At 68.5% G+C, this 42898-nt stretch carries 47 protein-coding genes; 24 read left to right on the forward strand and 23 right to left on the reverse strand.

Features of this window, described 5'->3' with window-relative positions:
- From ON36_RS36690 to clpB, 7 genes are all read right to left on the reverse strand, one after another.
- A partial coding sequence (locus ON36_RS36690) for a lysoplasmalogenase family protein (protein WP_043659176.1) occupies positions 1–272 on the reverse strand: 272 nt, incomplete at its 3' end.
- Positions 269–1330, reverse strand: a complete 1062-nt coding sequence (locus tag ON36_RS26660; RefSeq protein ID WP_043659087.1) for a beta-ketoacyl-ACP synthase 3 — start codon at positions 1328–1330, stop codon at positions 269–271. The genes ON36_RS36690 and ON36_RS26660, both read right to left, overlap by 4 nt.
- A 70-nt stretch (positions 1331–1400) precedes the next feature.
- Positions 1401–1934: an orotate phosphoribosyltransferase gene (pyrE, locus tag ON36_RS26665; RefSeq protein WP_043659178.1), complete on the reverse strand. Its 534-nt coding sequence runs from the start codon at positions 1932–1934 to the stop codon at positions 1401–1403.
- Positions 1935–1972: 38 nt separating this feature from the next.
- Positions 1973–2779 (reverse strand): SDR family NAD(P)-dependent oxidoreductase, encoded by an 807-nt coding sequence (locus tag ON36_RS26670; protein WP_043659088.1) that lies wholly within the window; start codon positions 2777–2779, stop codon positions 1973–1975.
- A gap of 67 nt (positions 2780–2846) precedes the next feature.
- Positions 2847–3887 carry a TtfA family protein gene (locus ON36_RS35670; RefSeq protein WP_245558211.1) on the reverse strand — a complete coding sequence of 347 codons (1041 nt, stop codon included), beginning with the start codon at positions 3885–3887 and terminating at the stop codon, positions 2847–2849.
- A 91-nt stretch (positions 3888–3978) separates the two neighbouring features.
- Positions 3979–4785 (reverse strand): DUF5666 domain-containing protein, encoded by an 807-nt coding sequence (locus ON36_RS26680; protein ID WP_043659090.1) that lies wholly within the window; start codon positions 4783–4785, stop codon positions 3979–3981.
- Between the two features lie 71 nt (positions 4786–4856).
- Positions 4857–7412 carry an ATP-dependent chaperone ClpB gene (gene clpB / locus ON36_RS26685; protein ID WP_043659093.1) on the reverse strand — a complete coding sequence of 852 codons (2556 nt, stop codon included), beginning with the start codon at positions 7410–7412 and terminating at the stop codon, positions 4857–4859.
- Positions 7413–7847: 435 nt separating this feature from the next.
- Between clpB and ON36_RS26690 the strand changes: the two genes are divergently transcribed.
- A complete protein-coding gene (locus ON36_RS26690; RefSeq protein WP_052314373.1) occupies positions 7848–8783 on the forward strand; it encodes an NADP-dependent oxidoreductase in 936 nt (311 codons plus the stop codon).
- Positions 8784–8791: 8 nt separating this feature from the next.
- Here ON36_RS26690 and ON36_RS26695 read toward each other — a convergent pair whose 3' ends face one another.
- Positions 8792–9397 (reverse strand): dihydrofolate reductase family protein, encoded by a 606-nt coding sequence (locus ON36_RS26695; protein ID WP_043659096.1) that lies wholly within the window; start codon positions 9395–9397, stop codon positions 8792–8794.
- Between the two features lie 192 nt (positions 9398–9589).
- Here ON36_RS26695 and ON36_RS26700 point away from each other — a divergent pair, with 192 nt between their 5' ends.
- The 3 genes from ON36_RS26700 to ON36_RS37080 are packed head-to-tail and all read left to right on the forward strand — an operon-like array spanning position 9590 to position 12874.
- Entirely contained in the window at positions 9590–10078 is a 489-nt protein-coding gene (locus ON36_RS26700; RefSeq protein WP_052314374.1) for a YbaB/EbfC family nucleoid-associated protein, read from the forward strand.
- Positions 10075–10392, forward strand: coding sequence for a WXG100 family type VII secretion target (locus tag ON36_RS26705; protein ID WP_043659099.1), 318 nt, complete (start codon positions 10075–10077; stop codon positions 10390–10392). Before ON36_RS26700 ends, ON36_RS26705 begins: the two co-directional genes overlap by 4 nt.
- 4 nt (positions 10393–10396) lie before the next feature.
- Positions 10397–12874: a WXG100-like domain-containing protein gene (locus ON36_RS37080; RefSeq protein ID WP_444543633.1), complete on the forward strand. Its 2478-nt coding sequence runs from the start codon at positions 10397–10399 to the stop codon at positions 12872–12874.
- 380 nt (positions 12875–13254) lie between these two features.
- Here the strand turns inward: ON36_RS37080 and ON36_RS35045 are convergent, their stop codons facing one another.
- Positions 13255–13830: a hypothetical protein gene (locus ON36_RS35045; RefSeq protein ID WP_157225013.1), complete on the reverse strand. Its 576-nt coding sequence runs from the start codon at positions 13828–13830 to the stop codon at positions 13255–13257.
- 186 nt (positions 13831–14016) lie between these two features.
- Between ON36_RS35045 and ON36_RS34305 the strand changes: the two genes are divergently transcribed.
- The 10 genes from ON36_RS34305 to ON36_RS26765 all read left to right on the forward strand — a co-directional run bounded on the left by ON36_RS34305 (position 14017) and on the right by ON36_RS26765 (position 23500).
- Positions 14017–17553 (forward strand): toxin glutamine deamidase domain-containing protein, encoded by a 3537-nt coding sequence (locus ON36_RS34305; protein WP_157225014.1) that lies wholly within the window; start codon positions 14017–14019, stop codon positions 17551–17553.
- Positions 17554–17561: 8 nt separating this feature from the next.
- Positions 17562–18461: a hypothetical protein gene (locus ON36_RS35050; RefSeq protein ID WP_157225015.1), complete on the forward strand. Its 900-nt coding sequence runs from the start codon at positions 17562–17564 to the stop codon at positions 18459–18461.
- 209 nt (positions 18462–18670) lie between these two features.
- Positions 18671–19099 carry a hypothetical protein gene (locus ON36_RS35055; RefSeq protein ID WP_169334741.1) on the forward strand — a complete coding sequence of 143 codons (429 nt, stop codon included), beginning with the start codon at positions 18671–18673 and terminating at the stop codon, positions 19097–19099.
- Positions 19096–19569: a hypothetical protein gene (locus ON36_RS26745; RefSeq protein ID WP_043659115.1), complete on the forward strand. Its 474-nt coding sequence runs from the start codon at positions 19096–19098 to the stop codon at positions 19567–19569. Before ON36_RS35055 ends, ON36_RS26745 begins: the two co-directional genes overlap by 4 nt.
- A 133-nt stretch (positions 19570–19702) precedes the next feature.
- Positions 19703–20245 carry a hypothetical protein gene (locus ON36_RS26750; RefSeq protein ID WP_043659117.1) on the forward strand — a complete coding sequence of 181 codons (543 nt, stop codon included), beginning with the start codon at positions 19703–19705 and terminating at the stop codon, positions 20243–20245.
- A gap of 127 nt (positions 20246–20372) precedes the next feature.
- Positions 20373–20627, forward strand: coding sequence for a hypothetical protein (locus tag ON36_RS35060; protein WP_157225017.1), 255 nt, complete (start codon positions 20373–20375; stop codon positions 20625–20627).
- A gap of 9 nt (positions 20628–20636) precedes the next feature.
- Entirely contained in the window at positions 20637–21041 is a 405-nt protein-coding gene (locus tag ON36_RS35065; RefSeq protein ID WP_157225018.1) for a hypothetical protein, read from the forward strand.
- Positions 21042–21055: 14 nt separating this feature from the next.
- Complete coding sequence (locus tag ON36_RS26755) at positions 21056–21694, forward strand: SMI1/KNR4 family protein (RefSeq protein WP_157225019.1); 639 nt, start codon at positions 21056–21058, stop codon at positions 21692–21694.
- Positions 21695–21772: 78 nt separating this feature from the next.
- Entirely contained in the window at positions 21773–22483 is a 711-nt protein-coding gene (locus tag ON36_RS26760; protein WP_043659123.1) for a DUF6882 domain-containing protein, read from the forward strand.
- A 168-nt stretch (positions 22484–22651) separates the two neighbouring features.
- The gene (locus ON36_RS26765; RefSeq protein WP_043659126.1) at positions 22652–23500 is read left to right on the forward strand and encodes an LLM class flavin-dependent oxidoreductase; all 849 of its coding nucleotides are present in this window, start codon (positions 22652–22654) and stop codon (positions 23498–23500) included.
- 51 nt (positions 23501–23551) lie between these two features.
- On the opposite strand, the gene ON36_RS26770 is transcribed toward ON36_RS26765, so the two are convergent.
- From ON36_RS26770 to ON36_RS26790, 5 genes are all read right to left on the reverse strand, one after another.
- Complete coding sequence (locus ON36_RS26770) at positions 23552–24328, reverse strand: ESX secretion-associated protein EspG (RefSeq protein WP_043659128.1); 777 nt, start codon at positions 24326–24328, stop codon at positions 23552–23554.
- Between the two features lie 12 nt (positions 24329–24340).
- Positions 24341–25684, reverse strand: a complete 1344-nt coding sequence (locus tag ON36_RS32970) for a hypothetical protein (protein WP_052314376.1) — start codon at positions 25682–25684, stop codon at positions 24341–24343.
- Complete coding sequence (locus ON36_RS26780; protein WP_043659130.1) at positions 25685–26062, reverse strand: hypothetical protein; 378 nt, start codon at positions 26060–26062, stop codon at positions 25685–25687.
- 13 nt (positions 26063–26075) lie between these two features.
- Positions 26076–26588: a DUF3558 domain-containing protein gene (locus ON36_RS32975; protein WP_245558212.1), complete on the reverse strand. Its 513-nt coding sequence runs from the start codon at positions 26586–26588 to the stop codon at positions 26076–26078.
- A 169-nt stretch (positions 26589–26757) separates the two neighbouring features.
- Positions 26758–26997, reverse strand: coding sequence for a hypothetical protein (locus ON36_RS26790; RefSeq protein WP_043659197.1), 240 nt, complete (start codon positions 26995–26997; stop codon positions 26758–26760).
- A 273-nt stretch (positions 26998–27270) separates the two neighbouring features.
- Here ON36_RS26790 and ON36_RS26795 point away from each other — a divergent pair, with 273 nt between their 5' ends.
- The gene (locus ON36_RS26795; protein ID WP_157225020.1) at positions 27271–27636 is read left to right on the forward strand and encodes a hypothetical protein; all 366 of its coding nucleotides are present in this window, start codon (positions 27271–27273) and stop codon (positions 27634–27636) included.
- Here the strand turns inward: ON36_RS26795 and ON36_RS26800 are convergent, their stop codons facing one another.
- Positions 27637–28200 carry a hypothetical protein gene (locus tag ON36_RS26800; RefSeq protein ID WP_052314379.1) on the reverse strand — a complete coding sequence of 188 codons (564 nt, stop codon included), beginning with the start codon at positions 28198–28200 and terminating at the stop codon, positions 27637–27639.
- A gap of 61 nt (positions 28201–28261) precedes the next feature.
- Positions 28262–28879, reverse strand: coding sequence for a maleylpyruvate isomerase family mycothiol-dependent enzyme (locus tag ON36_RS26805; protein ID WP_043659132.1), 618 nt, complete (start codon positions 28877–28879; stop codon positions 28262–28264).
- Positions 28880–28949: 70 nt separating this feature from the next.
- On the opposite strand from ON36_RS26805, the gene ON36_RS26810 reads away from it, so the two are divergent.
- The 8 genes from ON36_RS26810 to ON36_RS26845 all read left to right on the forward strand — a co-directional run bounded on the left by ON36_RS26810 (position 28950) and on the right by ON36_RS26845 (position 34198).
- On the forward strand, positions 28950–29384 hold the full coding sequence (locus ON36_RS26810) for a MarR family winged helix-turn-helix transcriptional regulator (protein ID WP_043659135.1): 435 nt from the start codon (positions 28950–28952) through the stop codon (positions 29382–29384).
- Between the two features lie 165 nt (positions 29385–29549).
- The gene (locus ON36_RS26815) at positions 29550–30710 is read left to right on the forward strand and encodes a globin domain-containing protein (protein WP_043659138.1); all 1161 of its coding nucleotides are present in this window, start codon (positions 29550–29552) and stop codon (positions 30708–30710) included.
- A gap of 34 nt (positions 30711–30744) precedes the next feature.
- The gene (locus ON36_RS26820; RefSeq protein ID WP_043659141.1) at positions 30745–31506 is read left to right on the forward strand and encodes an FAD-binding oxidoreductase; all 762 of its coding nucleotides are present in this window, start codon (positions 30745–30747) and stop codon (positions 31504–31506) included.
- 94 nt (positions 31507–31600) lie between these two features.
- Entirely contained in the window at positions 31601–31924 is a 324-nt protein-coding gene (locus ON36_RS26825) for a hypothetical protein (RefSeq protein ID WP_043659143.1), read from the forward strand.
- A complete protein-coding gene (locus tag ON36_RS32980; RefSeq protein WP_157225021.1) occupies positions 31921–32973 on the forward strand; it encodes a DUF6973 domain-containing protein in 1053 nt (350 codons plus the stop codon). The genes ON36_RS26825 and ON36_RS32980 overlap by 4 nt, the downstream gene beginning before the upstream one ends.
- The gene (locus ON36_RS26835) at positions 32970–33248 is read left to right on the forward strand and encodes a hypothetical protein (RefSeq protein WP_043659145.1); all 279 of its coding nucleotides are present in this window, start codon (positions 32970–32972) and stop codon (positions 33246–33248) included. The genes ON36_RS32980 and ON36_RS26835 overlap by 4 nt, the downstream gene beginning before the upstream one ends.
- A gap of 6 nt (positions 33249–33254) precedes the next feature.
- A complete protein-coding gene (locus ON36_RS35070; RefSeq protein WP_043659148.1) occupies positions 33255–33638 on the forward strand; it encodes a YbaB/EbfC family nucleoid-associated protein in 384 nt (127 codons plus the stop codon).
- Positions 33635–34198 (forward strand): YbaB/EbfC family nucleoid-associated protein, encoded by a 564-nt coding sequence (locus ON36_RS26845; protein WP_043659151.1) that lies wholly within the window; start codon positions 33635–33637, stop codon positions 34196–34198. The genes ON36_RS35070 and ON36_RS26845 overlap by 4 nt, the downstream gene beginning before the upstream one ends.
- Positions 34199–34210: 12 nt before the next feature.
- Here ON36_RS26845 and ON36_RS26850 read toward each other — a convergent pair whose 3' ends face one another.
- From ON36_RS26850 to dnaK, 5 genes are all read right to left on the reverse strand, one after another.
- Entirely contained in the window at positions 34211–35380 is a 1170-nt protein-coding gene (locus ON36_RS26850; protein ID WP_043659155.1) for an FAD-binding oxidoreductase, read from the reverse strand.
- A 490-nt stretch (positions 35381–35870) separates the two neighbouring features.
- The gene (locus ON36_RS26855) at positions 35871–36218 is read right to left on the reverse strand and encodes a heat shock protein transcriptional repressor HspR (protein WP_052314381.1); all 348 of its coding nucleotides are present in this window, start codon (positions 36216–36218) and stop codon (positions 35871–35873) included.
- A 136-nt stretch (positions 36219–36354) separates the two neighbouring features.
- Complete coding sequence (gene dnaJ / locus ON36_RS26860) at positions 36355–37524, reverse strand: molecular chaperone DnaJ (RefSeq protein WP_043659160.1); 1170 nt, start codon at positions 37522–37524, stop codon at positions 36355–36357.
- 21 nt (positions 37525–37545) lie between these two features.
- Positions 37546–38142: a nucleotide exchange factor GrpE gene (grpE, locus tag ON36_RS26865; RefSeq protein WP_043659162.1), complete on the reverse strand. Its 597-nt coding sequence runs from the start codon at positions 38140–38142 to the stop codon at positions 37546–37548.
- Complete coding sequence (gene dnaK, locus ON36_RS26870; protein ID WP_043659165.1) at positions 38139–39986, reverse strand: molecular chaperone DnaK; 1848 nt, start codon at positions 39984–39986, stop codon at positions 38139–38141. The genes grpE and dnaK overlap by 4 nt, the downstream gene beginning before the upstream one ends.
- A 464-nt stretch (positions 39987–40450) precedes the next feature.
- Between dnaK and ON36_RS26875 the strand changes: the two genes are divergently transcribed.
- A complete protein-coding gene (locus tag ON36_RS26875) occupies positions 40451–40717 on the forward strand; it encodes a hypothetical protein (protein WP_043659167.1) in 267 nt (88 codons plus the stop codon).
- A 7-nt stretch (positions 40718–40724) separates the two neighbouring features.
- On the opposite strand, the gene ON36_RS26880 is transcribed toward ON36_RS26875, so the two are convergent.
- Positions 40725–42551 carry a dynamin family protein gene (locus ON36_RS26880; RefSeq protein WP_043659170.1) on the reverse strand — a complete coding sequence of 609 codons (1827 nt, stop codon included), beginning with the start codon at positions 42549–42551 and terminating at the stop codon, positions 40725–40727.
- Between the two features lie 19 nt (positions 42552–42570).
- The coding region (locus ON36_RS26885) for a hypothetical protein (RefSeq protein WP_043659173.1) at positions 42571–42898 on the reverse strand (328 nt) is incomplete at its 5' end.

Genomic DNA, 42898 nt, shown 5'->3' on the forward strand with positions numbered 1-42898 from the left:
TGCATGACGGCGAAGGCCGAGGCGCCCGCGACCAGCCTGCGGTCGTCGTCGGGATCGATGAGCAGCACGTCACCGACGGTCGCGGCGCCGAGCGCGCCGATCAGGACCGCCTTCTCGGCGGGCGGCGGGTCGGCCAGGGCCAGGTCGGCCGCGAGCAGCGGCATCAGCAGCGGTTTGGCCGCCCACTGCAGCCGGTCCCGCCCGGTGACGGCACCGAAGACGGTGACCGCCGCCGCCGCGAGATAACCGGCCCGGAGCGGGCGGACGCTCAGAAGCTCGCCTCTTTCGGCGCGGGCGGCAGCACCGCGACCTGGCCGGCGTAGCTCAGGCCCGCGCCGAAGCCGAGCAGCAGCGCGAGCTGGCCGCCCTTGGCCTTGCCGGTCGCCAGCATCTCCTCCATGGCCAGCGGGATCGAGGCGGCCGACGTGTTGCCGGTGTTCTCGATGTCGTTGGCCATCGGGATCTCGTCGGCGAGGCCGAGGTTCTTCTTCATCAGCTCGTTGATGCGGGCGTTGGCCTGGTGCGGGATGAACACCTCGATGTTCTCCTTGGCCACGCCGGACACCTCGAGCGCGCTGGCCAGCGCGCGCGGCAGGGTGACCGCGGCCCAGCGGAAGACCTTGGGACCCTCCATGTGCAGCGACATCCGCCCGACGGGCTCCACCGCCGGGTCGGTGCCCTGCAGGCGCTGCGCCTTCTCCATGTAGGTCAGGAAGTCGACGTCCTGGGCGATGGCTTCGGCGTTCTCGCCATCGCTGCCCCACACGGTCGGCGAGATGCCGTTCTCCTCCGACGGGCCGACCACGACCGCGCCCGCGCCGTCACCGAAGATCATCGCGGTGCCGCGGTCGGTCGGGTCGAGGCCGACGGTCATCGTCTCGGCGCCGATCACCAGCACGTACTCGGCCGAGCCCGCGCGGATCAGGTCGGCGGCCACACCGAGGCCGTAGCCGAAACCACCGCAGCCGGAGGTCAGGTCGAAGGCGGCGACGCCGTTGAGGCCCAGGTCCGAGGCCACCGACGGCGCGCCGTGCGGGGTCAGCTTGAGCCAGCTCGACGTGCACAGGATGACCGCGCCGATCTTCTCGCGCTCGACCGACGGGGTGTTCTTGAGCGCGCGTTCACCCGCGGCGGCGGCGATGGACCGGATGGTCTCGTCGCCGCTGATCCAGCGACGGTTGTGGATACCGGTGCGCTCGTGGATCCATTCGGGCGTCGAGTCGAGGATCTCGCACACCTCGGCATTGCTGACGATGCGCTTCGGGCGATACGCACCGATCCCGAGCATCGCCACGTTCTGGCGACTCTTGTTTACTGCAATGCTCACCACAGGTGACTCACACGTCCTTCAACTCTATCCCGCATGACAACGCCGTCACGGCGGGTCAACGCTGACCAGGCTAACTCAGGGCAAGGTCGCCCAGACCGAGGATGGAACGATATTCCAGCCCCTCGGCCGCGATGACCTGGTCCGCGCCTGTTTCCCTGTCCACCACCGTAGCAACGCCGACCACGATCGCACCCGCGTCGCGCAGCGCCCGGACGGCGGTGAGCGGAGAATTTCCGGTCGTCGTGGTGTCCTCGACGACGAGAACGCGCTTGCCGACCACGTCGGGGCCCTCGATCTGCCGCTGCATGCCGTGCGCCTTGGCCGCCTTGCGCACCACGAAGGCGTCGATCGGGCGGCCCGGCGCGTGCATCACGGCGAGGGCGACCGGGTCGGCGCCCATGGTGAGCCCGCCGACGGCGTCGAAGTCCCAGTCGGCGACCAGTTCGCGCAGCAGCGAACCGATCAGCGGACCGGCCTGATGGTGCAGGGTGGCCCGGCGCAGGTCGACGTAGTAGTCGGCCTCCTTGCCGGAGGAGAGTGTCACCTTGCCGTGGACGACCGCGAGCTCGCGCACCAGCGCGGCGAGCCGGTCGCGGTCCGCCACGGTGAGCGCCTGACGCGCCTGGTCGATCATGTCTGTAGTTACGTCCTTCCGCGTGCGTTGAACAGTCCGCGATTCATGCGGGCCACCAGTGTGCGCGGGACGAATCCCGCGACCGCGGTGAGCACCTTGTACTGCACGCCGGGCACGCTGATCACCCGACCGGAGTCCAGATCGCTCAGGCAGCCGTCGACCACCTGGTCGACGTCGAGCCACATCCGTTTCGGCAGCGAGGACATCTCGATACCGGCCCGCTCGTGGAACTCGGTGTGCACGAATCCGGGGCACAGCGCCTGGATGCGGACACCGGTCCCGGCCAATCCACCCGCCAGCCCCTCGGAGAAGGATACGACGTAGGCCTTGGAGGCCGAATAGGTCGACCCCCTCCCGGAGATCAGCCCGGCCACGCTGGCCACGTTGACGATGGATCCGGTGGCCGCGGCGATCATCGCGGGCAGGGCCGCGCGGGTCAGCTGCACCACCGAGGTGACGTTGACGTCGATCTGCGCTTCCAGCTGCGCCGGGTCGAGGGTCCAGAACTCCCCGCTGTGCGCGAAGCCGGCGTTGTTGACCAGGAAGTCGAGGCCCGCGGCGGCCCGCTGGGCGACCCGCTCGCGGTCGGCCGCCACGGCCAGGTCGGCGGGCAGGATCTCCGATTCGGTGCCGAAGCGGGTGCGCAGCGACTCGGCCAGCTCGGCCAGCCGTTTCTCGTCGCGGGCGACCAGCACCAGGTCGTAGCCGAGGCTCGCCAGGCGGGTGGCGAAGCCCGCGCCGATACCGGAGGTGGGTCCGGTGATCATCGCGACGGGACGGGTGGCGCCGGGCAGGCGCACGGGGTTCTCGGACATCGTGGATCGACCTGCTCGGTGAGTGAGAGGGAACGTCCCGGCGCGGAGGTGCGCCGGGACGTGGGGGTCAGCGGGGAGCCGGGCCCTGGTAGGGCCGGAAGCCCGGATGGAACGGGCCGCCCGCGCGGCCCGACTCGGCCTGGCCGGCGGGCTCGGCGCCGCGGGCGCGCGGCTCGGGGACGACGGCCAGCGACGGGCGGCGACCCGGCCGCGACGGCGGGTCGCCCGCGACGTCGGGGTCGTCGAGGTCGTCGGGGTCGTCGTCGTAGTCGGTGTAGTCGCCGCCACGGACGTCGCGTTCGCCGGAACCGACATCGCGGAAGTGCGGCTCGTCGTCGTCGAATTCCGGGTGCCCGTACTCGGATTCGGCCTCGGCGTCGGGGCCGCGGAAGCGGGATTCGTCGGCGAGCTCGGGCCGGAAGCGCGGCTCGTCGTCGAACTCGGCGTCGGCGTAGGCCGATACGCCGCGCGGGGCGTCGTCGAAGTCGTCGGCGGGGTCCTCGCCGGTTCGGCGGTCGGCCTGCGGGCGGACCTCGTCGCCGAGCGGGTCGGCCACCGGCGGCAGCACGTGCAGCAGCCCGGACAGGCGAAGCACGGCGTCGATGGTGGTCTCCCAGTCCTTGGGCGCGCTGCCGCACGGCAGCTGGCCCAGGGTCCAGTTGCCCTCGCTCCACAGCATCTGCACCGAGTCGGGCAGGGTCTCGATGAACCCGACCATGCGCTGGTCGACGGCGTGCCGGGCGATCTCGGGGTCGGTGGCGAACACCACGCGATCGCCGATGGCGCCGAGCAGTTCGAGGTCGTGGTCCTTGGGCGGGGACGCCGTCTTCAGACGCATGTCGACATCGATCTCGGAGCCGATCTGGCGGCGCACGGCAACCAGGGTCGCGGCGTCCTCGAGGTCGAAGAGCACGAACTTCTCGCCCTTGCGGATACCGGAGACCACATCGACCGCGGACAGGTAACCCAGCTTGGCGAGCGCGCCGCGCCGCCACGTGGAGGCGAGCGCCGGCTCGACCGACACGTAGGTGTAGCCCTGGGCTTTCGCCCACACCTGGCGGGCATGCCCGGTGCGCTGACGCTGGACCCGATCGAAATACAACAGCACGATCGCACCAACGAGTGCGATCGCCGCAAGCCCGAACCACATAGCAGTCATCGTTGCCCTAGCCTATCGAGCCTTCGCGGTGAATGTCCGCTCATCGGGGACCTCCGGGCAGCGCCGTGCTGATGATGATCTTGGCATGGATCGACCCGTCGGGGTTCTTGTCGCCCTGCACCATAACCATGTCACCGACCGGGAGTTCGGCCGCCGTGGTGCTGCTCAGCGAAATCACCTGCGTCGCAGCGTCGATCTGCACGGTCAGCGATTTGCCGTTGAGCGTGTCGAGCATGATCGTGGCGCCGTTGTTGGAGGAGATGGTGCCCATGGTGGCGCCGGTGTCGGCGGTGCCGGGCAGCCCGGGGAAACCGGGGATGCCGCTGCTGTCGGTGGGCGAACCCGTCGGCGGCGTGTTCTTGGACGTGGACGGCAGGCGCGGCGCCTGCGTGGTCGTCACGCCCGCGGCCGTGGTGTCGTCGTCGGAGCCGCCACCGGCGAACACGAGGCCGGCCAGCACCCCGACCACCGCGACGAGCGCGACCACGCCCAGCCCGAGCGCGACCCACAGCCCGGTATTGCGCCGCGGCGGCTCCGGCGGCGGACCGCCCGGTGGCGCGGCGCCCGGCGGACCGGGGTACTGCGGCGCACCGTAGTGCGGCTGCCCCTGGTATCCGGGCTGGTGGCCCGGCTGACCGAGGGGCTGGTCGCCCGGGTAGCCGCCGCTCTCGTAACCGCCCCACTGCGCGTCGTGGGGCGGCAGCGCCCGGGTCGGGTTCGACGGCTGACCCCACTGGTCGAAGGAGTCACCGCCGTAGGGCTTGGTCTGCTCGTCGTCCGGCGAACCCAGCCGTTCGGTCGGCGAATCTCCCGGGCGTTGTCCCCACGGATCATTCGGGCTCGACATGACTCCAGAGTAGGCGAGAGCGGTGCGTGAGGGGGGCTCACGCACCGCTCGGCGCTACATTCTGTGCCGGATCACCGCCCGACGACGAGCTTGTCGCCGTCCTCGGCGACCGTCACCTTCACCGTGTCGCCGTCGCCGACCTCGCCCGCGAGCAGCTCCTTGGCCAGGCTGTCGCCGATGGCCTGCTGGATCAGCCTGCGCAGCGGACGCGCGCCGTAGGCGGGGTCGTAGCCGCGCACGGCCAGCCAGAACTTGGCACCGTCGCTGACCTCGAGGGTCAGGCGCCGCTGGGCGAGCCGCTTCTGCAGCGAGGCCAGCTGGATGTCGACGATCGACTCGAGCTGTTCCTCGTCGAGCGGGTGGAACATGACGACGTCGTCGAGCCGGTTGAGGAACTCCGGCTTGAACGCCCGCCGCACGGCGTCCATGACCTGCTCGCGCTCGCCACCGGCACCCAGATTCGAGGTCAGGATGAGGATGGTGTTGCGGAAGTCGACCGTGCGGCCCTGGCTGTCGGTGAGCCTGCCCTCGTCGAGCACCTGCAGCAGGATGTCGAACACGTCCGGGTGCGCCTTCTCGATCTCGTCGAAGAGCACCACCGTGTACGGCCGCCTGCGCACCGCCTCGGTCAGCTGACCGCCCTGGTCATAGCCGACGTAGCCCGGAGGGGCACCGACCAGGCGGGCCACCGCGTGCTTCTCGGAGTACTCGCTCATGTCGATGCGGACCATGGCGCGCTCGTCGTCGAACAGGAAGTCCGCCAGCGCCTTCGCCAGCTCGGTCTTGCCGACGCCCGTCGGGCCGACGAACATGAACGAGCCGGTCGGCCGGTTCGGGTCCGCCACGCCCGCCCGCGCACGCCGCACCGCGTCCGACACCGCCTGCACGGCCTCGGCCTGCCCGACGACCCGGTGCCCCAGTTCGCCCTCCATGCGGAGGAGCTTCTGGGTCTCGCCCTCCATCATCTTGCCCACCGGGATACCGGTCCAGGCGGAGACGACCTCGGCGATATCGTCCGGTCCCACTTCCTCTTTCAGCATCACGTCGCCGTCGGCGGCCGCGCCGGAGGCCTGTTCGGCCGCGGCGAGGTCCTTCTCCAGCGCCGGGATGCGGCCGTAGCGCAGCTCGGCGGCCTTGCCGAGATCGCCGTCGCGCTCGGCCCGTTCGGACTCCCCGCGCAGCGTCTCGAGCTGCTCCTTGAGCACGCGCACCGAGTCGATGGCGTTCTTCTCGTTCTGCCAGCGGGTGGTCAGCTGGTTGAGCTTCTCGCGGTCGTCGGCGAGCTCGGAGCGCAGCTTCTCCAGGCGCTGCTTCGAGGCCGCGTCGGTCTCCTTCTCCAAGGCGACCTCCTCGATCTCGAGCCTGCGCACCGCGCGCTCGACCTCGTCGATCTCGACCGGCCGCGAGTCGATCTCCATGCGCAGCCGCGAGGCGGACTCGTCGACCAGGTCGATCGCCTTGTCCGGCAGGAAGCGCGAGGTGATGTAGCGGTCCGACAGGGTCGCCGCGGCCACCAGCGCGGAGTCGGTGATGCGCACGCCGTGGTGCACCTCGTAGCGCTCCTTGATGCCGCGCAGGATGCCGATGGTGTCCTCCACCGACGGCTCCCCGACCAGCACCTGCTGGAAGCGCCGCTCCAGCGCCGCGTCCTTCTCGATGTGCTGGCGGTACTCCTCCAGCGTGGTCGCGCCGACCAGGCGCAGCTCACCGCGGGCGAGCAGCGGCTTGATCATGTTGCCCGCGTCCATCGCCGACTCGCCCGTCGCGCCCGCGCCGACGATGGTGTGCAGCTCGTCGATGAAGGTGATGATCTGGCCAGCGCTGTTCTTGATGTCCTCGAGCACGGCCTTGAGCCGCTCCTCGAACTCGCCGCGGTACTTCGCGCCCGCCACCATCGCGCCCAGGTCGAGCGAGACGACCTGCTTGCCGCGCAGCGACTCCGGCACGTCACCGGCGATGATGCGCTGCGCCAGGCCCTCCACGATGGCGGTCTTGCCGACGCCGGGCTCGCCGATGAGCACCGGGTTGTTCTTGGTGCGGCGGCTCAGCACCTGCACGACGCGGCGGATCTCGGTGTCGCGGCCGATCACCGGGTCGAGCTTGCCCGCGCGCGCCGCGGCGGTCAGATCGGTGGAGTACTTCTCCAGCGCCTGGTAGCTGCCCTCCGGGTCCGGGCTGGTCACGCGCGCGCTGCCGCGCACGGCGGTGAACGCCTCGCGCAGCGACTCCGGCGTCGCCCCGTACTTCTTCAGCAGCATGGTCACATCGGAGTCGCCGTCGGCGAGCCCGACCACCACGTGCTCGGTCGAGACGTACTCGTCGCCGAGTTCGGTGGCCAGCCGCTGCGCGGCCGTGATCGCCGCGAGGGCCTCCCGGCCCAGCTGCGGGGTGGTCGTCGCGCCGGTCGCGCGCGGCAACCGGTCGACGATCTCGGCGGCCTCGCGTCCCACCTCCGCCGGATCGACGCCGATGGCCTTGAGCAGCGGTGCGGCGATGCCATCGGTCTGATCCAGCAGGGCCACCAGCAAGTGCGCCGGACGAATCTCCGGGTTCCCCGCGGCCGAGGCGGCCTGCAGGGCAGCGGTCAGCGCCGCCTGGGTCTTAGTGGTGGGGTTGAACGAGTCCACTCCATCTCCTGTGTTCGTGGAGCGCTGGCGCGCTCGAGTCGCGGCCCCTCTTGTCCCGCCGAACAGCGGGGCGATACTCGCGGCTGCGCCGCTTTGTCTCGCCCCGCTGTTCGGCGGGACGGCCGCGACGCTCGCTTAGCTCGCTGGGCCTCCTCGAGGTCGGCCCGGTCGTGGCTGGGTTTGGGGGTTTGGTGTTGTCGTTTCGTTCAACGTTTACAGGGTTGAGTCTGTTCCGCTCAAGTTTGGATTTTTTCCCGGTTTTTCGGCCACAGTGTCGCTCGGCGCGAAAGCGCTGGTCACCGGGACTCACGGTACGCCGCGACACTGCGGGTGACCGGCTGTCGCGGCGTGTCCGGGGGTCGCCGCCCTACGATGGCCGCAGGTATCGCCGACCCGCGCGCGATGGCGCGCGCCGTCACCGACAGGAGACGATCCATGCGTGCAATCGTGGTCCAGAAGTTCGGCGGAAATCCCGAGCTGGCCGATGTGCCGGTCCCGAAGCCCGGGGACGGGGAGGTGCAGGTCGCGCTCGACGCGGCGGGGGTCAACCCCTGGGACCTGAAGATGGCGGAGGGAGTGCTGGCGAACTCGATGCCCACCGACTTCCCGATGATCCTCGGCGTCGACGGCGCGGGGTCGGTGTCCGCGGTCGGCGCGGGCGTGACGAAGTTCGCCGTCGGCGATCGGGTGGTGGGAAAGTTCCTCACCCCGCCCGCGGGCCACGGCAGCTGGGCGGAATACGCCACCCTCCCCCAGGACGCGACGCTGGTCCCCATCCCCGCCGACGTCACCACGGTCAACGCCGCCGCCCTCCCCATCGCGGGCCTCACCGCGCAGGACCTCGTCGACGCGGCGGGCCTGCGACGCGACCAGAAGGTGCTCGTCGTCGGCGCCACCGGCGGCGTCGGTTCCTTCCTCGTCCAGCTCGCCGCGCTCGCGGGCGCCTACGTCATCGCCACCGCCAAACCCGATGCCGCCGATCAGATCTCGCGGCTCGGCGCGAGCGAGACCATCGACTACGGCGCCACCGGCATCGCCGACGCCGTCCAGTTCACCCATCCCGACGGCATCGACGCCCTCTTCGACCTGGTCAGTGGTCCGGAGGATTTCGCCCTGCACGCCCGACTCGTGAAATCCGGCGGCCGCGCCTACTCGACCATCGGCTCCGCCGACGAGGCAGCGCTCACGGCCCACGACCTCACGGGCGGCAACTTCCAATCCACGGGCCGTGCCCCGGAACTGACCCGCCTGCTCGACCACGTCGCCGCGGGTGACGTCGTCGTCCCGGTGCAGTCGATCGTCCCCCTGGAGGCCGCCCCGGCGATCCTCGGCACCGGCGACGCCCGGGGGAAGACCGTCCTGGCGGTCTGAACCCGCGCCTACTGCTGGGCGATATGGGTTTTCGCGTCCTCGTAGGAGCCGGTGGGCGCGGCGTCGTCGCGGGTGTAGACCAGGTGCAGCACCCCGGTCCCGAAGGTCTCCGACGACAACAGCCGCAGCGGGATCGTCCCGCCGTCCTCGAACAGACGCATCCCCTTCCCGACGACGATCGGGTGCACCAGCAGATGCAATTCGTCCAGCAGCCCGGCGGCCAGCAATTGCCGCACCACCGACACCGACCCGCTGACGGCGATATCGCCGCCCGGCTCGTTCTTCAGCGCCGCCGCGACCTCGAGCAGGTCGCCGTCGAGCAGTTCTGAATTGCGCCAGGTGAATTCGAGATCCTGGCGCGAGACGACGATCTTGCGCACGTCACCGAGCTGCTTCGCGAACGCCGCGTCCTCGCCGCCTTCGGCCTCACGGCCCGGCCAGGCGCCCGCGAAACTCTCGTAGGTGACGCGCCCGATCAGCAGGGTGTCCGCGCCCATGAGCTGCGCGCCGACCGCGGCGCCCATGGCGTCGTCGAAATAGGGGAAGTGCCAGTCCTGGGGGTCCTCCACCACGCCGTCGAGTGCGACGAACAGGCCGGCCGTGATTTTCCGCATCGGATATCTCCTCGATCGTTGGAGCGGGTCGCTTGATAGGACGGGGCGCCGCCGCCGGGTTCATCGGTCGCCGCCGTTCCGATCTCTGATAGCCGGCCTCGGACAAAGAGACATAGCGCACAATCGGGATCCGCGGTCGGTATCGGCGCGTCCAATACCTCGACAGCACTGTGCCGATGGTGGGGAAATGGAATGCGCGAGGAGATGCCCGAGGCGACGCGGGCCGGAAACGACGCCTTGCGCGCGGAGATCGAGTCGATGCTCGCGTCCTACGAACGCGACAGCGCCGAGCTCGTGGCCGCGCAGCAGCGCGCGGTGGAGCCGGTGACGGTGTGGTCGGACGACAATCTCGTGCGCGTGACCGCGAACGTCACCGGAGTGATCGACGTCCACCTCGAACCCGAGGCATTCAAACGATCCACGCCTGCCACGCTCGGCGCCACCGTCACCGCGACGATCCAGGAAGCCGCCCGCCGGGCCACCAGCCTCCGCGCCGAGGCGCTGGACCGCTTCACCGGTTCGATGCCCGACCTGCCCGACCTCGTCCCCGGCGCCCCCTCGGCGAAGGACCTCCTCGCGCGGCTCGCCCCGCCCGCGCCGGAGACCGTCACCCCGCCCCCGCTCGACGCGCCCGACGACGACGAGGACGCCTACTTCCGCAACCGGGACTACCTGCGATGAGCGGGATCAAAGCCGACCCGGCGGCGCTGCGTTCGACCAAGACGTCCTTCGATGCCGTCGCCACCTCGATTTCGGCCGCCGCGGACAAGCTCGCCGCCGCGCTGGCCGCCGAGGGCGAGTGCTGGGGCAACGACGAGACCGGTCAGGCGTTCGCCAAGAACTACACACCCGGCGTCGAGCAGGGCAAGACCTCGGTGGCGAACCTGGCCAAGTCCATGACCCAGCTCGGCACGAACATGGTGACCGTCGCCGACAAGCTCGTCGAGCAGGACACCGCCCGTGCCGCGCAGCTGAAGCAGTCGACGGGCACCTGACCGCGTGGGTATCGAGATCCCCGACTCCCTGCAGTGGGTCGCGAAATACATTCTCGGCGCCGGTGACTGGCCCGAAGGCGACGAAACCGCCATGCGGCGGCTCGCCGACGCCTGGACGTCGATGGCCGACACGCTCAACACCGTCGACGACGAGGCCGCGAGCGCACTCAACGCCGCGCTGACCGCGCTGTCCGAGGGCGACACCCACGACGCCATCGCCGCCTACCGCGACAAGCTCCTCGCCGGCGACGAGGCCGCGTTCACCGCCATCGCCAACTACTGCCGGAAACAGGCCGAACTGCTCGACGACGGCGCCAACGACATCGAGCAGACCAAGCTCGTCATCATCGGCACCATGATCGTGGCCGCCGCCGAACTGGTGGCCGCGGGCCTGACCGCCTGGACCGGCATCGGCGCCGCCGCCGGCGTGGCGGCCCGCGTCGCCGCGCAGGTCGCGGTGCGCATAGCGATGAAACAGTTGCTGACTCGCATGATCGCGCGGGGCATCGCCAAGGCGATGGCGCGCGCGGCGCTGCGCGGCGCCGCGTTCGAGGCGCTGGAGGAGGGCGGCATCGACGCCGCGGCCCGCGCCATCCAGGTCGCCAAGGGCGACCGGTCCATGGACAAGTTCGGCTGGTCCGACCTCGCCCTGGCGACCTTCGGCGGGATGGTGGGTGGCGCCGTCGGCGGCGGCCTCGGCGGCTCCAAGCTCGGCGGTCTCGGCGACGACGTCTCGAGCGGACTGGGCAAGCTCGCCGCCAAATCGGCGGTCGGCGCCGGAACCGAACTCGCCGCCGACCTCTCGGCCCAGGTCGCCGCCGCGGGCGCGGGCGCGGCCTTCCTCGACCAGGAGTTCAAGCTCGACGTCGGCCTCGACACCTTCACCTCGGCCGGCGCGGGCGGCATCCAGAGCGGACTCGAATCCAGCCTGCACAGCTCCGGCGAGGCACCGACCGTCCCCGACCTCGGCGACACCAACCTCCCAGGAACCGGCTCGCCGACCAGCCCCGCGGGCACCGGATCCCCCGGCGGCACCGGCACTCCCGCAGGAGCAGGCTCCCCCGACACCGGCGCCCCCACCTCCCCCGCGGGCACCGGCACCCCCGGCGGCACGGGAACCCCCGAAGGCACCGGCACACCCGGCACCGGCGACCCCAGCGCGACGGCACCCGCGTCCACCGGCGCACCCGACGCGGGCACCGGCGCCCCGAACTCGCCCGGCGACACGGGCACCCCCGGCGGAAGCCCCAGTGGCACAGGCAGTCCCGCGGGCGACGGAACGCCCGCCAACGGCGTCGCCGGCGACGCGGGCGGAAACCCCAGTGGCACAGCCAGTCCGGCAGGCGACGGAACGCCCGCCAACGGCGGCCCCGCCGGAACCGGCACCCCCAGCGCACCGGACAACGGCGCGGGCTCCACCAACCCGGCAGGGACCGGCACACCGTCCGCCCCGGGCGACACGGCCCTGGGCACCCCACAGTCGCCCGGTACACCGGGCGATACCTCGCCGAGCGCCCCGTCCGCACCAGGCGACACCTCGCCCGCCTCCCCCTCCGCTCCGGGCGACACCACTCCGAGCACGCCCCCACCCCGGGCGACACATCCCCCAACTCCCCCTCCACCCCGGGTGAGACCACCCCCGGCACCCCGTCCACCCCCGGCGATACCACCGCGAACTCCCCGTCACCGAGCACCCCGTCCACACCGGGCGACACCCCCTCCACCCCCGGCGCGACATCACCGGGCACCCCCTCCACTCCCGGCGACACCACCCCGAACTCCCCGCCGCCGAGCGCACCGTCCACCACGGGCGACATCCCCTCCACTCCCGGCGGCACGAACCCGACCGCCCCGAGCGCCCCCAACCCGGGCACGCCGACCACCCCCGGAGACACCTCCCCCACCGGCACTCCCACCACCACGACGCCGAGCACCCCGCAGGCAGCCGGCGCGAATCCCAACAGCGCGCCCAACCCCACCGGCGCACAGACCACCCCCACCCCGTCGTCGCTGGACCTCCCTCCGGCCGATGCCACCACGCCGGCCCAACCGGGAATCTCCACCGAACCGTCGACCGCCCAGCCGAACTCGACGACGACACCGAGCCAACCGGCAACCACAACGCCGTCCCAGCCGGGTATCACGACGCCGTCCCCCTCCACGACGACGCCGAGCCAACCCGGCCTCACCACCCCGGGCAACCCCGGCACCACACCGGCCACCGACACCCCGGCATCGACCCCGTCGACCACGACGCCGACCACCACAACCCCCACCCCGGCCGCCACGCACCAGAGCCCGACCACACCCAGCCAGCCCGGCCTCACCACCCCCACACAGCCCGGCCTCACCCCGACCACCGGACACCTCCCGTCGACCCCGAACCCGTCGACCACCACCCAGCCCGATCCCGCCGCCAACCTCCAGCACCAGGCCACCGACACCACGACGGCCGCCGCCACCACCCCCGGCTCGACCCTGAGCCCGGGTCAAACGACAGCCACCCCCAGCACCACCCCTCCGGTTCAATCCACACCCACCAACAACCCCGTCGGCCCGGTCGGAACGCCGCTCACCACCCCGCCCAACCAGGCAGCTCCGAGTTCTCCCCAACGCTCCACACCCCCGCGCACGATCACCCCCTCCGATCGATCCGCCGGGACAACGCCTCCCACCGACGCGTCGCCGACGAACACGGACTCGCCCGGCCCGCCGCCCACGGAAGCGAACGATCGCGCCACGACCCTTCCGTCCACCGGGGCGACATCGCGCACCGACACCCGGCCGGTCGCCGATTCGGCCACCACACCCGCCCCGAACGCGACGCCCCCGGCGGTCGAGAGCGAATCCCCCGCAGCCCGATCAGCGAACTCCGCACAGCCATCCACAGAATTCGACTCCCCGGCCGTCGAGAACGCCGCGCGTGCGCGTCGGAGCCGCGAAGCGCTGCGCGCCACGACCCCCGCGGACAACCGCGCTCTCCGCGTCACCCCCTTCCCGGGCAAGCCCTACCTGAGCGCGTCCTACCCGCACGCGCCCGGCGGTCCCGCCCAGGTCGTCCGCATCACGACGGCGGTCACCGGCACGGACCCCGCCGCCGTCGACACGCTGTCGGATCGCCTGCAACTCGCGACCGACCTGTCGTTCAACCAGGGGCACCGTTTCCCGATCGGCTCCGAGGTCGTCATCGACACCGTGCCGTCGACGGATCCGACGACGGCCGACCTCGTCATCGATGCCGACACCGATCCCTCCCTCGACGACCTGGCGAACTCGATCCGCGATCACCTCGGCCTTCCCACCCGGGACACCGATCCCGCCCTCACCCCAGCCGATATCGAATCCATCGGCGGACACATCGACCAGGCCGCCCTCCGCCAGCAGCACCAACCGTCCTGGGCCGACCAGCACCCGGCCGTCGATACCGAGCCGGCGCACAGCACGCCCGCCTCTCCCGACAGTGCGCCGCCCGCCCGGCCGAGCACCCCCGGAAACGTCGAGGCCACCGCCCCGACCACGAATTCACCGACCACCCCGGGAACCAGCCCTACCCCTCCACCCGGCAGCCACCCCCTGCCACAGCACCAGGGGCCGCTCCCGTCCCAGAACCACAACGTCCCGGTCGTGAATGCGGCGCTGGCCAACCAGAATTGGCAAGACCGCATGCGGTTCCGCAACCGCGCGCCCCAGGCGCGAAACCAGTTCCGGAACCCCAGCACCGGCCGGTGGGTCGACTGGGAGAACCACGACAACAAGGTCGACCAGCCGGTATCGGTCGTCCGCCTGCGCGTCTTCATCGGGGGGAACCTGCCACCGCACGTCCGCGCGCAGATCGAGTCCGAGCTGGCGAGGATCGCCGACACGTCCCTCAACGCCAACCCCAACGCCCGGCTGATCTCCGGCGACCCCCTCCTCATCGACATCCTGCCCGTCACCGATCCCGCTCAGTCGCACCTGATCATCGACCCGAACCAGATCACCAACTCCCACCAGCTCGAATCCGCGATCCGCCACCACCTCGGCATCTCCCCGCAGCACGGCGTGGGCATCACCGACGCCGACGCGCGGGAACTGAGCAACAACATCGCGCACGCGAACACACCGGCGAACATCAGCGATCCGGGTGACCAGCGGGTCTACGGGCCGAACCGGCTCAGCAACGTCGAGCATCCTTCGTATCAGCACTACGTCGAAGATCTGCTTCGAGTGGGCAACTCGTTCGCCATCGGTGCCGATCCGCGGACCAACCCTTACGGATCCGCCGTCAACGATGGTGGCCCGACCGTGAATGGCCGAGGCAACAACTGTCTCGACTGCTCCCTGTCGGCTCTCTCATCCTTCTTCGGCGTGCCCGCTGTATCGGCGCCACGCACTCTGGATCAGCTGCCCGATGGCACCATCGATCGGCGTAGCGGCGAAATCGGTGGCACGCAGAGGGCCGAGGCCTGGCTCGGCGAGGGGCTCCGAGACATTCCGGGGCTGTCGGTCAGCGATCAGTTCGCCGCACTTCACGCGCAGATCGCCGCGATGGGACCGGGCTCGGCCGCGCTGGTCGTGAATACCTGGCATGCGCGCGACAGTGCCGGAAACCCGCTCTACAACCAGGACGGCACTCCGTTCAGCAATTCTTCTCACGCGACAGTCATCGTGTATCCGCTGGGAGCGTCAGGCCCAGTGTGGTGGGATCCACAGCAGGGCACCACCTCCGATACGCCTCCGCCTTCGATGGTGAGCCGAACGGCGGCGCTCTTCTTCACACCTATCAATCCACCGGGAGGAACGTCCCATGCCACAACCGGTCCGCACGCTGGAACAGGCACGTCACCTGCTGGCGACAGTGTTCGATCCGAACCGGGAATTCCTGGTGATCGAGAGCCGGCACGGCTGGGTGGCACAACCCCGGTTGACAATGGAAGAGCAGCAGCAGGGGATGGGGCTCGGCCAGGGGAGCTTCGTGATCAACAAGGAAACCGGGGTGATCACCTCACACAGCAGCAGCTTGCCGATGGATCTGACCGGGCAGGAGTTCGACCAGGCGATCGAGAACCGAACGCCGGTTCAGGGGTATCAGGTCTACCCACCACAACGCCGAATCGACCTGAGGAAAGTGGCCGAGGATCAGAACACAATCCACTACCAACTGCTGATCACGGACCTGACGCGTCCGGACACACCCCCGACACCGGAACAGCTGACGATCACCAAGCACCAGTACGGATATCACCCGACCTCGACGATGCACGCCATCGCGACCTCCTGGGCTTGGAGGGTGAACGAAACGACGGGAGCGTGGCCGAACGAGGGCACGACCCAGGTGTAGGCCGCACCGAACCACATCCGCCCGCCGAGTCGAATCGGACCCCCGAAACTGCGGACACGGACACCCCTGCCCCTGAAACGACCCCAGACCCCGCCGTCACCGCGACCAACGACCTCGACGCCATCCACGATCGACACGCAGAACAAACCCCCGCCGGCGTCTCCCATCACCGCGGCGACCCCACCATGGGCGACCTTCCCCACCGAGTCCCCGCCGACCCCAACCGCTTCACCGCCGACACCCACATCACCCCCGACGGATTCGCCCGCATCGGCGACCACACCCTCACCCCCGAGGAATACGGCGACCTCCTTCACCGGTCAGGATGGGACGGAGTCTCGCCTATCCGACTGATCGGCTGTGACGCGTCAACCAACGGATTTGCCGACCGATTGGCGCGACACCTTGGTGTCGAGGTACTGGCTCCCACTCAGCAAGCTTGGACCGACGACAACGGCAACGTCTTCAGCTCTGGCGCGGTGACCGATATCGATGGGAGCCGGACTCCGCGAGTGCCGCCGGATGGACAGTGGCAGACCCATCGTCCCGACGGCGGAGTTTCCTCGCACCCCTCGGCTCACCCTCCAAGCGCCCGGCTCGACGATCTGGACATTGGTTCCGCAGTAAGCCGCGCTAGGCCGGGTGATCGTACGACGCCCAGTCACAACGACATAGATTGGCGAGAACCGTCGTTCAATCAGACAGTGCGTCGTACGCTCCGGGAAGGCGAGCCTTTTTATAGCACTCACCGGAACCCAGCCGATAACCCGCCACTCGAACCCCTGACGAGGTACGAGGTCTCGGATTCAGCGGGGCGCCGCACAACTGTCTACACTGATGGATCGAATCCCCCAAGCATCACCCATATTGATGCCCACGTAGATAACATGCGGACGGGATTCGATGGAAATACCCGAGCCAATCCTGATGCGAGCTACCCTCTGCCGAACGTCGATTACAGAGTGCACACTACAGACCCCGACCCATTCACCTTTCGCACAGATGATTCATGTCGCCCCGTATTCGACTTGGACAATTTCGGATCGCCGCACGGCAGCGATTACGAACCCGGAGGCGAACGCCACCGCGAAGTGCGTCAATGGAATCCAGAAACTCAGCCATTCAGCGACCTGACGGACCTGGATCCTGACACAAGGTATGACGTCTACAACGAAAGAGGAGAATGGCATGGAACCTTCCATACCGGACCGACATTAGATCCGGAAACCGGTCGATCAACGTTCTCCCATATCGACACGTGGACCGGCGGAAACCCCGAACTCGGCAACCCCGAGACTATGCGCAGGAATGACACACGCGCCCAGGGCGACGGACCGGCCGACGGGCTACCCCTCACCAATACACGGTATCGTGTCGACGACAGGGCATTCCATACCGACGATGTAGGAAACGGAGCCGTATCGTTCAGACCGGACTACAGCCCTGGCAGCCATCCACCTCGATCCAACACCGTCCAGAACCGCGTGAAGCAGAGCGGCGAAGTGGACTACCCCGGCGAGACTTACCGTGGAGGACACACTCAGGATCACAGCGCAGGGTCGGTGAACGAAGCAATCGGACTGGTTGCGCAATTATGGCGAGAAAACAACATCCTGCGGCCTTCTACCGACCCCTCGAGTAGGCGCGAGCACAGCTGGGCACAGGCAGAGATGGACCGTAGACTCTCCCGGCGATCCGGTATACTGCTCGAGCGAGTACGGGTTTTCCCAACAGCCTCCTCCGTCGGAGTAACGCCCGATTACATTTACTGGAATGTGCAACAATACAACCCGGTGACACGGGAAACCATCCTCCATTTCAGGAGCCACCGAAATTACTAAGGAGTCCCGTGAGCATTCCGCACCCGCTCGAACGTGCCACACATCTGCCACGTTCGGAAGAGGACCGATTTCATCTGAGCGCCCAGCTGATAAATTGGGTTGCGGGGCGGATACTCGACGCTGCCGAGCCGGGGTGGGCCCGCATCGAGGTCAAGGTTCTCGGCTCCGGCCTGGACTACGACGTGAAGTACGCGATACTCAACGCCGACGGCTCGACGGGAGTCGGCGAGTTCCCAGCGGTAGCCATGCGCGCAATCGACGATCTTCGCCATCTTCGTTATGAAGAGGAGCTCGGTACCTGGTTCTCCTTGCGCATGCACCTCGAGCCACCGGATTATCTCGACGCGAAGTATAATGTCGATGTGGACCCGCTGTGGGATCCTCCGATCGACGCCAGCGCCTACCAGGAAGATCTCAGGTACTTCCCGAGAACAGAAGCCAACATCCCTCGCTGGCTCCAACAGAAGCTGCACCCGAATAGACTGTTGCCCCGGATACTTCCTCAGCCCGACCAACTGGCCTGGTACAAAGATCTCGTAGTATCCCAGGTTTACGTCTCACTGCCGGTCGGGTGGACGTATGCACAGCTCCATTTTCGCGAGCTGGGCAATCAGCGAGAACTGAACGGTTTGGTCCAGGACATTTCGGGCAAATTGACTCCATGGACACCACCGGTCGCGGTTGCAGACCGATTCAGTGAGCTGCGCTCCGCGTCGCGAACCCCATCGGAATCGTGGTTCTCCGCACGTTTCGAACTCAAATTTGGGGATAGCTCTGCGAGGATCATTACTCGTGGAAATTCCGAGCCTGCATGGTCAACGCCACCGAGCGAGAACGACTTCACTGAAGAAATCGAGCAATTCCGTTTGAACGATGTTCCGATCCCCGACTGGCTGACCCGACGGTAGCACCCACCTACCCGGCTCGGTTCGGATAACCGGCCCCTCCCCTGCGCACGTGGCAAGCAAAATGACCGTCTCATCGACACCGCAACGCGCCTCGACTCAGCCGGTTCGGGTCCCCGGAGTGCACCGGGGGCTGCACTCAGACCACGCGAGCCCAGCGAATCGCCGGGCGGCATCGGACCCACTCGCATTCGACTGATAGGCAACTCCCGTTGTCCCTTGATTTCTACGAAGACCGCGCAAACGAACTATCCAGCGACGTATGCGCGCTCATGGCCCGAGTCGTGCACCCGACCAATTGGTTCAGAATCGAACTCGTCTATCTCGCCGCTGGCGACGCAAGCGAGATCAGTCTCTATGGTTCATGGAAGCACGAGGTAAGAGAAATCGAGACAACACGTCCTGAGATCGAAATCCCTCTCCAGGAACTGCGTCGCATAATGTACTCACCCGGCGCAGGAACCTGGTTCCTGGCGAGATTCTATCTCGAGCCGGATATGACGAGTACCGTCGTGTACGACTTCGACTACGATCCGAAATTCAAGAAGAACCTCGACTCGTCCGTTTGGCGGCAGGAGCTCGAACGTTTTCCGCGGGATCCCGAATACCTGCCGAGATGGCTGAAGGAGGCCGCCGCATGAGTACCGACCGAATAATCCTGGAACACGCGATCCGAGATGTCCCGCCCTTCGAAGTCCAGGCTCGAATCCTCGAGCTCATCGCCACGCGATTGCTCGTCGTTGCCCCGTACGGATGGCAGCGACTCGAGTTGCGATACACGAAGATCGGAGAGAACGACTTCGAGGGTTGCGATGTGTGGGTACATTTGGTATCGGGTTCACTCCCCATCCCATGGAAGGCGACCGACGAAGTCGCGGATCTTTTCGATGACCTCAAGCACTATATGGCACACCCGCAACGAGGAACATGGCTGGAGGTCGAGTACACACAGCACTTCCCGAACCAGCATTCGATCAGATACCTTCGGGGCGCGGAGGAGCTCGAAGGGGTCGCCGCAGAGGATATCGTGCGCGAGCTGGAGATCTATCCTCGCTCGGATGAATTTGTGCCGGAATGGATGACAAAACTACGTGACAGCTGTCATCAGTGATCCGAGATCCGAGAAGTGGATGCCCATGTACCAGGTCGATGGCGACGTGCGCGATTCCTCGAGACGTTGAGTGAGGCGCTGCGGCGCGACACTGTGCGACCTGCGATCCGATGGAGGAACATTGCCCGACGGGGTGCGAACCCGAGAAGAGGCCGAGCTGGTGCTGGCCCGGGCCCTCGGCCCGGACCAGGTGTTCAGCATCCTGGAGAGCAGACACGGCTGGATCTGCCGGAAGATGCTGTCACCTCAGGAACAGAACCAGTGGGGATTGGGCCAGGGGGCCTACGTGATCAGCAAGGCGACGGGGGTGATCACGGAACATTCGAGCGCGGCACTCCCGGTGATCGCGGAGGAATTCGATCGGACGACGGAAGCGGGCCTGCCACCCCAGGGCTGTCAGATTCACCCCAGAGTCCCGCCGGAACCGACCTACCCCAAGACGCGCCGGATCGAGCTGACCAGGATGTTCGAGGACCAGAGCAGGATCGGATACCGGGTCGCCCTGACGTTCCTCCAGTATCCGAACGAGCCGCCGATCTCCCAGCACATCGAGATCACCAAGAACCCGGTCCAGGTGACCCCCTCGGATCGGGTCGCGACCACGGTGACAGCCTGGGCACACCAGCGGAGCCGGGCGACCGGGATCTGGCCACAGACCGGGGTGATCGAGACCTGACCGACCCATCGCCAGTCACACCCGACAGAATCATAGGGGTCACGCATCCAGCTTCCGAACCACCCTGGACCGGGGGCTGGTCAACCTGTTCGCCCAGGAGCGGGGATTCAACCAACGGGAGTTCAAGATGCTGGAGGCAGCCATCGCCGACTGGGCGCGATCAGGCATCGGCAGGGAAGCTCAGATACGCTTCGAGACCGATCCACCCGGATCGACAACCCCGGAAATCGTGTCCGGCGAGGTACGACTGATCGATGGCAACGGAAATGTCTACCGCCACCTACCAGTCTACTTCAGCAATCGTGGCGGAAATTCCTTCGAACGAAGAACCTATGGCATCGAACTCGGCGGCTTCAATGCCTACACAGGCGATCACACCTAGGAGATTATCGTGACCGATATCGACGAGGCCGACGTCATTTCGGAGCTGGTGCGGGCAACCGGCGAGGCCGCCGCTGTCGCCTATCCGGATTGGACCTACGGAGTATCGACGAACGTTCAGCCGTCGCATGGAGTCGGCACATGGGGCGTCGCCGCCTACCGAGGCGACGAAGGAACCGATGTCGACCTATGGGACCATCGCGAAATCAGCCGACGGGTACGAATTCTGACCGACAAATTGTTTGTCGCACAGGGCTCGGAGTGGGCAGGCATGAGGTGCACCGTTGCCCGTTCGGGACGCTTTCGAATCGAGTACTCCTACGATATCGATGAAGCAATCAAATGGGCAAACCAGGCCTTCAGCGGGCTGACTTCCGAGCAGGTTGTCGAGAATCTTCGACCGCAGGGTTTCTGATCGGCAGAGGAATCATGTCAGCCGATACCGTCACAACAGCGCAGCTGATATGGAATAGTTTGACCGAAAGCGGTTCCGAACCTGCGATACGGCGACAGAACGGAAATCCTGACCAATATGAAGTGCTGACCGGCGTCGATGCACCGGCCGAGGTTGCGGCGTTGTGGTCGGTGTTGGGCGGTCGCGATATCCTCGGAATGAATCTCGAGGGCGCCCGATCCGCGGGTCGGCTGTGTGCCGCTCGCGCGGACGAGGCCGAGTCGAGCCGTCCTGGAACCCCGTACCCGGTGCTGGACGGTTCGGCCGACGGCGCGGTGCGGATGGTGTGGTGGGATCGTGGATGGTGTCCGTTGACGGCCACGGCCGACAGTGCGATCGCGGTCGATACGCATCCCGGTGTGACAGGTCGGGTGGGCCAGGTCATCTACTGCGATTTCGAGGTGTACTCGGATCGCGAAGCCGTGTGGGATTGCGTCGCGGACTTCCTGGGCGACCTTCTCGTGGTCGTTTCCTCCGAAAGCCTGGCGGTAGAGGACGGATTCGCGCGCATTCCCAACCCGGAGGGGTGGGACATGAGCGTCATGGTGGCGGTGTTGGAGGTGGGGCGGGCGCGGCGGGACGGGCGCCCGGTTCCGCTGCTGTCCACTGCGTGACGAGATTCGGGGTCGCGGACCGACAGGCGATCATCTGCGGGCCGACCATCGCGACTCCGGAGGGCCTAGGGTCGGGGAATGTCTGAAGTCACGCTGACGAATTTGTTGGACGATGCGGCGCTGTTGTCGTTGGAGCATCAGCTGCATCTGTCCGAGGTCGCCGGGGAGCGGCCGTGGAGCGTCGATCTCCAGGGGGCGGGACGGTTTTCGTTCACGGGGGACCAGCCGATCGTCGCGGAGCGGCTGCATCTGCTCGGGTCGGCGGCGCCGGGGCCGCGGTCGTGGTTGTGGGCCTGGGCCAATCCGAGCGGGTATTCGGAGGAGGTGACGGGGCTGGCCCGGGCGGTGCGGGAGTTCGGGGTGCAGCACGGGATCGCGGAGTTGAGCGAACCGGAGGTGCCGTTCGACGCGCTACCGGGGGCGCCGGAGGACCCGGCGCAGGTGGTGAGCATCTTCATGGACGCGGCGAAAGCTGTTTCTGGACTGTGGACTTCCTACAACGGGCCGGTCGGCGGCGGGACGCGCGCCGCGTTCGTGATCGAGCATCCGTCGTTCCGGCTGCCCGCGCCCGACGGGCCGAAGGTCGCGACGCTGCTCCAGCAGGGCATCCAGGGGCTGGCGTTGTCCGATCATCGGCGGGCCCTGCACAGTTACGCGACCAAGCGCGGGCTGGGGGCGCAGTGGGACGCGGAGTGGACGCGGCTGACCATCACGGGACCGCGGCTCGAAGCGACGGTCCTGTTCGACGAGTACGCCAGAGTGCAGCGGATCGACGCGCGGATGGGCTGAGCGTCGGCCGATGCGGGGGCGGGGTTGCCGGGCGGGCGGGTCGGCGGTTAGCCTGGCCGCAATCCGATAGGCGCTCTCCAGGAAACACAGTCGCAGAGTGGGAGCCCCGCCTCAACGGGCGAGGAGTGGGCGGCGCGCTGAAGCACACCCATTTCCTGGAGGATTTCCATGCACATCGGTCTCGGACTGCCCATCGCCGATCCCCGCTCGCTGCCCGACTGGGCGCGGCGGGCCGACGCCGCCGGGTTCTCGACGCTCGGCCTGCTCGACCGCCTCGTCTACGACAATCCCGAACCGCTGGTCACGCTGGCCGCGCTGGCCGCAGTCACCGAACGCATCCGGTTGCAGACCGAGGTGCTCATCGCGCCCCTGCGCGACCCCGCCCTGCTCGCCAAACAGGCCGCGACACTGGACCTGATGTCGGGCGGGCGGTTCGCGCTCGGCCTCGGCGTCGGCGGCCGGGCCGACGACCACGAGGCGAGCGGCACCGAACTCCGCACGCGCGGGCGACGCCTGGACGAGCAGGTAGCCGTCATGCGGCGGCTCTGGTCCGGCGAGCCGGTCAGCGCGACGTGCGGGCCGATCGGTCCCACTCCCCTGACCGCGGGCGGTCCCGAGCTGCTCTTCGGCGGCTTCCAGCCGGCCGCCATCGATCGCGTCGGCCGTTGGGGCGGCGGCTTTCTCGCGGCGGCCGCGCCGTCCTGGGCGGGCGGCCTGTTCGACCTCGCGCGGCGGTCGTGGCGCGACCACGGCCGTCCGGGCGCCCCGCGCATCGTCGCCCAGCTCAACGCGGTCCTCGGGCCGCCCGCCCTGGTCGAGCAGGCCCGTTCCGCCATCCTCGACTACTACGCGTTCAGCGGCCGCGCCGACTACATGGCGGCCGGCCTGCTCACCACCGTGGACGAGATTCGCTCCGGGATGGACCAATTCGGGGAGCTCGGCGCCGACGAGGTCGTGCTGTACTGCTACGGGACCGACGCCGACCAGGTCGACCGGTTCGCCGACGCCCTGCTCTGAGCTCGCCGGAAGGCCCCGTGTCGCGGCGCGAGCGGGGCCTTCCGGTGGCGGTCAGTAGGGGCGGTAGGAGCCCGTGCGGACCTTGTTCGCGGTGCTCGCGAGGATCGAGGACAGGGTCTCGTGGATGCGGGTCGCCGTCGTCGGCTTGGCGATGAAGGTGTTCTCGCCGTAGAGGACGTAGCGGCCGTCGCCGGTGACGTCGTGCAGCTGGAAGTCGTCGCGGGCCTCGGTGTGGCGGTTGTCGACGCTGCCGTGCGCGTAGACGCCGATGTGGGTGAGGGTGTCGGTGGGTTTGGCGAGGAAGCACTCGAGCTGGTCGCGGGGGCTGGGGTTCCAGCGATCGCGGACCGGCGGTCGCGGTGCGGCCAGTTCGGAAGCGGTGACTCGGATTTCACGCCCCGAGCCCGCCGACACCCGGGGTAGTAGAGACAGGACCGCCGAGGCGAGGGTCTCGGGGGCGAGCAGGTAGAGGGTGATGTCGCCGGGGTGGTCCTCGTCTCCGGGAGCCTGGGTGGCCAGGGCGGCATAGGAGTCGCGGGTGCCGCCGTGCGCGCGGATGGTTCGCCTGCCCGCGGACGTCCCGGCGACCTCCACCCGGGCGTGCGGCGCCAGCAGCGCGGCCATCGCCTGGTCGAGACTGCTGTCGAACTGGGGCACCAGTGATTCGGCGGCCTTGCGCCGCAGGCGGGCGGTGTCGGCCTGGAATTCGGAAGTGTGCCGGTGATGTAGCGGATACGGCAGGACGTCGCGGCCTGCTGCCTCCCACAGAGTGCGGAACTCCAGGGCAGACAGGCGCCAGGTACGCCGGGGAGATCTGTTTCGTTCCATCGGGTTTCGCGCCTAGTCAGCTCCGATGACGGGCGGCACCGTCCTGGACGGATTGTCCAGACCGGTGAGCTCGTCGCCGTGTTCCTGGGTGATCAGGTAGTCGGGGATGCCCTTGGTCGACTCGTCGTCCTTGCCGCCGCCCTTGGCGCCGGGAGACATCATGCCGGGCATGCCGGAGCGACCTGCCGCGCCGGCGCCGCTGCCGGTCGCGCGGGACGCCGCCGCGGAATTCGCCGCCGTCGGCGAACCGCCGCCGGCGATCGAACGGCCAGGGCCGCCGGCGGAGGGGACTCCGGCGCCTGGTGTACCGGTGCCGGGCGAGCCGGAGCCGGGAGATCCTGTGCCGCTGGGGTATCCGGCGGGAGAACCGGAACCCGGGGAGGAGGGGGTGGTCGCGGCCGGCGTGGTGGACTGCGGGGTGGTCGACTCGGGGGTCGTCGAGGTGTCCCCGGCCGTGGTCGTGTCGGTGGCGTCGTCGGTCGTCGTCGTGTCGCCCGCACCGGGGTTCTCGGTGGAGGCCGGGGTCGTTCCGGCGGGGTTGGTCGACGGGGCGGTGGTGCCGGGGGTCGACGCGTTCGGTGAGCCGGTGCCCGGACTCGGTGTGGTGCCCGGCGTCCCCGGCGTTCCGGGGCCGCCGCCGTCGTCGACCGTCTTGGGGATCGGGATCACCGGGACCTTCTCGTCCGACTCGTGAACCACCGGCGCGTAGACGGTGTTGAGGACCCGGACCGCCTCGGCCTTCGCGTTCGCCAGCGCCACATCGTCGTTCCGCCACCCGCGGCCGGTCACGAACGACCCGAGATTGTCCAGGCCGCTGCGATGCTCGGGCGCGTACGGCACCAGGCGCTTCGTCGGCTCCAGGCCGGTGCGCAGCTCGTCGAGCTTGTTCCCCGTGAGCGCCGCCGCGGTACTGACCTTCTTGCCGGTCTCGTCATACCCGGACACCGTCGCCGCGGCCGCGGCGGCCGCGGCGCCGCTCCACACATCCGGCGACGTGCCCCGCGCGATCTGCTTGCGGAACTCGTCGAGCGAACTCGTATTGCGCGTGGAGATCTCCTTCCACGCGCTGATCAGCGCCGCGACCGTGTCGAGATTGATCTGGTCGACCTTGGTGCGCAGCGTCGCGACATCGAACCGATCGAACTCGTCGGTGCCCTTGACCACCGGCTGGTGGTAGTCGCCGTCGAAACCGAGATCGCTCGCGTTCTTGCGGACGGTGTTGCGCTGGGTGTTGTACTGGTTCTGGATCTCGGCGATCTTCTCCGAGGTGAGGCCCTTGTCGCCGCTCCACGGGGACATGACGATGTCGGTGAGATTGCCGAAGAGGTCGAGACCTTCGATATTCGGGTAGGACATCTACTGCACCTGCTCGGTGGTGTAGTCGAGGGCGTTGGCGTTCTCTATGTCCTTGCCGGTGATGCGTTTGAAGGAGATCTTGAAGACCTCTTGCAGTTGTTGGACGGCTTCGATGTCCTTCAGGATGACGCTGTCGATGGAATTGTCGCTGCCGGTTGCCTGCAGCAGGAACTTCTTCTCGAGGTCCTTGCCCATCTGGAAGTCGCCGAATCCGCTGACCGACTGAGTGCGTCGAGCGATGTCGCGAAGAAGACGCAGGTCGGTCAGCCGCTTATCGCAGGCGGTGAACATGTGGAAGGCCGCGGCCTCACTGTTCAGATAGATCTGCCCGGACTGCGCCTGGGCCAGCAGATTGCTGTAGGGAGCCGGTTCTGCCATGAGAACCCCTCCACTACTTCGGAAAGGTCGGCACAAGCACCGCGCCGACAGTCGCGAGGGTCTGGCACGGGTCACCCGGATTCTTGATCAGCGGCGAGCCGAGGACCTGGAGCTGGACGACACCTTGAGCGGCCGGGAAAACGGTGTCGCAGTCGAGCTTCTTCGACGCGCCTTCGACACGGAACTCCCGGCCTGCGCGTCCCGCGATCGTCACGTCCCGAAATTCGACATTGCCTGGCTTGGTCTCGAATTGGTCGACGCCCTTGTTCGTGGAGTAGACCGTCAGCGAGTAGTCGGGCCCGGTCCAACCACAAATCTCCCAGCCAGGTTGCGCAACACCCCCCACACCCTTTTCCTCCGTCTTCGGATCCACCCCCGCCGCCGTCAGCGAGGCGTCCGGAATCTCCGTGCACGGGTTCCACAGCGCGGGCCCGGCCGCCGAGGTCGTCCCCTTCGCCGCCGGCTCCCCCGAACCGTCGCATCCGGCCGCGGTCATCGCGACACCCGCGATCACCAGCGCCGTCACTGCGCGCCTCATCCCCACCCCTTCCGTCAGGACACTGCCTTGACCTGGGACTTTAGCATGGTCATGGAGGCCGGACCGGACTGCTCGACTTGGGGCTTATCACTATTCCGAAGTGCGAGGAGGTGTAGCGCGACGCGCGGTTGTTCGCTAGGAGACGGCGGGCGAGGACTCAGGAGAAGAGGTCGTCGGTCGCGTCGGCGGTGGCCGCGCGGGTCAGCCATTCGGTGAGCTGATCGAGGTCTCGGCACTCTTCGATGCGGGTTCGGATCGGGTCGGTCACCGGCAGTCCGCGCGCCGCGAGGACCCTGAGGATGCTCAGCGCCACGCCCTCTTCCCGACCTTCTTCGCGGCCCTCGGCCACGTACTTCCTCGCGACGCGTCCCTGATACTCGTACGTCATGGTCGTCATCGCCTCCGAGTACCGGCTGGATTCCTCGGTCGATACCCCGTCGACCAGGTCATAGTACGTCCGGGCGTGCACCTCCTCCGTCGCCGTCACGGCGCGGTCCGGCCTCGCCCCGCATTGGGGCGTGTGGCCAGATGTGTTGGCCGAGAGGGTCTGTCAGCGCATGGTGACCGCGAGTCCGGGCAGAGGATGGTTCGCCACCGGTGCCCCTGGTGGCCTGATCGATCGGGCGGCATGGCGGGCTCTGCCGGGCGCCTGCGTATAGGTTGGGCAGATATGAGCGAGCTTCGACTCTCCCCGCCGTTCGACGGACGCGATGCCGAGGGCAGGCCGGAGGTGCATCGCCCGGCCCTCGACCCGCAGATCCGCGATCGGGTACTCGACTATCTCGCCTACGCGCCGGTGGTACTGAGCGCACGCAGCTACGACGCGGACGACTTCAACCCCGGGGACCGCGACGTGCCGCTGAATTTCCACACGGACGGGGAGTTCGTGTGGCCCGGCGCTGTCCCCCATTACCTGCGCAAGTACGGGGTGCCGCCGGAGCCCGACCTGGTCGCGCACATCATCGCGAAGAACTTCGAGGTCGGCGAGGTGTCCGAGGAGTCGCGGCAGGCGGCGGTGGCCAGGATCGTCGGCTGATCAGTCGGCGGCGCGGGTGCGCCGGACCGGGCCTGCGGGCTCGAGCAACAGGGCGACCAAGCCCGCCGCGGCGGCCGTGAGTGCCACCGCGTCCAGGTAGTGGCAGGCCATGGCGCCCAGGTAGGTGGGTCCGCCCCAGGCGTCGACGGTGAAGTTCGGGTCGAGCCCGGCGAGGATCTGCGCGCCCACCCGCCAGCACAGATAGAGCATCAACGCCATGGGGACGCACGCGAGGGCCAGGCGCGCGGCCACGGCGGGCCGGGTCCGGGCGGACGCAGCGGTGCGACGGAGGCGGTCGGCCGCCCGGGTGCCGACCGGCGCGAGCACGACCGCGCGCAGCGAACCGGCGCGGCGGCGGAGCGCGAACCCCACCACGACCACGATGACCAGGACGACGAGGTGCGGCCACCATGCCGCGGTGCCGGGAACAGGGGGTCGCCGCTCCGGGACGCGCCCCGCGTAGACGAACCCGCCGGAGACGACGCCCGCGCAGAACGCCACGAGCGCGAGCGCGACCAGCGGGCGGGACAGACGGGGCGCGGGGCGGGACACCGGATCAGCCATACCTCCAACACACCGCACGCGATACCGCGGCGTCGTCATACCCCGGTATCGAATCGCGGAGTCACTCGACCGCCGACCCCGGGACCGATTTCCGCAGCGCGGGCACGGAGCGACCGGTGAGCAGCATCAGCAGGTCCAGGGTGGTGCCGCGCAGTTCCGTGCCCGCACCGGCCGACCACGAGGAATCGGTGGCGACGAGCCGGACATCGCGGAAACGCCGCCGCGCCCAGAAGGGCCACCCCATCTCCCACACCCGGGCGGCGGCGATCGCGGCGGCCGCGGAATCGACCTCGACGGTCGCGCCGAGCGGCCGGGCGATGTCCTGGGCATGGACGATGACGTCGTAGTGGATGTTGCGGGCGTTCGTCACGGCGGGCAGGCGCCGCGACTCGGCGACCGCGCGCAGGACCGCGGCCAGGTCGGGGGTGGCGTCGGCGTAGCGGACCGCGATGTCGTGGTTGAGGCGGTGGAAGCTGCCGCGCGCGCGGACGGCCTCGCGGAGCATTCCGAGCGGGCCCGGTGACTGCGGCGCGAGCGCGATGTGGGCGGCGACGTCCCTGACGCGCCAGCCCGCGCACAACGACGGGGCGTCGAGCTGCTCGGCGGTGAGGCCGCCGAGGAGGTCGGCGACGGCGCGCCGCTGGTCGGCGATGGTCGGCCAGAGTTCCTCGGTGTTCATTCGAGTCTCCAATTAGTCAGCCTTTCTGACTAATATAGTCAGTGAAGCTGACCGGATCAAGGGAGAAGACATGGCCGACGAGCCGAATCTGGGGGTACTGCTGTTCGTGCCCTACCGCGAGATGGAGCGGCGGGTGCTCGACGCGCTGGCCGCGGGCGGCTTCGCCGACCTGACCCCCGCGCAGGCCCGGCTGGTCGCACGGATCGGCCCCGACGGCTCGCGGCTCACCGACCTCGCGAGCCAGGCCCAGGTGACCAAGCAGACCGCGGGCGCGCTCGCCGAACAGCTGGTCAGAGGCGGTTACCTGGAGCGCGCACCCGACCCGAGCGACGGCCGCGCCAAGCTGCTCCGGCTCGCCCCGAAGGGCCGCCGCGCGACCGAGCTGGCGAACCGCACCGCGGCGCGGGTTGAACAGGAGTGGGTCGACCATCTAGGATCCCGGCGAGCAGCGTCGCTTCGCAGCGCGCTGAGCGCCTTGCGCGAGATCACCGATCCCTACCGCTGACCAGCGGGTTCCACAGCCTCGACGAGCCCCGGTCACCCCGTACCGGCGAGCGGGACGGTGAGGAGGATCCCGCACCGTGCGGCCGGTTTCGGTGGATACTTGATATCGGCGCCGTTCAGCGACGGGGCCACATTTCAGCAATCCAGGGAAAGGGAGCTTGACGACGTGGATGCGCTTTCTGCAGCGCTGGTCCGCGCCGACTTCCGCGCGGTCGTGGAGACACCGGGTGGTTCCGAGCGGTTGATCAGTGCGTTCTACGGTCATCTGTTCGCGCAGAACCCACGCCTGCGTGAGCTGTTCCCCCCCAACATGGACATGCAGCCCAAGCGCATGATGACCGCCATCCAGTTCGTCCTGGACAATCTGGAGGATTTCGACCGCGCCCAGCATTTCCTCGAGCAACTCGCGCGCGACCACCGCAAATACGGGGTCCAGCCCGAACACTACGACCTGGCCGGGCACGCCTTCCTCGCCGCCCTGCGCACCTACCACGGCAACCGCTGGACGCGGGAACTCGAAGAGGGCTGGGGCGATATCGGCATCCTGATCTCGGCGTCGATGACCATCGGCGCCAATTCCGACAAGTCACGGCCCTACTGGGACGCGACCGTCGTCGGGCACCGGCGGGTCCTCGACGACCTGTCCATCGTGCGGTTGCAGACCGACGCGCCGATCCCGTACCAGGCCGGGCAGTACGTGCCGGTGACTGTGCCGCAACGGCCCAACATGTGGCGCTACCTGTCCCCCGCCATCCCGGCGAATCCCTACGGGGAGATCGAATTCCACATCCGCAAGATCCAGAACGGCTGGGTCAGCCCCGGCATCGTGAACGAGACCAAGGTCGGCGACCGCTGGCGCATCGCCGGACCGCTGGGCGGCCTGCACGTCGACCGGGAATCCGGGCGCGACGTCCTGATGATCGGCCACGGCACCGGGATCGCCCCGCTGCGCGCCCAGCTGATCGAGATGAGCCAGCGCGGCATCAACCCGCGGGTGCATTTCTTCGTCGGCGGTCGCTATCCCTGCGACCTGTACGACGTGGACAACATGTGGCAGCTCTCGCAGTCCAATCCGTGGCTGACGGTGGTGCCGGTGTGCGAGGAGAAGGACAACCCGTGGTGGTATCCCGACCCGCCCGCCGATCCGCCGATGGGCATGCACCGCAGGCTGATCGGTAACCTGGGTGCGGTGGTGGCGAGCTTCGGTTCGTGGTCCGACCGGCAGATCCAGATCGCCGGCTCGGCATCCATGATCGCCTCGACCCGGCGCGCGCTCCTCGGTGTCGGCACCCCCGCCGAGAACATCTCCGCCGACCCCGTCGGCTGACATCCATCCCGCACCGCCGGAGCGAAAGAGACTGATGAGCAACGATCTTCCCGACGCGCCCACCTGGACCGCGACCGTGGTCGGTCATCACCGGCTCCGCCACGACCTGGCCGTCATCCGGCTCATCGGTGACTACGTGCCGTTCACCGTCGGCGGCTCGGTGCAGGTCGAGGCACCGCAGCACCCTGGCGTGCGGCGCAGGCTCTCTCCCGCGCTGCCGCCGTCGCTGGACGGCAAGCTGGAGTTCCACATCCGCACCGTGCCCGGCGGCTGGTGCTCGGAATCGCTGGTGGCGGAGACGAAACCGGGCGACCAGTGGCAGATCGACGCGCCGCACAGCACCTTCCACATCGATCCCGAGGGCCCCGAGGTGGTGCTCATCGCCGGTGGCACCGGCCTGGCGCCGCTGCGCGCGCTCATCCTCGATCTCGCCCGCGAGGAGAACCCGCCGCGCACCTACCTGTTCGTCGGCGGCCGCTACCCCCGCGACCTGTACGCCTCGGACATGCTGTTCCTGCTCGCCCAGGAACTCCCCTGGCTCACCGTGATTCCCGTCGTGGAGAGCCCCGACGACCCACCCGCGGTGGACAGGTGGTTCGAGGACAGCCGCGTCGACATCGGCTTCACCCCCGAGGAGATGCTGCACGGCACCCTCGCCGACGTCACCGCCGCCCACGGCCCGTTCGACCAGCACCAGGTCCTGGTCTGCGGTTCCCCGGCCATGGTCCGCACCACCATCGACCGCCTGATCGCCGGCGGCACCCCACCGGAAAGCATTCAGTCCGAAGGGAACTGAACGTGTTAGGCTCGGCGCGCGGGGCTGGGGCGGGTCATACGGACGATTCGGCGCACTAGGGAGAGCTCCGCCCAGACCGGTTTGGGGAGGGCTTGTGTCCACCGATTCGAGCGACACTTTCGTGTTCGACTCTTCCATGACATCCGATCTCCAGCTGGCGCTGTCGAACGGATTCTCAGCACTCCGGTCGGTCATCACCGACTCGGCGAATTCCGATGACCTGCTCACGGGGATCCAGGGCTCGAGCATCGCGCAGGCATGCTCGGCCGCCGGGTCCATCGTGCGGAGCACGACGCTCGACCTCGGGCTGAACGTCCATACACTGAGCACGAAAGTCGGCCAGGTCATCGACACGATCTCCGCGCTCGAACAGAGCCGCACCCAGCAGATCACCGATATCACAGGCGATCTCGCATGAGCTCCGACGCACAGGCCGCGGACGTCCTCTACACGGTCTCCCGGGCACAAACGCTCGATCTCTCCGCACTGACGCTACAGGCCGACCTCTGGCAGTCCCAGGCACAAGCCATCAGCCGGACTATGACGAGCCAGAAGAACTCGGTGGATGGTTCACAGGACTTCTGGCAGGGCTCGTCCGGCAGTGGCTTTCGCAGCGCCTTCCTCCCCCTCGATCAGAACGGCACCGACCTGCAGACCTCGCTGACGAACGGCACCGAGGCGGCGCGCACCGCGCAGCAGAAGATGGCGGCGGCCAAGTCAGCGGTCGACGCCGCGGTACAGGCCGCGAAGCAGAGCGGCCTCGAGGTCGCGGACGACGGGACCTGCACGCTGTCGCAGAAGTCCCGAATCGCCCTGCTGACCAGTGCCTCCGATACCACCCAGCTCGCCACGGGTCAGTCCTCGCTGCAGCAGGAAGCCGACTATCACACGCAAGCTGTGCAGCAGGCGCTGGCACAGCTGTCGACCGAGGACACGACCGGTCGCCGGGCCATCGAGAACGCCTTCGCCGACCTGCGGGTGGAGAAGACCCAGGACCTCGGCAAACATGAGACCTTCGTCTGCGTCGACTATCCCGCCTATTGCGCCAATGCGAAGCGCCGCGGTGTGGAGACTGTTCCCTGGGACGAATCAAAGAAGTACTTTCCAGACAGCGAAGGCTACAACGGTGTGGACGACCGCCGCGACGCGTGTCGGCACTGTATCTGGATGGGCATGATGACCGCCTGGGCCTCAGAGGATTTCGCCCGTGACATGGCACAGGCGCATGAACAGGACTCGCCCTCCTCGGACGACCCGACCTACGCCGCGGCCTCGGCGAAAATGGACTACTACAACAATGAAACCGGCATCGCGGTCGGACTGCGCCACGACGACGACACCGAGGGCATCATCAACGAGTGCGTCACCATCGCGCGAAACGCGAAGAAGGTGAACATGTCCGACATTCCGAACTCGTCGGCGAACACATCGAAGAATGGGCTCATCTTCTTCAACGGGCCGGCATGACCAGGGTCGCGAAGGCCGGTCAGGGCGTTGCCGGGTTCCTCCTAGGCGTTCCACTGACCTGGGGTGCGTTTCTCGCGGTGCTCAGTATCGATTCGGAGGTCTACGACCGGCTGGTTCCGCTCCGCGCTTCCATCTCGGTGATACCGATGCTGCTCGTGCTGCTGCCCGCGGCGCTCGTACTGTGGCTGGCACCGCGGCTGCGTCCCGCGACGATCGGGCTGATCGCCGCGTGCCTGCTCACCGGTTCGGCGCTGTTCCTCCTGATCATCTGGTGATGCGCGATGGCGGAACGGACCATATCCGCGGTCACGGCGGGTAGCCGGCTGCAGGACACGATCGACAACGGGAGCGGCAGCGCGCGGACCGAGGATGGCTCGGTCCGGATGGCGGTGGGGACCGGCGGGGAGATCCTGGAGATCGCGTTCGCGGACGACCGACCGGCCCCCCGGCCGGAGGCGCTGGCCTCCGTCCTCATCGAGCTGCACCGTGCCGCGCACCGGCAGGCCAAGCAATCCATGAAGGAGGCCCTCGACACGGTCTCCGAGCGTGCTCCGGCGCCCGAACCGCCTGGTGCCGCGGCGCGGCCGACGGTCGCCGAGGATGTCGACGCCGAGGACGACGAGTACTTCCGGGACAAGCGCCGCAACGGATGGTTGATCGGGTGACCGAGCCGGAGGGGGACTCCACTCTCCAACAGCTCCAGCAGATTCTGGCCAACACACGTCGCACGGTCACCAGCGGATGCGGCAGGGTCCGGGTCGAGGCGGCGGCCGACGGGGGCCTGCACGGCATCACCCTCGCCGACGGAGGCGAGCGGCTGGACGGGCGGCTGTTCGCCGATCTGGTCATCGAGGCACACCGCGCGGCGGTCACGGAGGCGGAGGCCGCGACAACGGGCGTGGTCGACGATCTGCTCGCGAAGATCAGCCACGGGAGCGAGGAGTCGGCCGAGCGGAAGTCCACCGAGCCGGTCCGCGGGGTAGAGCACCCAGTGCGGCTGCCGGACGCGCCGATTCGGCGCGGGCGCCCCGTGGCCCCCGTGCGGAAGAAGACCTCGCCGCCCGCGTCGAAGGCGACCACACCCGAGCCGAGTCACTACTGGGTGGTCGACCCGCTCGCGCCCTGGGGAGAACCCGGTCCGGACCCCGGAGTCGGGGTCGACCCGCCGCCGGTGCCCTTCGACGTCGGCCTGGATCTGCCGTTCCTCGACGGCCCCCTGGAGTGATGAATCCCCTACTCAGAACAGGGGGTCGTGGCGGACGTTGACGGCCTGGACGCCGGCGGCCATGAGGCGGAACTTGGTGGTCTGGACCATGGAGGGGGAACCGACGATCTGGACGTCGCGGTCGGCCCAGGAGCCGTAGGCGGCGACGACCTTGCCGATCTGGCCGGTCAGGCGGGGTTCGAGGCCGGGGAGGTCGGTGGGGACGGCGGTGGCGGCGTCGAACCACCACGGGTTCTCGTCGCTCTCCGTGACCGGGGTGACGGTGAGCCACTTGTTGGCCATGGCCAGGGTGCTCAGGATCTCGAGATCGTAGAGGTCGCAGGGGTGATGGCCGCCGACGAACAGGTGGACCTGGGGGTTGACCCGGCGCTGGGCCATGGCGATGACCTGCGCGCGCAGCGGCGCGATGCCGGTGCCGCAGGCGATCATGAGCATCTTGCGCTTCGTGTTGCGCGGCACGCCGAGCCCCCCGAGCGGGGATCCGAGTAACCACTGGTCACCGACCGCGGTGTGCGACACCATCGCCGGGCTCACCCAGCCGCCGAGCACGCTGCGGATGTGGAACTCGATCTCGCCGTGCTCGTTGGCGGGGTTGGCCGGGGAGAGGTACCGCCACATGCGCGGGCGCGAGGGGACCTGCACGCTGAGGTACTGGCCCGCGGCATACTGCATCGGCTCGTCGAGCTTGAGCCGGACGACGCTGAGGTTGCGCAGGACCTCGCGGATCTCCACGACCCGGCCGGTCCACACCGGCGGGGTGGTCTCCTTGTCGGCCGCCTCGATCATCGCGCCGCTGATGGTGGCCAGGCCCTCGTCCCAGGCCCGCGCGACCTCGTCGGTCCACAGCTCGGTCCCGGCGAACTGGCTGATCGCGGTCTTCAGCGAATTGCACACGGCCACGTAGTGAATCGGCTGCACCCCGTACTTGCGGTGGTCGCGGCCGAGCTGGGCCAGGAAGGGTAGGAGTTTGTCGGGTTCCTCGAGCCGGTCGAGCGCGAAGGAGATCGCCTTCACCAGGCGATCGCGCTGGGCGTCCATCGCGGCGGGGAAGTAGTCGCGGACCTGCGGGTAGTCCGTGAACAGGATCGAATAGAACGATCTGGCCAGCTGCTCGGGCCCGCCGTCCTCCGCAGCAACCGCCTTGAACGTGGTACGGATCAAAGCGACAGTCCGCGAATCCATATGTGTCACAACCTCGTTTCGCCATCGAACGCTAGCCGCGCCGGCGAGTGAGGTGCTGGGGAGAACACTCGACAGCAGCCGATGACGAGAAGTCTAGGCGAGGTTTGCCAGGTTCGTAATCGTACTCTAAAACATCATGCGTGTAATTTACGAAAACAATCCTATCGTCTCCGTTGGGCGACGTAAACAAACTACAAGCATGTGAGTTCCCGGGGTCCACTCGTCGACTTCGCAAGGACGAACCGCGATCGAGCGGGAGAATTGTCGCAAAATGCCAGTTGAGGCGGTTATTTCACGGTTTGCCGATGATCTTCGGGGGTAAGGCAGCGAAGAATGCGAACCACTACGTTGACGAATTAGTAGGTTGCTGAAAGATCACCAGGAGATCGCTCGGGATTGCCCGGCCTCGGCCACCGACACACGAAGGGCGGGTACGCGAACCCGTGGTGAACCCACCGGTCGCGAACCCGCCCTCCGCGGCTCCGCCGAACTACCGACGATGGCGCGGCTTCCACACCACCAGCGCCGTACTGCGCTGAGGCGGGGACAGATCCGGGCGGTAACCCGCCCGCAACCGCTCCATCTCGGCACTCATCTCCTCGACCCGGGACCGCAGCGCCTCGACCTCGTTGGTGAGCTCGATGATGCGCTTGATCCCGGCCAGGTTGACGCCCTCGTCCTGCGACAGCCGCTGCACCTCGCGCAGCAGCTCGACGTCACGGGCCGAATAGCGCCGCCCGCCACCCGAAGTGCGTTGCGGCGTGACCAGGCCGAGCCGGTCATAGGTGCGCAGCGTCTGCGCGTGCATGCCGGCCAGCTGCGCGGCCACCGAGATCATGAAGAACTCGGCACGCGCGCCCGCACCGCCGGACGCGGACTTCGGAGCCGGATCGGGACTCGCGCCTCTCCCGGCACCCTCGTTCGTCACGTCGCGCCACCTCCTCCGGGCACTGAGCTCGATGCGCGGGACATCGTCAGGCACCCGCCCATCCCGCACGGGGATCGAACCCGCTGGCCTTCTCCGCCTCCTGCAGGCGCTTGAGCGCCTCGGTGGCGTCGGCGTCCAGCTTCTGCGGCACGGCCACCTTCACCGTCACCAGCAGGTCACCCGCGCCGCCCGCGGCGCCGCGCTTGGGCACACCGCGACCGCGTACCCGCAGGATACGCCCGTCGGCGGTGCCCGGCGGCACCTTCACCCCGACCCGGCCGTCGAGCGTCGGCACCGAAACGGTTGTGCCGAGCACGAGTTCGCTGTAGCTCACCGGCAGCACCAGGGTGAGGTCGTCGCCCTGACGGCCGAAGACCTTGTCCTGGCTGACGTGGACGGTGACGTACAGGTCGCCCGACGGCGCGCCACGCAGGCCCGCCTCGCCCTGGCCCGCCAGCCGGATCCGCTGCCCGTCGCTCACGCCCGGCGGAATCCGGACGGTGATCGTGCGGGTGCGGTTCTGGATGCCGGTACCCGAGCAGTCGACGCACGGGTCGTCGATGATCGAACCGGTGCCGCGGCAGTCGTCGCAGGGCTCGCTGAACCCGAACGCGCCCTGATTCCGGCTGACCACACCGGAACCGTTGCAGTGCGGACACACGCGCGGGCTGGTGCCCGGCTTGGCGCCGCTGCCGTGGCAGGTGGTGCAGGGCGAGGGGCTGGTCATCCGCAGCGGGACCGTCACACCCTGGGCCGCCTCGCGGAAGCCCAGCGTGGTCTCGGTCTCGACGTCGGCGCCCTTGCGCGGACGGCTCGCCCGCGCGCCACCCCGGTTGAAGAGGCCGCCGAGCAGGTCGCCGAGGCCGCCGTCACCCGCAGGGCCACCCGCGGCGCCACCGAAGATGTCGCCGATGTTGAAGTCCTGCGAGAAACCGCCCGCCGCACCCGGGGTGAAGCCGCCGCGGCCGTAACCGCCCGCGGAGAACATGCGCCGGGTGTCGTCGTACTCCTTGCGCTTGGCCGGATCCGACAGCACGGCATGCGCCTCGCTGACGGCCTTGAAGCGCTCCTCGGCCTTGGTGTCACCCGGGTTGGCGTCCGGATGCAGGTCGCGGGCGAGCTTGCGGTAGGCCTTCTTGATCTCGTCCTGCGTAGCGCCGGCGGAGACGCCCAGCTCCTTGTAGAAGTCCTTCTCGATCCACTCCCGTTGGCTCACCGGGCGTCTCCTCCTCTCGCGTTATTCGCTGCCGCCGGCATCCGAATCCGATGCCACGACGACGTTCTCGGCATCGGTCACGCCGACCAGCGCGTGCCGCAGCACGCGGTCACCGAACCGGTAGCCCTTGCGCATCACGATGCCGATCACCGGCTCGGCGCCCGAACCCTCGTGCTGCACGGCCTCGTGCAGCGTGGGGTCGAACGCCTCGCCCGCGGCACCGAACTCCTCGAGCCCCTGCTTGCTCAGCGCGGACTCGAGCTTGTCGGCGACCGACTTCAGCGGACCCGACTCCAGGTCGCCGTGGGCGCGGGCCCGGTCGAGGTCGTCGAGGACACCGAGCAGTTCGGTGACCACCGACGCCTTGGCGGCGGCGATGTCGTTCTTCTTGTCCCGCTCCACCCGGCGCCGGTAGTTGGCGTACTCGGCGGACAGGCGCTGCAGGTCGGCGGTGCGCTCGGCCAGTTCGGCGGCGATCTTCTCCTCGAGAGAGTCGCCGGCCTCGGCCTCCACGTCGCCGTCCGACTCCGGGCCGGGCCCGGCCGCGTCGGCGGCCGGGTCCTGCACCTCGTCCTCGGACTCCGGGATCAACTCCTGATCGGAGTTGGCCTCGGTCACTTCTTCTCCGTGTCGACCGGCTCGTCCACGACCTCGGCGTCGACGACCTGGTCGTCGGCCGCGCCCTGGGCGGTACCGTTACCGCTCGCGGCGGCATCGGCGGCCTGCGCCTCGTAGAGCGCCTGGCCGAGGGCCTGGGACTCGGTGGCCAGCTTCTCCACGGCGGCCTTCACGGCGGCGATGTCGGTGCCCTTGAGGGCCTCGTTCGCCTCGGCGATGGCGGCCTCGACCTTGGACTTGGTCTCCGCGGGGACCTTGTCCTCGTTCTCCTTGATGAACTTCTCGGTCTGGTGGACCAGCGACTCGGCCTGGTTGCGGGTCTCGGCCTCCTCGCGGCGGGCCTTGTCCTCGGCGGCGTGCGCCTCGGCGTCCTTCACCATCCGGTCGATCTCCTCCTTGGACAGGCCGGAGCCGTCCTGGATCTTGATCGTGTTCTCCTTGCCGGTGCCCTTGTCCTTGGCCGTCACGTGGACGATGCCGTTGGCGTCGATGTCGAAGGTGACCTCGATCTGCGGCACGCCGCGCGGGGCCGGCGGGATGCCGGTCAGCTCGAACGATCCGAGCAGCTTGTTGTGCGAGGCGATCTCGCGCTCACCCTGGAAGACCTGGATCTGCACCGACGGCTGGTTGTCGTCGGCGGTGGTGAAGGTCTCCGACCGCTTGGTGGGGATGGTGGTGTTGCGCTCGATGAGCTTGGTCATCACGCCGCCCTTGGTCTCGATACCCAGCGACAGCGGGGTCACATCGAGCAGCAGGACGTCCTTGACCTCGCCCTTGAGCACGCCGGCCTGCAGGGCGGCGCCGACGGCGACGACCTCGTCCGGGTTCACGCCCTTGTTCGGCTCGCGGCCACCGGTCAGCTCCTTGACCAGCTCGGAGACGGCGGGCATGCGGGTCGAACCACCGACGAGGACCACGTGGTCGATGTCGGCGACGTTGATGCCTGCGTCCTTGATGACCGACTGGAACGGCGCACGGGTGCGGTCCAGCAGGTCGGCGGTGATCTTCTGGAACTCGGCGCGGGTCAGCTGCTCGTCGAGGAACAGCGGGTTCTTGTCCGCGTCGACGGTGATGTAGGGCAGGTTGATCGAGGTCGACTGCGAGGACGACAGCTCGATCTTGGCCTTCTCGGCAGCCTCACGGAGACGCTGCATGGCCATCTTGTCCTTGGTCAGGTCGATGCCGGAGCTCGCCTTGAACTTGTCGACCAGCCACTTGACGATGCGCTCGTCCCAGTCGTCACCACCGAGGTGGTTGTCACCGGAGGTGGCGCGGACCTCGACGACACCCTCGCCGATCTCGAGCAGCGAGACGTCGAAGGTACCGCCACCGAGGTCGAAGACCAGGATGGTCTGTTCCTTGTCGCCCTTGTCCAGGCCGTAGGCCAGCGCGGCCGCGGTGGGCTCGTTGACGATGCGCAGGACGTTGAGGCCGGCGATCTGGCCGGCTTCCTTGGTCGCCTGACGCTGCGCGTCCTCGAAGTAGGCGGGGACCGTGATGACCGCGTCGGTGATCTCCTCACCGAGGTACGCCTCGGCGTCGCGCTTCAGCTTCATCAGCGTGCGCGCGGAGATCTCCTGCGGGGTGTACTTCTTGTCGTCGATCTCGACGGTCCAGTCGGTGCCGATGTGGCGCTTGACCGAGCGGATGGTGCGGTCGACGTTGGTGACGGCCTGGTTCTTGGCAGGCTGACCGACCAGCACCTCACCGTTCTTGGCGAAGGCGACGATCGACGGGGTGGTGCGCGAGCCCTCGGAGTTGGCGACGACTACGGGCTCGCCACCCTCCAGCACGGCGACGACCGAGTTCGTGGTCCCGAGGTCGATTCCGACCGCACGAGCCATTGTTGTTCCTCCTGTTTGTCTGTGTGTAGTGCCTGGGCGGGGATCGCCCTGCGGTCACCGATGCGGTTCCCGCGGCAGACCTCGCCCCTACTTGCACTTCACGGAGCACGGTCCCAGCAACGCTGAGTGTGGTCGGCTCAATCCTGCCCCCATCGGACACCGGGAGTCAACTAGAAGTTGAGTCGAACGCACTCAATGTTGTCGATGAGCACAACGGGCAGCTGCGGGGATTCATTCCCCGATCGGGAAAAATTCTTCGGCCCGCCGGTCATCCTGCGCCGGGCCGACGCGAGTCGGCAGCCCGCGGCGCCGATCGTGATGGTTCGGAGACCCCGGAGTTACCAGGTGAGGACCGGTGGACACCGCCGCCCGAGGCGCGGTCGCGTGACCGACGACACGTATCGGCGGACGCCGATGTTCGCCGGTTCGTTCCCTCCCGGGACGCCGTCGGCTAGTTTCGAGATATGCGGACAACGAAGCAGCGGAGCGGCAGGCGGGCGATCGGCGGCATCGTCCTGGCGGGGGCGGTGACGATGGGTGTGCTCGCGGGGCCCGCGGGCACCGCCTCCGCGACGACCGGCGTCGCCGACGACGGCTGCACCTTCTCCTCGGTCGGCGGGTCGTGCAGCGACCCGGGGCCGGTCGGCAACGCGCTGATCAACTTCCGCAACTACCTGAAGAGCCTCGGCTACGGCACCGGAAGCTCCTCGGGAACCGCCTACTTCCTCTGACCGGCGCTCAGCCCGCCAGGGCCGTCGGCTGCAGGGTCTCGGCGTAGCGGCGCAGGTCGGCCACCGCGGCGAGACGGCGCTCGAGCAGCGCGGTCCGTTCCGTGCGCTGCGCCGTCGCCACATGCGCCGCCTCCTGTGCCGCGCGCAGGGATTCGTCGATCGAACGCAGGGTCCGGTCGGCGATGCCCGCGTAGTGATCGCGCAGGGCGCGGTGGATGCGGTGCAGGCGATCCTTGGAGTCCTTGCCGGACTGGAAGGCGACATCGTCGAGGAAACGGCGGACGGCGGCCTTGGCCTCGGCGCGACGACGGACCAGGCGCTGCTGCTTGTCGTCACGATACGCTTTGCCGCCCAACAGGACACCCGCGCCGAGCGACACCGGGTTCAGCATCGCCAGCCCGGCGAAAGTCGTCGCCAAGCCGACCATGAGGATGCCGCCGTAGGAACCGCGCATCCCCACGAGGACCTTCGAGCCGAACCCGATATCGGGCTCCAGATCGCCCAGGGTGGCGGCGACCGACGGCCCCTGCTCCAGCGCCGCGATGCCGTCGGGGATGTCGAGGGCGTTGGCCTCGTGGAAATGCGCGGCGACCTGATCGGCCAGATGTTCGGCCCGCGACCGGGTCCAGAGCAGGGAATCGCCGAGCGCGGTGTCGACGGTGCCGGTGAGCCACTCGGTGATGGCCTCCCAGTGCCGGCCCGGGTCGTGGGAATCGATCCACTCCTCCCCCGTCCGGGCGATGTTGCGGAGCCGCTCGCGCAGATCGTGGTCGATGTCGCCGGCCAGGTCGGTGATGCCGTCCGACAGCGTCTGCTGCCACGAGGCGGTGTGGCGGTGCAGGTCCTCGGCCGTGGCGCGGGCGTGCTGGAGTTCGGTGACCGCCGCCGCGGCGCGCTCCGGATCCCGCAGGGCCATCAGTTCGCTGCCGATCGCCAGCGCGAGATGCTCCGCCGCGGAGGACAGTTCACGAGCCACCTGGAGGCGCGTGTGGTCCTGGTCGCGGCTCACCACCTGCTCACGCAGGAACTGGTAGATGTCGCCGAAACCGGACTCGCGGCCCAGCTCGGCGTCCTGCAGGAGCATGGCGTGGGAGCGCAGCACCGACGACACCGGGATGAGCGCCACATCGAGACCGGCTGTGCGCAGGTGATGTTCGTTGGCGGAGCCGACCTGACGCCAGTGCGGATACAGATCGGTCTTGGTGGTCACCACCGCGACCGCCGGGCACAGCTCCCGCGCCTGGCGCAGGAAGGCCAACTCCGGCTCGGTGAGTTCGGTCGACGCGTCGGAGACGACCAGCACCGCGTCCGCCGACGGCAGCATGCCGAGGACGGTCGCCGCGCCGGAGGTGCCGCGCCCACCCAGCCCGGGCGTGTCGATCAGGACGATGCCGTCGGCCAGCAGCGGATTCGGCACCTCCACGTCGAACCGGACGATCTGCCTGCCGTCCGCCGACACGCTGCCCGTGTCGATCACCGGCAGTTCCTCCACCGGGAACTCCACGCGCGACGGCGGGGCGCCCGGTCCCGCGAGCACCGCCTCCGCCTTCGGCTGCGCGCCGTGCGCGAGCTGGATCGGGACGGTGGTGGTCAGGCCGTCGCCGACCGGCGAGATGTCCAGGTTCAGCAAGGCATTGACGAAACGGCTCTTGCCCTGGGCGGTCCAGCCGGTGACGACGATGCGCCGCCGCGGGTCGCGGATCCCGTCGGCCACGGCGTCGAGCCGGGCGACCAGATCCGCGCGACCCGCGGCGCGCGCGGCCACGATGGTCTCCTCCAGCACCGACAGCGGGGTCGCCGCGGGAGCGGTGGTGTTCTGGACGGCGATCTCCATCGTGGTCACTCCTCGTCGATCAGTGGAACAGGCCGTCACCGTGCAGGTCGCCGGTGGTATGGCCGGTGACGCCCGCGTCGGTGTCGGCGAACAGTTCCCCTTCGTGCAGGCCGGTGCCGAACGCGTTGTCGACGTCGACGTGCGACCAAGCGCTCTCCGACGGCGCGACCGAACCGAGGCCCGACGCGACGCCCGTCGCGCCGAGGCCCGCGTCGGTGTGTGCCGTGGCCTGGGTCTGCGTGCCGTTGTCGGCGAAGGCGCTCGAGAGGCTCGAACCCGCCTGGGCGCCGAGGTCGGCCGAGGACGACAGGGACGAGGTGGCGTGGGTGGTCGCGCCGAGACCGGTC

This window comes from Nocardia thailandica NBRC 100428 (assembly GCF_000308795.1).
Lineage (GTDB): Bacteria > Actinomycetota > Actinomycetes > Mycobacteriales > Mycobacteriaceae > Nocardia > Nocardia thailandica.

Excerpts from the sequence above, each read along its gene's own strand:
- ON36_RS26670 (WP_043659088.1), bottom strand. The coding sequence starts at position 2,779 with ATGTCCGAGAACCCCGTGCGCCTGCCCGGCGCCACCCGTCCCGTCGCG.
- ON36_RS26680 (WP_043659090.1), bottom strand. The coding sequence starts at position 4,785 with ATGTCGAGCCCGAATGATCCGTGGGGACAACGCCCGGGAGATTCGCCG.
- ON36_RS26690 (WP_052314373.1), top strand. The coding sequence starts at position 7,848 with ATGCGTGCAATCGTGGTCCAGAAGTTCGGCGGAAATCCCGAGCTGGCC.
- ON36_RS26695 (WP_043659096.1), bottom strand. The coding sequence starts at position 9,397 with ATGCGGAAAATCACGGCCGGCCTGTTCGTCGCACTCGACGGCGTGGTG.
- ON36_RS26700 (WP_052314374.1), top strand. The coding sequence starts at position 9,590 with ATGCGCGAGGAGATGCCCGAGGCGACGCGGGCCGGAAACGACGCCTTG.
- ON36_RS26705 (WP_043659099.1), top strand. The coding sequence starts at position 10,075 with ATGAGCGGGATCAAAGCCGACCCGGCGGCGCTGCGTTCGACCAAGACG.
- ON36_RS26745 (WP_043659115.1), top strand. The coding sequence starts at position 19,096 with ATGAGTACCGACCGAATAATCCTGGAACACGCGATCCGAGATGTCCCG.
- ON36_RS35060 (WP_157225017.1), top strand. The coding sequence starts at position 20,373 with ATGCTGGAGGCAGCCATCGCCGACTGGGCGCGATCAGGCATCGGCAGG.
- ON36_RS26755 (WP_157225019.1), top strand. The coding sequence starts at position 21,056 with ATGTCAGCCGATACCGTCACAACAGCGCAGCTGATATGGAATAGTTTG.
- ON36_RS26760 (WP_043659123.1), top strand. The coding sequence starts at position 21,773 with ATGTCTGAAGTCACGCTGACGAATTTGTTGGACGATGCGGCGCTGTTG.
- ON36_RS26765 (WP_043659126.1), top strand. The coding sequence starts at position 22,652 with ATGCACATCGGTCTCGGACTGCCCATCGCCGATCCCCGCTCGCTGCCC.
- ON36_RS26770 (WP_043659128.1), bottom strand. The coding sequence starts at position 24,328 with ATGGAACGAAACAGATCTCCCCGGCGTACCTGGCGCCTGTCTGCCCTG.
- ON36_RS32970 (WP_052314376.1), bottom strand. The coding sequence starts at position 25,684 with ATGTCCTACCCGAATATCGAAGGTCTCGACCTCTTCGGCAATCTCACC.
- ON36_RS26780 (WP_043659130.1), bottom strand. The coding sequence starts at position 26,062 with ATGGCAGAACCGGCTCCCTACAGCAATCTGCTGGCCCAGGCGCAGTCC.
- ON36_RS26790 (WP_043659197.1), bottom strand. The coding sequence starts at position 26,997 with ATGACGACCATGACGTACGAGTATCAGGGACGCGTCGCGAGGAAGTAC.
- ON36_RS26795 (WP_157225020.1), top strand. The coding sequence starts at position 27,271 with ATGAGCGAGCTTCGACTCTCCCCGCCGTTCGACGGACGCGATGCCGAG.
- ON36_RS26800 (WP_052314379.1), bottom strand. The coding sequence starts at position 28,200 with ATGGCTGATCCGGTGTCCCGCCCCGCGCCCCGTCTGTCCCGCCCGCTG.
- ON36_RS26805 (WP_043659132.1), bottom strand. The coding sequence starts at position 28,879 with ATGAACACCGAGGAACTCTGGCCGACCATCGCCGACCAGCGGCGCGCC.
- ON36_RS26810 (WP_043659135.1), top strand. The coding sequence starts at position 28,950 with ATGGCCGACGAGCCGAATCTGGGGGTACTGCTGTTCGTGCCCTACCGC.
- ON36_RS26820 (WP_043659141.1), top strand. The coding sequence starts at position 30,745 with ATGAGCAACGATCTTCCCGACGCGCCCACCTGGACCGCGACCGTGGTC.
- ON36_RS32980 (WP_157225021.1), top strand. The coding sequence starts at position 31,921 with ATGAGCTCCGACGCACAGGCCGCGGACGTCCTCTACACGGTCTCCCGG.
- ON36_RS26835 (WP_043659145.1), top strand. The coding sequence starts at position 32,970 with ATGACCAGGGTCGCGAAGGCCGGTCAGGGCGTTGCCGGGTTCCTCCTA.
- ON36_RS35070 (WP_043659148.1), top strand. The coding sequence starts at position 33,255 with ATGGCGGAACGGACCATATCCGCGGTCACGGCGGGTAGCCGGCTGCAG.
- ON36_RS26850 (WP_043659155.1), bottom strand. The coding sequence starts at position 35,380 with ATGGATTCGCGGACTGTCGCTTTGATCCGTACCACGTTCAAGGCGGTT.
- ON36_RS26855 (WP_052314381.1), bottom strand. The coding sequence starts at position 36,218 with ATGATCTCGGTGGCCGCGCAGCTGGCCGGCATGCACGCGCAGACGCTG.
- dnaK (WP_043659165.1), bottom strand. The coding sequence starts at position 39,986 with ATGGCTCGTGCGGTCGGAATCGACCTCGGGACCACGAACTCGGTCGTC.
- ON36_RS26875 (WP_043659167.1), top strand. The coding sequence starts at position 40,451 with ATGCGGACAACGAAGCAGCGGAGCGGCAGGCGGGCGATCGGCGGCATC.
- ON36_RS26880 (WP_043659170.1), bottom strand. The coding sequence starts at position 42,551 with ATGGAGATCGCCGTCCAGAACACCACCGCTCCCGCGGCGACCCCGCTG.